Below are 52,936 nucleotides of genomic sequence, written 5' to 3'. Positions count from 1 at the left end.
TGCCCCGCATCGTCGGCTTGCAGCGCGCCAAGGAACTGGCGTACTCGGCCCGGGAATTCAATGCCGAAGAAGCGCGCGACATGGGCATCGTGCTCGACATCCTGCCGCCGGAACGCATCGACGCGCATGCGCGCCAGATCGCGCTCGCCATGGCCGGGCTGCCGGCCGGCGCGCTGTCCACCACCAAGCGCGGCCTGAACGCCTCGCTGAACAGCGACCTGCACACCATGCTGGAGCTGGAAGCCTCGGGCCAGGGCGTGGCGCGCTCGTCGCCCTACCACCGCGAGGCCGTCGGACGCTTCCTAGCCAAACAGGCGCCGCGCTATCAGTGGCCAAGGTCTTGAAAATGGCCGCTGTCCTGAACGCCGGCGGCGCGCCCCGCGCTACGCCGTCCAGCCGTGTCGCAGCACCACGAAGCCTTCATCGTCCTCGGGCGCCGCGAAGTATGACGTGATGGCGTCGTACTGTTCCTCGCTGGTCGTGTACGGATGCAGGCCGGATTCGTTGCGCGCGCGCAGGCGCGCCTTGCAGACCTCGTCCGGCACATCCAGGAAATGCAGCCGGTGCGCGCGCCCCGACGCCGCCGCCAGCTCGCGCAGCCATGCACGGCTGCGCCGCGTGTTGGCGGGAAAGTCCAGCACCACGGTCAGACCCGCGTCCAGCAGCGCCCGCACATGCGGCGCGACGACCGCGCGCAGCCGGCCGGCGCAGCGCACGTAGTCATCCAGGCCGTGGATCTCGCCGGGGTACAGCGCCGCCAGCCAGTCGCCCTCGCTGATCCGCAGCGCGCCGGGCTGGCTGGCGAGCGCGGCGGCCAGCGTGGATTTGCCGGCGCCGATCTTGCCGCACAGGAAATGCAGCATGGGCGCGGACGGTTGCGATTGCGGGTCTGTCATGGAAACTCCTTGAGTGGAATAAACCGGAAGACGGGCCCATGAAATGCGAAACCCGCCTTGCGGCGGGTTGCTTGCACGAGGGATGGATGCGCGCTAGCCCGCCAAGGTCGGAATGGCGGGAATAATCGAAGCGGGAACGAACCGGCGCGGCATCATGGGTGTAAGCTTGCCCGCTGCGCCGCCCCCTTGTCAAACGCGCGCCGCCTCTCCCGCCGGCGCGCCCCACGCCAGGAATTCCATGTCCGACTCGCCGATCTTGCGCCAGGCCGATGCGCGCGACGCCGACCTGATCGCCGCCATGCACGCCGACAGCTGGGCCAGGACCTATCGCGGACTGCTGCCCGACGGCTTCCTGGACCAGGAGGTCGTGCAGGACCGCCTGGTCCACTGGCAGCACAAGATCGCCGGCCCCGAACAAGGCGCGCAGGCGATCTTCATCGCCGAACTGGATGGCCGGCCCATCGGCTTCGTCTGCGTCAAGGATGATCCGGATTCACCCTGGGGCGTGCTGCTGGACAACCTGCACGTGCTGGCGCCCTGGCAGGGAACCGGCGCCGGCAAGCTGCTGATGCGGCGCGCGCTGGACTGGGCGCGTGCGCGCGGCGCCCGCCAGATCCATCTCTACGCGCTGGAGGGCAACACGCGCGCCATCGCGTTCTACGAACGCCAGGGCTGGACGCTTTCCGGCGTGGAAGACGACGAGATCGCCGGCATTCGCGCCCGGGCGCGGCGCTACGTCCATCCGCTGTAACGCGTGACGGCCGAGTTCAGGCCGGCGCGCGCTCCGACAATTCGATCAGGTTCAGGTCCGGATCCCGCAGATAGATGGAACGGATCGGATAGCAGGCGCCCGTGCGCGGCACCGGCCCTTCCACGATCCGCGCCCCGCTCGCCCGCACCCGCGCGATCACCTCGTCCAGCGGTACGGCGCAGATGAAGCACAGGTCCAGCGCGCCCGGCACCGGCAGGTGCGCCTTGGGCTCGAACTCGCTGCCCTTCACATGCAGGTTGATCTTCTGCTGGCCGAACACGAAGGCCTTGCGGCCCTGCCCGAAGGTCTCCAGCTTCATGCCCAGCAGGCCCACATAGAAGTCCACGCAGGCTTGTTCATCGGTGGTGGTCAGGACCAGATGGTCCAGGTGGTCGATCATGGCGCGCTCCGCCCGGATGGTCCGGGCTTCCCTGTTTTGCGAATACCAGGGACTCTATACCGCGTTCACCCCATATGGGAATTGCCGGCCCGGCATATTGCCTTCGCACAATGCGAACGCTGCTCCCCCGCCCGCTGCTACACTGCCGCATGCCCCAGGACCTGATCAACCCCGCGCGCGTGGACTTCGTGACCCTGCGTCTGTTCTGCGCCGTGGCGCAGAGCGGCAGCATCACCCAGGGCGCGCGCCACTGCCACCTGGCCCTGTCGGCGGCCAGCCGGCGCCTGTCGGATTTCGAGGCCGCCGCCGGCGCGCAGCTGCTCGAACGCAGCGCGCGGGGCGTGGTCCTGACCGCCGCCGGCCGCCTGGCGCTGCAGCACGCGGCGCGCCTGTTCCAGGGCTTTGAACTCTTCAGCAACGAACTCAGCGAACACGCCAGCGGCGCGCGCGGTCATGTGCGGCTGTGGGCCAATATGTCCGCGCTGGTGCAGTTCCTGCCGGCGACGCTGGCCGACTTCATGGCGCGCAGCCCCGGCACGCGCGTGGAGGTCGAGGAACAACTGAGCGGCGACATCGCGCGAGCGGTGCAGGACGGCCTGGCCGACCTGGGCATCTGCGCCGCCGGCGTGCCCGGGCGCGGCCTGGATCTCACGCCTTTTCGCCGCGACCGGCTGGTGGTGGTGGCGCCGGCGGACCATGCGCTGGCCGCGCGCGACGTCACCGATTTCAGGCGCTGCCTGGCCTATGACTTCGTCGGCCTGAACCGGGGCAGCTCGCTGCTGGACACCCTCGCGCGCGCGGCGCAGGACGCCGGCCTGCCGCTGCGCCTGCGCATCCAGGTGCGCAGCTTCGACGCCATGTGCGAGATGATCGCCGCCGGGCTGGGCATCGGCGTATTGCCGCTGGGCGCCTGCGAGCGGCGGCTGGGGCCGTGGGGCTTGACGGCCTTGCGGCTGGAGGAAGGCTGGGCCGAGCGCCAGCTGCTGATCGCCGCCAGCGCCGAACGGCCCCTGTCGGCCTCGGCCGCGCTACTGCTGCGGCATCTGCGCGACGGCGCCGACGCCTGAGGCCGCTAGCCGAGCGGCGCCTCATCGCGCACCACTTGCGCCGCCGCGCGCAGCGTCTGTAGAAAAAGTTCGGTCGCGGCCGCGGCGCGCGCCTGGCGCCGCGTCATGATGCCCACCGGATGCAGCTTGGCCTGCAAGGCCAGCGGCAGGATCGCCAGCTGGCCGCGCGCGGCCAGCGAGCGCGCCACCCGCAGCGGCATGGCCGACAACAGCGGCGTGCGCTGCAACAGCGACACGATGGTGAGGATGGCGCCCGATTCCACCGCGACCTGCGGAAAGCCCGCGCCGCGCGCCGCGACGGCGCTGGCCACCAGGCTGTAAAGCGCGGCGTTGCGCGACGGCAGCACCCAGCGGTAGCGGTCCAGCTCGGCGCCGCCCAGCCGGCTGCGGGTCGCCAGCGGATGCGAGGGGCCGCAGACCGCCGCGGTGGCCTCTTCGTACAGGATCTCGCATTGCAGGTCGGCGTCCGCGCCCTCCACCACCAGCCGCCCGACGATGCAATCCAGCTCACCCGCGCGCAGGGCGGGCAGCAGCTGCTGCTCCAGCCCTTCGCGCAGTTCGATCCGCAGATCCGGATGCGAGGCCTGCAGGCGCTCCACGGTCAGGGGCGCCAGCAGATGGGCCACCACCGGAAACACGCCCACGCGCACCTTGCCCGACGCGCCGCTGGCCGCCGCCGTCAGCTCGGCGTGGGTCGCGTCCAGCTCGTTGAGCAGCAGCCGCGCGCGGCCGATCATCATCAGGCCCAGCGGCGTCGGCGTCACGCCGTGGTGCGAGCGCTCGAACAGCGTCTGCCCGGCCAGTTCCTCGGCCTCGGCCAGCAGCTTGCTCAGCGCCGGCTGGCTCAGGTGCATGGCCTCGGCCGCGCGATGCATGTTCAGGCTGCGGCCCAGCTCGTCCAGCAACACCAGATGGCGGATGCGCAGACGCGAGCGCAGCTGCTGCAAGGTGGGAATCTGCGACATGGTCGGTCCTGCGCCATCCGGTTATCGATTGATCATGAAATGCAATTATCCAGTTATCGGGCGCATGGCCATACTAGGGCTTGTGCGGGGCGCCTTGCCGCGTCCACGGCCACCAACAATGAACGCATCAACAAGGGGAATTGCCATGTATCGTCGTATCGCCGCGCTGGCGCTGGCCTGCGCGCTCGCGCCGGGCGCCGCCCTGGCCGACATCCGCATCGGCGTCATCGCCAGCAGCACCGGGCCGGGCGCCTCGATGGGCTCGCTGTACCGCAGCACCGTGCCCCTGCTGCCCAAGACGCTGGGCGGCCGCGCCGTGGAATACATCGCGCTGGACGACGCGACCGATCCGTCGGCCGCCGTGCGCACCGCGCGCAAGCTGGTGACCGAGAACAAGGTCGACGCCATCATCGGGCCCAGCAACGTGCCGACCTCGCTGGCCGTGACGGAAGTGGCCCGCGAGGCGCGGACGCCGCAGCTGTCGCTGGCGCCCATCACCGTCAACCCCGACCGCGCCGCCTGGATCTTCGTGATCGCCCACGGCATCGACCTCATGGTCGAGTCGCTGACCGCCGACATGGCGCGGCGCAACGTCAAGACGGTGGCCTACATCGGCTTCTCGGATGCCTGGGGCGACGCCGTCTACCGCGCCTTGCAGGACGCCGCCGCCAAGCGCGGCATCAAGGTGCTGAGCAATGAACGCTATGCGCGCACCGACAATTCCGTCACCGCCCAGATACTCAAGATCACCTCGATGAATCCCGACGCGGTGCTGGTCGGCGGCTCGGGCACGCCCGGCGCGCTGCCGCACCTGTCGCTGCGCGAGCGCGGCTACGGCGGCGTGCAATACAACACCCACGGCGTGATCAACCGCGACTTCCTCAAGCTCGGCGGCAAGGGCGTGGATGGCGTGATTGTGCCCAGCGGCCCGGTGCAGGTGGTGGAGCAGCTGCCCGCCGACAGCCCCATCAAGCCGGTGGCCATGCGCTACGCGCAGCAGTATGAAGCGGCCAACGGCGCCGATTCGCGCAACGCCTTCGCGCCCTATACCTACGACGCGTACCTGCTGCTGGACGCCGCCGTGGCCAAGGTGCCCGCCGACGTGCAACCCGGCACCCCGGCCTTCCGGCAGGCGCTGCGCGACGCCCTGGAAGGCCTGAACGGCGTCGTCGGCACGCAGGGCATCTACAGCATGTCGCCCGCCAACCACAACGGCCTGGACGAGCGCGGCGTCGTGCTGATGCAGGCCCGTTCCGGCGCCTGGCATTTCCTGCCCTGACCCGCCCCACCCTCGCAACGCAGGAGTCCGCATGACTGGCGTCCATATTCCCTATGGCGTGTACTGGAGCACCCCTTTCGCCCGCTGGCAGGGCAGCCTGTCGCGGCTGCACAGCCTGCGCCTGGCCGCCTGGACCGCGGCCCGCGAACTGGCGCGGCGTGGCATCGATCCCGCCGGGCTGGACGCCGCCGTGCTCGGCTATTCGGTGCCCCAGCAAGGCGCCTTCTACGGCCTGCCCTGGGTGGCCGGCATGATGGGCGCCCCCCATCTGGCCGGCCCGGTGGTCGCGCAGGCCTGCGCCACGTCCGTGCGCGGCATGGCCACGGCGGCCGCCGACATCATGCTGGGCCAGGCCTCGACCGCGCTGGTGCTGATGGCCGACCGGGTCTCCAACGGGCCGCAGCTCTACCATCCCGACCCCGCCGGGCCGGGCGGCTCGGGCGTGCATGAGAACTGGGTGCTGGACAACTTCTCCAAGGATCCCTGGAGCGGGCTGGCCATGTTGCAGACCGGCGAGCGCGTGGCGCGGCGCCACGGCATCTCCACGGCCGAACAGAACGCCGTCACCCTGCGCCGCTACGAGCAATACGCGCAGGCCTGCGCCGACGAGCGCGCGTTCCAGCGGCGCTACATGACCCTGCCCTTCGAGCTGCCCGATGCCGCCTTCGCCAAGACCGTGGGCACGCTGCAGGGCGACGAGGGCATCCACGCCACCACCGCCGAGGGCCTGGCGCGGCTGACGCCGGTGCTGCCGGACGGCAGCATCACCTATGGCGGCCAGACCCATCCGGCGGACGGCAACGCCGGCATGCTGATGACCACGGCGGCGCGCGCGCGCGAACTGTCGCGTCGGCCCGAGATCGGCGTCGAGGTGCTGGCCTTCGGCCAGTCGCGCACGGAAACCGGCTACATGCCGCAGGCCCCCATCGAGGCCGCCCGGCGCGCGCTGGACCGGGCCGGGCTCAAGCCCGCCGACCTGCACGCGGTCAAGACGCACAACCCCTTCGTGGTGTCCGACATCGCGCTGGCCCGCGCCACCGGCCTGGACGTCATGGAGATGAACAACTACGGCTGCTCGCTGGTCTGGGGCCATCCGCAGGCGCCGACCGGCCTGCGCTCGGTCATCGAACTGATCGAGGAACTGGCGCAGCGCGGCGGCGGGCTGGGCCTGTTCACCGGCTGCGCCGCCGGCGACAGCGCGATGGCGGTGGCGCTACGCGTGGACGCGGCCGGAGGCCAGCCATGAACGGCGTCCTGCCCGCGCGCATCGCGCTGATCCCGGAACTGCTGGAGCGCGCCGCCGCCGACTGGCCCGACCGCACGGCCCTGGTCTGCGGCGAACGCCGCATCGACTACCGCCGCTACGCGGCCGAGGTGCGCGCGGCGGCGCGACGCCTGCGACAGGCGCTGCCGCCGGGCGCGCGCGTGGCCACCCTGCTAGGCAACTCCGACCTGGCCTGCGTGCTGACGCTGGCATTGCAAATGGCCGGCTGCCAGCACGTGCCGCTCAATCCGCTCTATACCGCGCGCGAACTGGATTTCATCCTGCGCGACGCCCAACCCGCGCTGCTGATCGCCGACGAGGCCTCGTCCGCCCTGGCCGCGCCGCTGGCCGCCGCGCAAGGCATCCGCCTGCTCGATGGCGCGGCGGCGCGCGCCTGGACGATTCCATCCGACGAAACGCCGGCGGCCGCGCCGGCCGGCGACGCGGACGCGCCGGCGCTGCTGCAATACACCGGCGGCACCACCGGCCAGCCCAAAGGCGTCATCCTGAGCCGGGCCGCCATCGCCACCAATGTGTTCCAGCGCGAAGCCGTGCTGCCCACGCGCCACGGCGCCGAGACGGTGCTCTGCGCCATGCCGCTGTTCCATTCCTACGGCATGGCGATGGGGCTGTTCCTGGCGGCCAGCGCCGCCGCCACGCTGGTGGTGCTGCCGCGCTACCGGCCCGACGATGTGTTCGACGCCGTGGCGCGCGAGCGCGTCACGCTGTTCCCCGGCAGCCCGACGATCTATGCCGGCCTGATGGCGCATGCGCGCTTCGCGCAGACCGACTGGTCCAGCGTGCGCGTCTGCTATTCGGGCTCCGCGCCACTGGCCGAGGAAACGCTGCGGCGCTGGGAGGCCGCGGTGGGCGCGCCGATCTATGAAGGCTATGGCCAGACCGAGGCCGGCCCCATCCTGACCTACAACGGTCCGCAAGGCAGCCGCGCCGGCTCGGTGGGCCGGCCCGTGCCCGGCACCGAGGTCGAAGTCGTGGACCTGGAGACCGGCGCAAAACCCCTGCTCCCCGGCCAGCGCGGCGAGATCCGCGCGCGCGGCCCGCAGATCATGCAAGGCTATCTGGCGCGCCCCGAGGCCACCGCCGAATCGCTGCGCGACGGCTGGCTCTACACCGGCGACATCGGCGAATTCGCCGAGGATGGCTTCCTGTACATCCGCGACCGCAAGAAGGACCTGGTGATCGTCGGCGGCTACAACGTCTATCCGCGCGAGGTCGATGAAGTCCTGTACCTGCACGCGGACGTGGCGCAGGCCGCCGCCGTGGGCTGGCCGGACAGCTACCGGGGCGAGGTCATCCGCGCCTTCGTGGTGCTGCGGCCCGACGCCAGCGCGGACGAGGCGGCGCTGCTGGCGCATTGCCAGGCCAACCTGGCGCGCTACAAGGTGCCGGCGGTGATCGAGATCCTGGACGCGCTGCCCTGCACCAGCGCCAACAAGGTCGACAAGAAGGCGCTGCGCGCCCGCGCCTGATTCCGCCTCAGGCGCGACGCCCGGCCTGCGCCACGTACTCGCGCGCGATCTCGGCCGCCACCCGCGCCAGCTCGCGCGCCCAGCGGATCTCCGCGTCGGGCGCCATGCGCTCGATCGGAAAGCTCCAGGCCAGGCTGCCCACCAGCGCGCCATCGTCAGGCAACAGAATGGGCACGGCCACGCCGCCCAGCCCCGGCGCGATCTGCTCGTGGCTGATGGCGTAGCCCGCCTTGCGGATCGCCGCCAGCGCGCGCCGAAAGGCGGCCCAGTCCTCGCCAAGCCCGGCCGCGGCGATGGCCTGCGCGCTGCGCAGATAGGTCTGGCGGATCCGGTGATGCGGCAGGAAGGCCAGCAGCGCCAGCGAGCCCGAGCCCTGGAACAGCGGAAACGGTTGGCCGCGCGCGCGCAGGATCACCGTGCGCCGGCCGGCGTGCTCCAGCACGTCCGGGCCTTCCTTATAGATGCACAGCACCTTGTCCTCGTACAGGTTCTGCAGCAGATAGGCGCTGTCTTCGCGCGACCGCCCTTTCAGCACGGCGCGGCCGGCCAGGTAGAGCGGATCGGTCAGCGCCACCAGGCGCTCCAGCTCGATGATGCGCGGCCCCAGCCCGTACTGGCCGCCGGACTGCGGCACCAGCAGGCCGGCGTCGCACAATTCCTTCAAGTAGCGATAGGCCATCGAGCGCGAATAGCCCAGCCGCGCGCTGACTTCCTCGCTGGTCAGCCTGGGCGTTTCCAGCGTGAAGAGGTCCAGGACATCGAAGGCGCGGGCAAGGCTGGAAGACATGGCGGGACGGATTCCTGGCTGGATCGGGAGCAAGCGCCAGTGTAGCTGGATTGATCATTAAATGATCGTAATCCTACTATTTAAAATTTTGTTCAATATCACAGTATCCGGGATAGCATGAAAAAAAGGAGTGGCCAACCGGCCCTCCCGCCCGCATGCCACCCCGCGCTTCGGCGCGCTTCCCTTCCCGGATGCCCATGCCCAGCAAACCCCTCACCGGCCGCGTGCCGCCCGACGCCATACGCCTGCTGTCCCTGCCGCGCCTGGACCCCGGCCTGCTGCGGCGCTACGCCGCGCTGGAAGACCTGAGCGGCGCCGTCTCGGATGCGCTGGACCAGCTCGGGCTCCAAGGCGCGGTGCCGGCGTCGGCGCTGGCGCCCACGCTGCCCGGCCGCCGCCTGGTCGGCCAGGCCGTCACGGTGCGCAACGTGCCGCGCGCCGACAGCGTCGCCGCGGCCGCCGCCAGCGGCAAGGGCATGATGGGCGAGCACGAAGCCTACAACCTCGCCGAGCCGGGCGACGTAGTGGTCATCGAAGGACTGCCCGGCGTGTCGAACCTGGGCGGCCAGTCCGCCGCCGTCGCCAGCCGCAGCGGCTGCGCCGGCGCCATCGTCGACGGCGGCCACCGCGATCCTGACGCCTCGCGCGAACTGGGCTTCCCTATCTGGTCGCGCGGCCCCACGCCCATCACCGGCAAGTGGCGGCTGCGCACGGCCGAGATCAACGGCACGGTCCATATCGCGAGTATGCCGGTCCAGGCCGGCGACCTGGTCGTGGCCGACGACGCCGGCGTGGTCTTCGTACCCCATGCCCAGGCGCTGGCGGTGCTGGAAGCCGCCGAGCGCGTGCACGCCGGCGACGCGCGCCAGAAGGCCGACATCGCGCGCGGCGTCGACCTGGCCACGCTGGCCGCCACCCGCTACAAGTAGCCCCGATTTCCAACCCGTTCCCGTCTGCCATGAACCCCGACATCCAATGCGTAGTCCAGAGCGCCGACATCCTCGGCGAAGTGCCCCTGTGGTGTGACCGCAGCCAGCGCCTGTGGTGGGTCGACGTGCGCCGCCCCGCGCTGCAATCCTATGATCCCGCCACCGGCCGCCACACGGCGCAGCGCCTGCCCGAAACGCTGCTGGTCGGCGCCATCGCGCTGCGCGAGGCCGGCGGCTTCGTGCTGGCCACCAACCACGGCCTGTACTTTTACGACCCCGCCAGCGGCCTGCCGCCGCAAGCCGTCGTCGACCCCGAAAGCGACAAGCCCGGCCACCGCCTGAACGACGGCAAGTGCGACCGCCGCGGCCGCTTCTGGGTCGGCAGCATGCTCGACCAGAAGCGCGAGCCCGCCGGCACGCTGTACCGCTTCGACCCGGACCATCGCTGCCATGCCATGCTCGACGGCTTCGTGCTGCCCAATGCGCTGTCCTGGAGCCCCGACGACCGCAGCATGTATTTCGCCGACACGCACAACCAGGTGATCTGGGTCTTCGACTACGACCTGGACGATGGCGCGATCTCGAACCGGCGCGTCTTCAAGGACTGGACCCATCAGCCCGGCCGTCCCGATGGCGCCACGGTGGACGCCGACGGCTATGTATGGAACTGCATGGTCGCCACCGGCCAGCTGGTGCGCCTGGCGCCGGACGGCCGCGTGGACCGCGTGATCCAGCTGCCAGTCACCAACCCGACCTGCCCCGCCTTCGGCGGCGCCGGCCTGGACACGCTCTACATCACCAGCCATTCGCAGCGGCTGACGCCGGAAAAACTGGCGCTGGAACCGCTGGCCGGCGGCCTGTTCGCGCTGAACGTGGGCGTGAAAGGCCTGCCGGAACCACGCTACCGGGGCTGACGCGCCCGCCACACACCCGGGGACCAGACGCGGCCACCGCGCGCCCCATCGTCGCCGCTCCAGCGGCACAGGAGGAGACTGACATGCAGAGGATATTCGCCGCGGCGCTCTGCGCCGCCCTGTTGATGGCCGGCCCGGCGCGCGCCGAAGGCGTGGTCAAGCTGGTCGTGCCCTTCGCGCCGGGCGGCCCGGTCGACCAGGTGGCGCGGCTGGTGGCGCCGGACCTGTCGGCCGAGCTGGGCGCGACCGTGGTGGTGGAGAACCGGGGCGGCGCCGGCGGCACCATCGGCGCCAACGCCGTCGCCAAGGCGGCGCCCGACGGCCAGACCCTGCTGGTGGCGACGCTGGGCTACGTCATGTCCGCCGGCACCACGCCCCACCTGCCCTATGACCCGCGCAAGGACCTGACGCCGCTGTACCTGTTCGGCCAGGTCCAGAGCCTGCTGGTGGTGCGCAACTCGCTGGGCGTGTCCACGCCCGCCGAGCTGGTGAAACTGGCCAGGTCCGGCGCGCCGCTGAGCTATGGCTCCAGCGGCGTGGGCTCGACCATGCACATCGGCGGCGAGCTGTTCAATATCGCCGCCGGCGCCAAGGCCACCCATGTGCCCTACCGGGGCGCGGCGCCCGCGCTGATCGACCTGATCGCCGGTCGGGTGGACATGGTCAATGCCGACGTGCCGGTGCTGCAGCCCTATGTGAAGGACGGACGCGTCAAGGCCATCGTCATCTACGACACCCAGCGCTCGCCCTATCTGCCCGACGTGCCCAGCGCGCAGGAGGCCGGCCTGCCGGCGCTACAAATGAGCAACTGGTACGGCGCGCTGGCGCCGGCCGCCACGCCGCTGGCCACGCGCCAGCGGCTGGAACAGGCGTTCGCCAAGGTCATCGCCAAGCCCGAGCTGGCGCGCAAGCTGGCCGACGCCGGCCTCTCCGGCCCGCTGGGCGCGGCGGAGTTCCGGGCCAAGCTCAACGCCGACCTGGACCGCTGGGTGCCCATGATCCGCCAGGCCGGCATCCGCACGGAATGATCGCCATGAGGCAACGACACCGCCTGTTGATGATCGGCCCGCTGCCGCCGGGCCTGCGCGCGGCGCTGGCCGAACGCTACGAACTGGACGCGCTATGGGAGCAACCCGACTGCGACGCCTGGCTGCGCGCATCGCGCGGCCGCTACGCGGGCGGCGTGACCATGTCGCGCCACGGCTGCACCGAAGCCATGCTCGCCTGTCTCGCCGGCGGCGTGCTGGCCTGCTTCGGCGTGGGCCATGACGGCATCGACCTGGAAGCGGCGCGGCGCCACGGCGTGCAGGTCAGCATCACGCCCGACGTGCTGGACGACTGCGTCGCCGATCTGGCCTTCGGACTGGTGCTGGCCACGGCGCGGCGCATTCCCGGCGCCGACCGCCACGTGCAGGCGGGCCGTTGGCCCGGCGGTCCCTACCCGCTGGCGACGCGCGTCAGCGGCAAGCGGCTCGGCATCGTCGGCCTGGGCCGCATCGGCCGCGCCGTCGCGCGCCGCGCCGCCGGTTTCGACATGGCGCTGCGCTACCACGGCCGCGCGCCCAAGCCGGACGCGGACATGCCCTTCGAGCCCGACCTGCCGGCGCTGGCGCGCTGGGCCGACTTCCTGGTGCTGTCCTGCCCGGGCGGACCCGCCACGCGCCATCTGGTGTCGGCAGCGGTGCTGGACGCGCTGGGACCCGACGGATTCCTGATCAACGTGGCGCGCGGCAGCGTGGTGGACGAAGCCGCACTGATCCGCGCTATCGAGACGGACCGCATCGCCGGCGCCGGGCTGGATGTGTACGCCGACGAACCGCGCGTGCCGGCCGCACTGCTGGGCCGCGACAACGTCGTGGTCCTGCCGCATGTAGCCGCCTCGACGCAGGAAACCCGCGCCGCCATGGAAAACCTGGTGCTGGACAACCTGGACGCCTTTTTCAGCCGGGGCGCGGTGCTGACCCCGCCCGCCTGAGCCGCCATAGGAGACACCCGCCATGATCATCGAACACCGCACCTACACCCTGCCGCATGGCGGGATGGATGCCTATCTCGCGCGCTACCGCGAACTGGCGCTGCCGCTGCAGATGCGCCACCTGGGCCGTCTGCTGGGATTCTTCGTCAGCGACATCGGCACGCTCAATCAGGTGCTGCACATCTGGGCCTACGACAGCATGGCCGACCGCGAAGCCCGCCGCGCGGCGCTGGAGGCCGATCCGGCCTGGCAGGAATTCAAGCGCGGCAATCGCGGGACCTTCGTGGCGCAGCAGGTGTCGATCTGGCGCGCGGCGTCGTTCAGTCCGAAACGGGTCTAGCCCGGCACGGTCATGTCCGATTCCACGCTCACCAACCCGTTGCTGCGCACGCTGCGGGAAGGCGGCCTGGCCGCCTCGCTGATCGTGCGCCTGTTCGACGGGCCCGAGATCGGCCGCATCGCCGCGACCGCCGGCCTGGACGCGCTGTACGTCGACCTGGAGCATTCCCTCCTGTCGCTGCAATCCGCCAGCCGCATCTGCAACGCCACCCGCGAGGCGGGCGTGACGCCGCTGGTGCGCGTGCCCGCCATCGACGCCGCGCTGATCGCCCGCGTGCTGGACGGCGGCGCGCTCGGCATCATCGCGCCGCAGGTCGAATCGGCGGCCGACGCGGCGCGGGTCGTGGCCTGCTGCCGCCATCCGCCGCGCGGCCGCCGCTCCTACGCCGGCGGACAGGCGGCGCTGGGCTACCGCGACCTGCCCCAGGCCGAGGCCATGGCGGCCCTGGACGCCAGCGTGCTGACGGCCGTCATGATCGAAAGCCGCAACGCGCTGGACGCGGTCGAGGCCATCGCCTCGGTGGACGGGCTGGACCTGCTGTTCATCGGCGCGCACGACCTGGCGGCGGACCTGGGCCTGGCCGGCCAATGGGACCACCCGGCGCTGCTGCGAGCGCTGGCCCGCATCCGCCAGGCCTGCCTGGATGCGGGCAAGGCGCTGGGCCTGGGCGGTCTGGCGGGCCAGCCCGCGCTGCTGCGCGAACTGGCCGCCCCGCCGCTGGGCTGCCTGGTCTCGACGGGCACGGACCTGGCCTGCCTGCTCGGCGCGGCCACGCAGCGCGCCGCCGCCGCGCATGCGCTGCGCGACCCGGCTGGCGCAAACCCTAGCAGCAGTCGCACAGCAGCACGTCGTTGACCACGTTGCGCGGCCGCGCGCCCAGCCGGCCGAAGCCGAAGGCCGCCATCACATCGTGGCAGACCTCCATGGCCTGGTCCTCGCAGGCGGCGTCGTCCACGCCCGGGCAGGTGACCAGCACGCGCCGCGCGCACATATGGTCCAGGAAGTCCGCCGACACCGCTCCCCCGACGACCGTCACCGAGCGCACGCTGGCCGGCAGGCCGTTCTGGCGCAGTCCGGCCAGCATGCATGAGCGGACGATCAGCGCCGCCGTGTCCGCCGGCAGGCACTCGTCGGCGTCCAGGCAGTCCACGGCGAAGAAATCGTCCAGCCTGCGCACCGCGCCCGCCGCCAGCGGCAGCAGGCTGACGCAGCGGTGCCGGCTCAGGGACAGCCGCATCATGATGCGCGGATCCAGTCGGCGGCGCGCTCGGCCAGCATCAGCACGGGCGCGTTGATATTGCCCGAGGTCAGATCGGGCATGACCGACGCATCGACGATGCGCAGCCCCGGCACGCCCAGGCAGCGCATGCGCCCGTCCACCACCGCCATCGGATCGCGCTCCGCGCCCATGCGGCAGGTGCCGCCCGGGTGGTGCACGGTGATGGCCGTGCGGCGGATGAATGCGTCCAGCGCCGGGTCGTCTTCGACGCCCTGCCCGGGCGCCAGCTCGTCGAGCACGAAATCACCCAGCGCCGGCTGACGCATCAGGTCGCGCGCGATGCGCACCGAATCGCGCACCCGCTCCCGGTCTTCCTGGCAGGCCAGGAAGTTCTGGTCGATGCGCGGCGCGGCCAGCGGATCCGCGCCCGCCACCGTGATGCGGCCCCGGCTGCGCGGATGCAGCAGGACGGTGCGCACGGCGAAGCCGTCCTGGAACGGCTGGCGCCAGGGCTTGAGCCAGGGCCGGGCCGTGAACGGCGCCGCCGTCAGCAGGAATTGCAGGTCGGGCGTGTCCATGCCCTCGGGCTGCACGAAGCCCACCACCCCGCCCGGCACGTCGCCGGCGAAACCTTCGCCGCCCAGGTAGGCGCGCACCATCGAGCGGCCGATGCGGTCCAGCCGCAGCTCGCGCACGAAGGGACCGGGCGCGCGCCGCCGCGCCGTCACGATGACCGAGATGTGGTCCTGCAGATTGGCGCCCACGCCGGGACGGTCCAGCCGCACCGACAGGCCGGCCTGTTCCAGCACTCGCGCCGGCCCGATGCCCGAATGCATCAGGATGGCTGGCGTGTTGATCGCGCCGGCGGCGAGGATGACCTCGCGCCGCGCCCGCGCCGTCTGCTGCCGGCCGCCGCGCAGATAGCGCAGCCCCGTGGCGCGATCTCCGTCGAAATCCAGGCCCAGCACATGCGCGCCGGTCTCCACGCGCAGGTTCGGCCGCCGCAGCGCCGGCCGCAGATAGGCGGTCGCGGCGCTGCAGCGCCGTCCCTGGCGGATCGACATCTGCAAGCGCGAGAAGCCGCCGGCGGGCCGCGCGTTGTAGTCCTCCAGCCAGGGATGGCCCGCCTGCCCGGCCGCCGTCGCGAAGGCGTCGAGCAGCGGATCCTGGTAGCGGCAGCGCTGCACGCGCAGGGGGCCGCCGCCGCCGCGCTCGGCGCCCGCGCCGCCCTCCCAGTCCTCCAGCCGGCGGAAATACGGCAGGGTATCCTCGAAGCGCCATTCATCCAGGCCATAGTCGCGCGCCCAGCGGGCGAAGTCGCCCGGATGGCCGCGCACGAAGGCCATGGCATTGGTGGACGAGCTGCCGCCCACCACCTTGCCGCGCGCGCACTCGATCGCGCGGCCGTCGGCGTGCTCGGCCGGCTCGGCGTCGTAGCCCCAGTCGTGCAACCGCTTCTGCAGGATCTTGCCCCAGCCCAGCGGCACGTGGATCAGCGGATCGCGATCCCAGGGGCCGGCCTCCAGCACCAGCACGCGGCAGTCCGCCTGCGCGCTCAGGCGGTTGGCCAGCACGCAGCCGGCCGAACCGGCGCCGACGATGATGTAGTCGTACTCCGCGCTCATGTCCTGGCCACCTGCCGGAAATTCACGTGCACATTCTTCTCCCGCGTGAAGGACAGCATCTCGCCAAAGCACTCGTCGCGGCCGATGCCCGACTGCCGCACGCCGCCGTAGGGCGCGCCCAGGAAATGCTTGCCCACCTCGTTGATCCAGACAAAGCCGGCGTCGATCTCGCGCGCCAGCCGGTGCGCCCGCGACAGGTCCGCCGTCCAGATGGCCGCCGTCAGGCCCACGTCCAGGCCCCGGATCTGGTCCAGCATCGCCGTCTCGTCGTGCCAGGGCATCAGCGCCAGCACCGGCCCGAACAGTTCCTCGCGCGCCAGCGCCGAATCGGCGGGCACATCGGCATACACGGTGGGCTCCAGATAATGGCCGCCCGCCGGCACGCCACGGGTCGGAATGGCGCCGCCATGCAGCAGCCGGCCGCCGCAGGCCTCGTCGATGACGCGCTTGACGCGGTCGCGGTGCTCGGCGCTGATCATCGCGCCCATCGTGGTGGCCGGATCGGTCGGATCGCCGGGCACGTAGGCGCCGCAGGCCTGGACCACATGGCGGCAGACCTCGTCGTAGATGTCGCGGTGGACGAAGGCGCGGCTGGTCGAGCCGCAGGACTGGCCGCACCAGGTGAAGTTCATGCCGTCGACGATGGCGCGCGCCGCCTGCGCCGGATCGACGTCGGCGCAGGCCACGAAGGGATTCTTGCCGCCCAGCTCCAGCGCCACCGGCTTGATGCGGCCGGCGGCCGCCTGCATGACCTTGCGGCCCGTGGCGATGCTGCCGACCAGCCCGATCATGTCCACGTCGGAACTCTCGGCCAGCGCGGCGCCGGCCTCGCCGCCGCCCGGAAGAATGGCCAGCACGCCCGGCGGCAGCAGGTCGCCGATCAGCTCAGCGCAGCGCAGCGCAGACAGCGGCGCCTGCGCCGGCGGCTTGATGATGACGGCGTTGCCCGCCGCCAGCGGCGCGGCCAGCTTGCCCATGGCGAACAGCAGCGGATGATTGAACGCCACGATGCGCGCGACCACGCCCAGCGGCTCGCGCTCGGTGTAGTTCAGGGCGTCCGGCCCCATCGGGATGGTGTCGCCCTTCAGCTCCGTCACCAGCCCGGCGAAGAAGTCCAGCAGCGCGGCGGCCACCATGACGTCCGAGCCCATCTCGCTCACCGGATTGCCGCAGTCCAGCGCGTCCAGCAGGGCCAGCTGGGCGGCATTGTCGCGCAGCCGCTGGGCGACGCGGCGCAGCACCGCCGCGCGCGCCAGCGGCGCCGTGCGGCGCCAGATGGCATGGCCTTCCCGCGCGGCGCGCGCGGCCCGGGCCACATCCTCGCGGCCGGCCTCGGCCACACGCATCAGCAGCTCGCCCGTGCCCGGCGCGCGGACCTCCATCCAGCGGTCGGACTGTGGCGCGTGCCAGGCGCCGCCGTAGTACAGGCCGGCCTGGGCCGGCAAGGCCACCGGGCCGCTGGCCGTGTCGTGCGTCTTCGGATTCATGCCTGGGTTCCTCAGCGTTTGACCGGGCCGGCCTGTTGCAGGAAGCGGGTATCGAAGCCCTTGCTGTCATCGAAGCTGGCCGCCAGCGCGCCCTGTTCCTTGTAGAGCGTGGCGGTGGCCCGCCACTGCGCCGGATCGATCCAGCCCAGCCCGTGCTCGCGGGTATGGGCGCTGAAGAAGGTGTAGTCCAGGTCGGCCTGAAGCTGCGCCACCAGCATCTCCTTCTTGCCCTTGTATTCCGGGTTGTTCCTGATCAGCGAGTCGGCCGCGGCGCCCGGATCCTGGATCACGTCGGCGTAGCCCTTCATATAGGCGGCCACGAAGCGGCGCACCAGGTCCGGCCGCTCGGCGATGGTCTTGTCGGCCGTGAACATGCCCGAGCCATAGCTCTGGATGCCCAGATCCGCGCCGTGCAGCACCGACAGCGAGCCGGGGCCGCCGGCCTTGTGCTCCAGCTCGGGCACTTCGGCGTCGATATAGCCCGGCACCGCGTTCACGCGGTTGAGCAGCAGGAAGTTCTCATAAGGCGGCGACACCGTGGACTGCTTGATGTCGTTGAGCGAAATGCCGTTCTTGGCCAGCGCCGCCTTCAGGAAGATGTAGGTGGACCCGGCCGGATGCACGCCGATATTGGCGCCCTTGAGCTGCTGCACGGACTTGAGGTCGAAGTTCTTCTTCACCGAGATGATGGCCAGCGGCGTCTTCTGGTTGACCGCCACCAGCGCCGTGTTGGCGATGCCCTGCGACCTGCCCACCATCAGCGTGGGCAGGTCCGAGAAGCCGAAGTCGGCGTTGCCGTTGGCCACCAGCCGCAGCGCGTCGGTGGAGCCGGTGCCCTTGCGGATCGTACCGGCGTCGATGCCCTGCTCGGCGAAATAGCCCTTGTCGCGCGCCACGAAGAACGGCGCATGGTTGCCGCGCACCACCCAGTCCAGCTGCACGGTGACGGCATCCTTGGTCTGGGCCTGGACCGCGCCGGCCAGGGCCAGCGCGCCCAGCAGGCCGCACAGCTTGCTACGCTTGATCATGATTTTCCCCTTGTTGATTGTCGATGCTTCAGCGCGCCGCCCAGCCCAGGAACCGCAGCTCGGCCAGCTCGATCAGGTAATAGAAGAAGACGCCCAGGACGGATATCTGCACCAGCGCGGCGAACACCAGCGCCGTATCCATCTGGCTGGAGGCGAACTGGATCATGTAGCCCAGCCCGGCCGAGGCGCCGACGAATTCGCCGACGATCGCGCCGATCACGCTCAGGGTGATCGCGACCTTCATGCCCGCCATGAGGGCCGGCAGCGAGGACGGGATCTTCACGCGCGCCATGATCTGGCCCGGCGTCGCGCCAATGGACTGCAGCAGCGACATCAGGTTGGCGTCGGCCGAGCGCAGGCCCACCAGCATGTTCAGCGTGACCGGGAAGAAGGCCATGATGACGATCAGGGCGATCTTGGGCAGCAGGTCATAGCCGAACCACAGGATCAGCAGCGGCGCCAGCGCGATCTTCGGCACGTTCTGGAACAGCACGATGAGCGGATAGCTGGCGCGGCCGAACCAGGCGTATCGGTCCACCAGCAGCGCCAGCGTGATCCCCACCACGCAGGAACACAGAAAGCCGTAGAGGATTTCCGCGCCCGTGACCAGGCTGGCCTGGAACAGCTCGTCCTGGCGCTCGAACAGCACGGCGACGATGGCCGACGGCGCCGGCACCACGAAGGCCGACACCTGCAGCAACCGGACCGCCGCCTCCCACAGCGCCACGATCAGCAGCACCAGCGCGAGGCTGGGCAAGGCGGCGCGCCAGGCCTGGCGCAGCCGGCCGGACGCGGGCCGCGCGGGCGCGGCGGGTTCTTTCAAGGTCGTGCTCATGCTCATTTTCCGCTCCCCGGCGCATGCCCTGCCTTGAGCAGCTGCCGCAACTGGAAAGACTTCTGGTGGAACATCGGGCTGGAAAACGTCGCCTCGTTCTTGGGCTGCGGCAGGCCGATATCCAGCTTCTGCACGATGCGCGCCGGATTGGTGGCCATGACGTAGACGCTGTCGGACAGGTAGACCGCCTCGTCGATGGAGTGCGTGACGAACACCACGGTCTTGCCGGTGCGCCGCCAGATATCGAGCAGGAAGTCGCTCATGTGCTCGCGCGTGATGGCGTCCAGCGCGCCGAAGGGCTCGTCCATCATCAGCACCTCGGGATCCAGCGCCAGGGCGCGCGCGATGGATACGCGCTGGCGCATGCCGCCGGACAGCTGCGCCGGATACCGGTCGGCCGCGTACTCCAGGCCGACCAGGCGCAGCAGTTCCAGCGCGCGGTCGCGTTGCCGCTCGCGCGGCACCGCGTCCACCAGCGCCATCAGCGAACAGACGTTCTCCAGCGCGGTCTTCCAGGGCATCAGCGCCGCTTCCTGGAACACCATGCCCACGCGCCGCTGCCGCACCGCCTCGCCCGGCGGCACGCCGGCCACCGAGACCTCGCCGCCGGGCGGCGGCACCAGTCCGGCGAACACCTTCAGCAGCGTGCTCTTGCCGCAGCCCGAAGGGCCGATGATGGAGGTGAACGAGCCCTTCGCGATCTCGATGTCGATGTCGCTCAACACCCGCACGCAACCGGCGCGGGTGTCGAAATCCACGTTCAGGCCGCGGGCCCGTATCTGCGCCGCCAGGGGCGCCGCCTCCCGCGCCGGGCCGGGCCCGGCGGATGCATTCGCCTGCATGTCCATGGCCCGCCTCAACCCGCGGCCACGGCCGCCGCGAAAGCCGGCCGCTGCTCGATGCGCGCCATCCATTGCCGCAGATGCGCCAGCTCGGGCTTGGGATGGGGGAACTTCAGGCAGCGGCGCACCAGCGGCGCCAGGCAGATGTCGGCCAGGGAGAAGGCCTCGCCCGCGACCCAGGGCCGGCCCGCCAGGTGCCCGTCCAGCAGCGACAGCTCGGCGGACAGCAGCTTGGCGGCCGCCTCGCTCAGTTGCTCGGGCGGCAGCTTGGCTTCCTTGAAGCCGGCCAGGTAGGCCACGTTGAGCGAGGCCAGCGTCCAGTCCATCCAGCGCTCGACCTGGCTGCGCGCGGCGGGATCGCGCGGATACAGCGCGTGGGCTTCCTGCTTGTTGGCCACATAGCGCAGGATGGTGTGCGATTCCCACACGTGCAGCTCGCCGTCGCGCAGGGTCGGCACCTTCTGCGTGGGGTTGATGGCCTGGTATTGCGGGGTGAGCGTGGTGCCCTCGAAGGTCTTGCCGTAATCGTGGCGCTTGTACGGCGTGCCCAGCTCTTCGAGCAGGAACAACACTTTCTGCACATTGCCCGAGGTGGCGCGTCCCAGAACTTCCAGCATGATGATTCTCCCTTGATATATGGTTTGCGCGGCCGTTCAGGACCGCTGCGGCTTGTAGGCGATGCACTCGATCTCGATCTTGGTGTCGATGACCGCGCGGGCCTCCACGGTCGTGCGTGCGAGCATCCCGTCCGGGAAGTACTCCTTGAACACGCCGTTGTAGCGGCCAAAATCGCGCGCGTCTTCCAGGTAGACGGTGGCCTTGACCACGTCGGCCAGGTCGCAGTCGGCCGCCCGCAGCGCCCGCCGCATCGCTTCGATAGTGGCGCGCGTCAGCTGTTCGATGGTGCCTTCCAGCATGACGCCGTTCTCGTCCTTGGCCACCTGGCCCGACACGAAGACGTAGTCGCCCGCCCGCACCGCCGGATGGAACGGCAGGTTCGGATTCTTGTTGCCAAAGGCTTGTTGCAGATAGGTCATGGTCAGGTCCCGTAAACGGAGCTTTCGATGATGTCCAGGCCGCGCTGCCGGTCCAGCAGGTAGAGCAGCCCGCGGTCGTCGGTGGTGACGTCGTTGGACGACGCGCGTTCGCAGCCGGCCGGCGGGTCGGGCTCGTAGCAGCCCACTTCGCGCGGCCGGAACGGATCGCTGATGTCCAGCAGTCGCAGGCCACGCGCGAACCAGGCGAAGGGCAGCACATTGCCGCTGAACTTCTCGGCCGGCTGGTGACAGCCGGACATGGCTTCTTGCGGCTGGCCGTCAGGGTCCACGCCGTCGACCTGGAAGGTGGAGATCGGCATGGGCTGGCGCTCGTCCGTGATGTCGAAGAACCAGGTGAAGGCCGGCGGCGACGGCCGCAGCTTGGCCACGTCCTCGTCCGCCACCACCAGGATCTGGCGGCCCTTGAGCAGCCCCGGTATGGGCAGCGCCGTGTGCGTGGGATGCGGATGGGCCGGCCCGGTGTTGAACTGCGACACCAGGCGCGGCCGCGCCATGTCCTCGATGTCCAGGATGAACATGCCGTGATGCCAGTACGACACGTACAGGCGGTTGCCCATGCGCAGCGGATGGTGGCAGCGCGGCGGCACGTAGTTGTCCCAGGGATAGGTTTCGCCGCCGGCCTCGTGCTGGCCGGGAATCCACCAGCGCCCCACTTCCTCGGGCTTCGCCGGATCGCGCAGGTCCAGGATCTTGACGATGTTGCCGATATAGCCCGGCGCCGTCGGCGAGATATAGGCGTAGCGACCGTCGAAGTCGTAGCGGTGTACGCCGCCGCCCTGGGTGCCCGTCTTCCAGTGCGTGATCAGGCGCGGACGGTCCGGCCGGCTGACGTCGTAGATGCCCAGTCCGCCGCCGAAATCGTCGGCGCCGCTGCGGAACTTCTCATAGTTGACGATCATCAGGCCGTCGCGCACGCGCACCTTGTGCGAATGCCAGCCGATGGGCACTTCCAGCGACGCCAGCAGGCGCGGGCGGCGCGGGTCTTCGACGTCGTAGATCGAGGTGCCATAGGGCGGACGCATGTGCGAGACATACATCGTCGCGCCCTCCACCCAGACCTGTCCGCCCCCCTCGCAATCGACGTGGGCGAGCAGCGAGGTATTCCATTGTTTAGCCAAGGCCGGGCTCCCTCAGACCAGCTCGACCAGGTCGCCGCCGGCCGTGCGTCCCCACTGGTGGAACAGGCCCATGGCGCGCAGCGCCGGCTCGTCGCTGGCGATGAACAGGATCAGCGGCTCGGTGGCGTCGTTGCGGTACTGCACCCAGTTCTCGCTGGGCACGGCGACCGTGTCGAACGGTTCGAGCGCATGCCGCTGTTCGCCCACCGTCATGCTGCCCTGGCCGCTGAACGGCGACACCAGCAGGTTGGCGGTCTGCTTGAGCGGCAGCGTGGTCTCGCCCGGCCGCACCATCTGCATGAAGAAGGTCATGGTCCGGTAGACCGGGCCGCCCCGAAGCGGATGCGTGTATTCGATCGACACGCCCTCGTGCGGCGATTCGTCCCAGTCGCGAAAGCGATACAGCAGCTCGCGCATGGCTTCGTAGCGGTACACGAACATGGGCGAGGAATCGCCGCCGCCGCGCCGGTGGTCGAGAAAGCGCGGCGTCAGTCCGCCGGCGCCATAGACCATGCGCGAATACTCGGTCTGGAAGCGCGCGCTCTGCTTGCGCACGACCTCGCCGTTTTCCTGGTAGTCGTGCTGGAACGACAGGGCGTTCAGGTTCTCGACCAGCGGATAGTCCAGCACTGACAGATTGATGGCCGGCTCGCCGCCCAGGTTGCCGTGGTTGTGCCAGGTGTCGCGCGGCGTCAGCACCATGTCGCCGGGCAGGAAGGTGATGTCCTCGCCCTCCACGCCCGTGAAGTTCTGCCGGCCCGTCAGGCCGAAGCGCACGGCGCTGGCCGTGTGCGCGTGCGGCGGCATGAGTTCGTTGGGATCGTTCTGGCGATAGGCGGTGTACAGCGTGGACACCGTCGCGCGGCGCGGCGCCAGGCCCGGGTTGATGAGGATCAGCGAGCGGCGGTCGGTGTTCTCGGTGGAGATCAGGCGCGCCGACTGGGCCAGCAGGGGCTGGATGTCGTCGCGGTACGACCAGCGGTGCGGCACCGGCTTGGGGCCGTTGGTCAGCTGGCTGATGTCGTCGTGCGCGCTGTCTCCGCGCGCCCAGAACGGAAACATGTGCCTCCGTTCGATCTGCTCATACATGGACAGCAATTCCGCCGCGCGCGCATCGCCGGCGACCTCGGTCGCGTGCATACACATTCCCCTTTGAATGGTTATCAGGATTCAGCGGAACAAAATCTAATAACAACCAATGGTTGTGTAAACGCGATTCTGGTTTTTTTATGGAAAACCCCTAAACCTGATTTTCCGACCCTTATTTTTCTGCGCTTTCCCCATGCAAATCAGGCATTTGCGAATTAGCAACCGAATAACCGCCAATTAACAACCATTCAGGGTTTTCGATATTGCTGGGCGTATATTCCGCCCATAAGATGTACGCAAAAAAACCGGAGGCGGGAAACTCATGGCACGCACAAGGCAACCCGAAGTTTCGAATGACGTCACGCGCCTGATCACACAGATCCGCGCCATGATCGGCAAGGGAGAGGAGCTGCCGCCCGAGCGCCTGCTGGCCGATCAGCTGAAGGTGAAGCGGCATCGCCTGCGGCTGGCGCTGGAGACGATGCGCGACGCCGCCGAACTGCCTCGCCCCATCATCCGCCGCAACGACAGTCCGGTGCTCAAGAGCGACGTGGTGGTCCAGGGCACCAATGCGCTGGAGGTCATCGAGCTGCGCATCGTGCTGGAGCCGGCCATCGCGCGCCTGGCGGCGGTGCGCGCCTCGCCGGTGCAGATCGCCAAGATCCTGGAAGCCGCCACCACGCCGCAGGGCGTAACGCGCACCATCGGCGATATCGCCTTCCACAAGCTGCTGGCCGACAGCTCCGGCAACCAGCTCGCGGCCAGCCTGTATGCCTTCCTGCGCCGCGTCGGCTCCGACCACAGGCTGCACGTGCCCATGGCCAGCGCGATCACGAGCGAGCGCATCCAGCAACGCGACCAGGAACACCGCGCCATCGCGGAAGCCATCGCCGCGCGCTCGCCGGACGCCGCCGAACAGGCCATGCGCCAGCACTTGCGGCGGGTCCAGCGCGAGATCGCCGATCGCTTGAATCCGCTGGAGACGGCCTGAATTTCTGGCCTGAGTCTCTGGCCTGAGTTTCTGGCCTGAGTCTCTGGCCTGAGTTTCTGGCCTGATTTCCTGGCTAGCGCTTTCAGGCTGGGACGTTCAGACCTGGAGTGCCGACCTGGAGCGCCATGCCTGCCCCTAGCCCGCGCCGCCGGGCGGCGGTGCTACGCCTGCCTCTCCATCAATTCCACGACCCAGTCGATGAAGGCGCGCAGCTTGGCGCTGACGTGGCGGTTGGGCGGATAGGCCAGGTACATCGGCATCGTTTCCATGTCCCAGTCCTCGAACAGCCGCGCCAGCTCGCCGCTGGCCAGGTGCGGCCGCGCCATGTAGTCGGGCAGCCACAAGATGCCCAGCCCCGCCAGGCCGGCCTGCAGATAGGCGTTGCCGTCGTCCACCGCCAGCGCGTAGCGTCCGTGCACGCTCAGGCGTTCGTCGCCGCGCTGCATGGCATAGGGCAGCGCCCGCCCCAGCCGCGCCCACAGATAGCCCACGATGCGATGGTGCGAGTCTTCCAGCTCGCCCGGATGCCGTGGCACGCCCGCCATCGCCAGATAGCCCGGCGACGCGTACACGCCCAGCCGCAGGTCCGCCACGCGGCGCGCGCGCAGCGATTGGTCCTGCAGCTCGCCGCCGCGGATCACGCAGTCCACGTTCTCGCCGATCAGGTCCACCTTGCGGTCGCTCACGCCCAGGTCCAGCTGGATCTCGGGATAGCGCGCGTGGAAGGCCGGCAAGGCCGGCACCAGCACCATGCGCGCGAAGGGACTGGGCACGTCCACGCGCAGCCGGCCCCGGGGCGAGGCCGAGGCGTCGGACAGGCTGGTCTCGGCATCGTCCATGTCGGCCAGCAGGCGCAGCACGCGTTCGTAATAGGCCGCGCCGTCGGCCGTGACATTGACCTGGCGAGTCGTGCGGTTCAACAGCCTGACGCGCAGCCGCGCCTCCAGCTGCTGCACCAGCTGCGTCACACTGGTCCGGCTGATGCGCAGCGTCTCGGCCGCCTTGGTGAAGCTGCCTGTCTCCACCACCCGCGCAAACGCTTGCATTGCATCGAATCGGTCCATGCGTGTCTCCTGCCCTTCGCCAGATTGTTTGCATTCTACAAACAGTGCTGGACAGGCTTGCCCGTTTATCGGCGGCGCGCCGCCTCCTACAGTGCGGCATCGGTTCACACACATCCAGGCCAGCCGGCCTGTACACGGAGATCAGGCATGACCCAACGCGACGTCGTCTTTCCCCCCGGACGCCAGGCGCTTTATGAGCGCAACCGCTATTCCCCGGCGATCAAGGCCAACGGCTTCCTGTTCGTCTCGGGCCAGGTCGGCAGCCGCGAGGATGGCTCGCCCGAGCCGGACCTGGACGAACAGGTGCGGCTGGCGTTCCGCAACCTCAACGCCGTGCTGGCCGCCGCCGGCTGCAGCTTCGACGACGTGGTCGACGTGACAGTGTTCATCGTCGATCCCGCATCGACGTTCGAACGGATCTGGCGCATCGTTCCCGAGTTCTGGGGACAGGCGCCGTATCCCACGCTGACCGGCGTGGGCGTCACCTGGCTGTATGGGTTCGACGTTGAACTCAAGGTGATCGCCAGGCTGCCGGACGGCGCGGCGGGCTAGGGCCTGTCAATGCAACGGCGCGCGGGATTCGGGATGCGCGCTTGCGGGTGAAAAACCGTCGTCGCTCACGACAGCCCGCGCTTCGCCTTCCGGGTCTCGACCCAGGAAATCAGGAAGCCCGCCTCGCCGAAGGCGTTGTTGGCGTCCGTCAGATCCTCGGCGCCGACGTCCATCCGGTACGGCGCATCGCCGACCTGGGCCAGCCCGTCTTGGCCCACGCGCTGAGCGATGAACGCCCGCAGCGAAGGCGGGATGCGAGGCCGAGCGCGATGTCCGTGGCAGGCGCGGTCGCGCCGGGAGACTTGGAGGCGGAGCCGGTCATTTGAAGCTGTCGTACTCTCGGTAGTGATTCACCTGGGCGATGAATTCGGCCGGGTCCTCGCCATTCAACCGGCCGGCGATGTATTGCACATTCCCGGCCAGCATCCAGCCACGCAAGTCCAGGCCCCGGACGGCTAGCGGCATTTCCAGGTCTTCGTCGTCCAGGTAGACCTCGTCATCGTCCAGTTCCTCCAGATACGTTTCCGAAATGGAATAGAACACGGCCTGCTCGGGCGTCGCGCGCCACGCGTCCAGGTTCACGTAGATCCACTCCCCGGCCTGCAGCGCGGGGATGGCCCGCAGCAGCTCGGCCAGCGTCTTGAACACCTGCATGTCAATCTCCCGTCGGCACGCGATTCAATCGAAGATCCTCATGGCGAGAGAACAATAGCCCGAAACGAAGTCCATCAGGTCATGAAGGTAGTCTTCATGCTCCGGCGCCGCCACGGCCATGGACGCCAGCTCCGCGTACATGCGGTCCCGCGTCCAGCCCGCCGCGCGATGGCGAAGCAGCATTTCCCTGGCGGGCGCGTGGGCCATGCCAGCGGTCGCGGCGTTCAATATGTCCTGCCGGAACGGGCCGGCTTCCGGGGTGCTGCGCATGTTCTCTGGACCGGATCAAAGCCGGATCGATTCAAGCGGATGATGAATCGGCGCGCGGGATCGCCATCCTGCGCGCCGTGGCCTCGTCGACCAGGGTCCGCAGCGCGCGCAGCACCTCGTCGTGCTGCGCGTAGTCGCGGCCATAGGTCAGGTTGAAACCGTAATCGAAATCGGGCGGATTGTCGCCCTGGCTGTGCTGCAGAATGGTTTCCATCTTGTCCAGCGCCTTCACCGCGCGGGCTTCCGGCGTCGCGGCGGCCTCGTACTCGTCCCACAGCGCCAGCAGCCGCTCGCGCGCCGCCGGGTCAAGGCTGCGGGCCAGTTGCAACAGGTCGCGGCGCTCGCGCGCGCTCTTGTCCGGATGCGCGTCGCGCACGATCGCCGGCACATCGCCGCCCAGCGCCTCGCCCAGGTCGTGGACCACGCACAGCTGCAACACGCGCAGCGGATCCAGCCCCACGAGCCCATCCTGGAACAGCATGGCCATCAGGCACAGACGCCAGCTGTGCTCGGCCGTGCTTTCCTGCCGGCCGCCGGAGCTGCGGCCGCTGCGCAGCACGTCCTTGAGCCGTTCGGCCTGGCGGATGAAATCCAGCCGGCCCCTGATCGTGGCGATTTCCATCTCTTCGCGCTTCCCCTCAAACCCGGCGGGGCTCCCGGCGAACCAACGCGCCGCGACCGTGCCGACGGCCTCATCTTGCGCGCGCGCCACGCCCGTGTCCACGCATAAAAAATGCTCGCCACCACCCGGGTGGCCGTCCCCCGATCAAAGCGTCTCGACCAGCCGCGCCGCCGAGCCGTCCGCCAGCACGATGCGCGTCCAGCGGCAGGCGCTCTGGCGGATCGGCACCTCGTCCGAGCGATTGGCGCCGGTGCAAAACTCGATGGCGGGCGGGGCTTGCGTTTCGCGCCAGCCCATGGCTTCCAGCGCCGCTTCCATGCGCTGGATTTCAGGGGTGGCGTAGCGCCACAGCGAACGGCCCATCAGCCCGGACAAGGGCGCGCCGAACTCGGCGGCGCGCGGCGGCGAGCAGGCCAGCAGCGCGTGACTCAGGTCGCAGACCAGGTGCATCGGCGACGGACCGGCATCGACCAATCGGGCCAGCGCCCGATCCGCCGCCGCGTCCAGCCTGGCGGACAGCCGACGCTCGACCTGCGCGCGCTCGGCCGGCTCCATCTCCTGCACGCCGCTTTCCCAGCGAGATATCGTGGACTGCGCCACGCCGAACAGCTCGGCGGCATGCGTCTGCTTGATCCGGTTCAACAGACGCCAGCGCCGCAACGCGGCGCCCAGTCGCACGGGTTTGAAATCGAGAACCGTCATGGCGGCCAGGGGTGGATGTCGTGTGGGCGTATCTGCGGGACAGCGCACTAGCGCTGCTGCATCGCCATGCGTATGCCCAGCGCGCAATAGACCGTGCCGACCGCCTTGCCCTGCCAGCGCCAGATTGCCGGATGGCGGCGCAGGAGGCGGCCGACGCGGCCCGCGCACAGCGCCACCAGCCCCGTGCTCAAGGCGCCCATCAGCACGAACAGCACGCCCAGCGTGGCCAGCTGCAAGGCCACGGGACCGTTCTGCGGACGCACGAACTGCGGCAGGAAGGCCAGGAAGAACAGCGCCGACTTGGGGTTCAGCACCTCGGCCAGGATCGCCTGCCGGAACGCCGTGCGCGCGTCGACGCCCGCGGCCGGCGTCAGGTCGGGCAGGTCGGCCCGCTCCAGGAAGGCGCGCACGCCCAGGTAGACCAGATAGGCCGCGCCGGCGTACTTGACCACGTTGAACAGGAAAGCGGACGTCATCAGGATGGCCGACAGCCCCAGCACTGCCATGCAGGTATGGATCAGGTCGCCGGCCGCGATGCCGAGTCCGGTCGCCATGCCCACGCGCGTGCCCGAGGTGGCCGCCCGCGCCAGCGTCAGCAGCACGGCGGGGCCGGGAATCAGCACGAAGCCGGTCAGCACGGCGAGATAGGTAAGCAGCGTGGCGTGGTCGATCATTGCGTGTTTCCCTTGGAGGCGCGGCGAGCAGGCGAGCGCGCGCCGCCCTGCTCCAGGCGGCAGGCCAGCCCGTCCAGCAACAGGGCCAGGCCCTGTTCGAACGCCTGGTCCGGGCCGCCGCCTTCGAGTATATCCATGGCGACGCGCAGCAGCGGCGCGTCCTGCGGCAGTTCCTGCCGGGTCATGCCCTGCCCCGCGCCGTCCTGTGCCGCCTGCTGCTCCAGCACCGCGCCCACCGTGTACTGGCTGACCGCCAGCAGCGCATGCACGCTGGCGTCCGGCGCAAACCCGGCGTCCCGCAGCAGGCGCAGCTGCGCTTCCACCGCGCCGGCCTGCGGCCCGTCCGGCCGCGTGCCCGCATGAATGCGCGCACCGTCGCGATAGGCCAGCAGGCCGCGCCGGAAGCTCATGGCGTTGTCGTGCAGGAACGTGCGCCAGTGCTCGCCCGGCTGCGGGATGCCACGGGTGTGGCGTTCGACCAGCATCTGCCGGGAAAGCGCGTCCAGCAGTTCGCGCTTGTTCTTGAAGTGCCAATAGAGCGCGGGTTGCTGCACGCCCAGGCGCTCGGCCAGGCGGCGCGTGCTCAGGCCGTCCACGCCGACCTCGTTCAGCAGGTCCAGCGCGGCGCGGATCACGGTTTCGCGGCTGAGTTTGGTCACGCGGCTTCCTCTGTATCGACCCATCCGCCGGCCCGGATGCCGCTGTGCGTCCACGCCGGCGTTCAGGTCCGTTCACTGAATTCCAGGCTTGACAATTTATCACTGATAGATTTTCATACGCAAATTTATCACTGATAAATTTTTAATGAAATCCGACAAAGCCCTGTTCGTCATCCTGACGACCGTCGCGCTGGACGCCGCCGGCATCGGCCTGATCATGCCGGTGCTGCCCGGCCTGCTGCGCGCGCTGGCCGGCGCCGATCAGGTCGCCCGCCACTACGGCGTGCTGCTGGCGCTGTATGCGCTGATGCAGTTCCTGTGCGCGCCGCTGCTGGGCGCGCTGTCCGACCGCCACGGACGCCGTCCGGTGCTGCTGGCCTCGCTGGCCGGCGCCGCGCTGGACTACGCGGTGATGGCGGTCGCGCCGGCGCTGTGGGTGCTGTACCTGGGTCGCGCCGTCGCCGGCCTGACCGGCGCGACCGGCGCGGTCGCCAGCTCATGCATCGCCGACCTCTCGCGCGGCGAGGACCGCGCCCGCCGCTACGGCTACCTGAGCGCCTGCATGGGCCTGGGGCTGATCGCCGGGCCGGTCATCGGCGGCCTGGCGGGCCAGTGGTCGCCGCATGCGCCCTTCGCCGTCGCCGCCGCGCTGAACGCGCTCAATTGCCTCATGGCCTGGCGCTTCCTGCCGGAATCGCGGCCCGCGTCCGACGCCACGACATCGGCCGCAACAGCCCCCGCCGCCGCTGGCATCCGCGCGGCTCGCGCGCTCCAGGCGCTCAATCCGCTGGGCGCCCTGCGCTGGGTTCGCGGCCTGCCGGCGGTGCCGGCGCTGCTGCTGGCCTACGTGCTCGCGCAGATCTCTGGCCAGGTGCCTGGATCCTTGTGGGTGCTGTACGGCGAAGACCGCTACCACTGGGACGCCGCCATGGTCGGCCTGTCCCTGGCGGCCTTCGGCGTGCTGCATGCGCTGGCGCAGGCCCTGCTGCCCGGCCCCGCCACCCGGCGTTTCGGCGAGCGCGGCAGCGCCATGCTGGGCTTGCTGGCCGATGGCTGCGCCTACGTGCTGATCGCCTTCGCGACGCAGGGCTGGATGGCGTTTCCAATCCTGTTGCCGCTGGCGCTGGGCGGCCTGGTCGTACCCGCGTTGCAGGCGCTGCTCTCGCAGCAGGCCGGCGCGTCGCGCCAGGGGCAGTTGCAAGGATCTCTGGCCTCCCTGGCGGGCCTGACCTCCGTCATCGGCCCGCTGTGCGTCACCGCCCTCTATGCCGCGCCCGGCCAGGGTTGGAACGGCTGGCCCTGGCTGGCCGGCGCGGCGCTGAACCTGGCCGGGCTGGCGCTGCTGCTGCGGCGGGCCAGGCCCGTGCGCGACCTGTGCGCCGGGAACGAGCCGGCGACGGCGCGACAGCGGCAGTGACAAGCCCCTTCGCGGAACGCCCAGCAAGGACCGGAGTGGCGAACGCGACCGGCCTGCCTACACTGGCTTCACTGCCCGAACCCCAGGAGACTCGCCATGATCCGCCAAGACGCAGCATTCACCTGCCGCTACCGCGCGCCCGGCAGCGCGCCACAAGGCCCGATCCGCTACGCCATCGGCCAGACCACGCTGGGCATGGTCCTGGCCGGCAAGACGGAGCTTGGCATCTGCGCGATTCTGCTGGGCGCGGACCGGGACGCGCTGCGCGCCGAGCTGGCCGCCGCCTTTCCCGATGCGACGCTGCACGCGGATCCGCGATCGCTGCAACCTGAGCTGGCCGCCATCGCCGCCTATATCGACCACGGCAACGCCGATGCGCCGCTGGCGCTGGACGTGGGCGGCACCGCCTTCCAGCAGCAGGTGTGGCAGGCGCTCGCCGCCATCCCGGCCGGCCAGACCCGCAGCTACGGCGAGCTGGCACGCCAGCTCGGCGCGCCCGACGCCTCGCGCGCCGTGGCCGGCGCCTGCGCCGCCAACCTGCTGGCCGTGGCCATTCCCTGCCATCGCGTGGTGCGTGGCGATGGCGCGCTATCCGGCTATCGCTGGGGCGTCGAACGCAAGCGCGCGCTGCTCGCCGGCGAGCGCGGCCGATGATGCCGGAAACCTGCGCCATGGCGCCGGACCTGGACCGCCACGATTGGGAAGCCATCGCGCGCGCGCTCGACGCGCGCGGCAATGCGCGGCTGCCCGGCTTGCTGGACCCCGCGCAATGCGCGGCTCTGGCTGCCGGATACGCTTCGCCGGACGGCTATCGCAGCCGTATCGTGATGGCGCGCCACGGCTTCGGGCGGGGCGAGTACAAGTATTTTTCCTACCCGCTGCCGCCGCTGCTGCAAGCCCTGCGCCAGGCGCTGTATCCGCGCCTGGCGCCCATCGCCAACCGCTGGAACCAACTGCTCGGCGATCCGCAACGGTTTCCCGCCACGCACGACGCGTTCCTGGCGCAATGCGATGCGGCCGGCCAGAAGCGGCCCACGCCGCTCATCCTGCAATATGGGGCAGGCGACTACAACTGCCTGCACCAGGACCTGTACGGCGAGCGGGTCTTTCCCTTGCAGGTGGCCATCCTGCTGTCGCGGCCCGGCCGGGACTTCAGCGGCGGCGAATTCGTCATGACGGAAACCGCCTCCAGCGGCCAGCGCGCCGAGGTCATCGCGCTGGACCAGGGCGACGCGCTGGTCTTCACGGTCAATCACCGGCCGGCTCCGGGCAAGCGCGGCGGCACGCGCAAGGTCGCCATGCGCCATGGCGTGAGCCGTGTGCGCGGCGGTTCGCGCTATACCGTGGGTCTGATTTTTCATGATGCGCGTTGACCCCTGCCCGGCCCGGCGCGCATGCGTTAAAAAGACTGCCAGGATCCCTTCCGTGATGAACCCGCAACAAGGACGCTGATGCCGCGCGCCGCCATCCCCGCCGACCTGTCTCCCCGCGCCTACCGGCGCGCCGCTGATTTCCTGGCCGGCCTGGACGCCGACTGGGCGCGCCATGTCGCGGCCGTCGGTCCCTGCCGGCACGAAGCCAAGCCGGGCCGCGAACCGTATGAAGCGCTGGTGCGCGCCATCGCCCACCAGCAATTGCATGCCCGCGCCGCCGAAGCCATCCTGGCGCGCTTGCTGGCGCTGTACCCCGACGCGGACTTCCCCAGTCCGCAAGCGTTGCTGGCCACCGATGAACAGCAACAGCGCGCCTGCGGCCTGTCGGCCAGCAAGCTGGTCGCCATTCGCGGCATCGCACAGGCGGCTGCGGACGGCGTGGTCCCGAGCCGCGCCGACGCCTTGCGCCTGTCCGACGACGAGCTGATCGCGCGCCTGACGCCGCTGCGCGGCGTGGGCCGCTGGACGGTCGAGATGTTCCTGATCTACACGCTGGAGCGGTCCGACATCCTGCCGGTGGACGACTATGGCGTGCGCGAAGGCTATCGACGCCTGAAGAGCCTGGACAAGACGCCCACGCCGCGCCAGATGCGCGACATCGGGCTGGCCTGGAGCCCGCATCGCACCGTCGCCGCATGGTATCTGTGGCGGCTGCCCGCCCAGGGCGTGCAGCCGCCGGGCGATCCCGTCCGAGCATCGGCCGGGGATGCACAGCCATGACCGGCATCGTCGCCATGCTGGACGGCAGGAATTGGACCGCCATCGCCCATGAACTGGACGTGGAAGGCTATGCGCTGCTGCCGGGACTGCTGACGCCGGCACAGGCGCGCGAGCTGGCGAACGCCGCGCCCGCCACGGCGCCCACCGCACGCGCCAGCGCCAGCGCGGACAGCGGAGAGCTGTTCGGACACGCCCCCACGGCGCCAGCGGCCTGGATGCCATGGCGCAAGGCGTTCTATCGCCATCTGGCGCCGATTGCCAACCGCTGGCAGCAGATCCTGGACGACCCGCTGCGCTATCCGGCCGAACTGCCGGAATTCCTTGCGCGGAATCGCGCCGCCGGCCAGACGCGGCCGCTGTCGCGCCTGCAACGGCTGCGCCAGGGAGACGAGGTGGGCCTGCATCAGCACGTCGACGGCGACTGCGTCTTTCCGCTGCAGGTCGTGGCCTTGCTGTCCGAGCCCGGACGGGATTTCACCGGTGGCGAATTCGTCATGACCGAGCAGCGTCCGCGCATGCAATCGCGCCCCATCGTGCTGCCGCTGGGCATCGGCGACGCCGCCATCATCGGCACGGGTCAGCGGCCGTTCAAGGGCGGCGCCGGCTACTACCGCGTCAATCTCAAGCACGCCATCAGCCGCGTGCGCGATGGCGAGCGCGTCGGCCTGGAACTGCTGTTGCACGACGCGCCCTGAACGGCGCCTCAGGCGGAGGCCCGGCGCCTTTCCTTGGCCAGGTTGACCTGCAAGGCGGCCCGCGCCACTTCCGCCAGCGCCGGCGGCCAGGCGGCGTTGCCCCGGGCGCGCAGCCACTCCAGCAGGTCGGCCAGATGCCAAAGGGACGTGGTGCCTTCATGCACCGGCACCGGGAAGCTGCCCGGATACGCCAGCATCAGCTTGCGCATGGCCTGCCGCGACACGCCGGCGATCTCGGCCACGTCGGTCAGGCCGACCAGGTCCGGCGCAGCCTCGATCAGCCGGGCGTCGGGCAAGGCGCGGCGTACATCGTCCAGCGCGCTGCCGACCGCGACCTCGGCGCTGGGCGCCTCGCGCGTGAATTCCAGCGCCAGGCGGCCCGGCAGGCCAATGCCCGCCAGCGCGTCGTCGCAACCAGCTTCGCCCAGGCGCTCGATGACGGCGTCCATGTCCTCGACATCGCTGCCCAGCTGGTATTTCAGGGTGAAGATGTATTCCATCGCTGTTCCTCGGCGCGCGGCGCGTCAGCCGCCGTGCGCGGTGCAGTTGTCGACCACGCGCCGCAAGGCGCGCGCATGATTGCCCGGATTCCTGGGCGTGCTCCAGACGCTGGTGATGCAGAACTCGCCACAGCGGCATTCGTCGTGCCGCCTGGGGCAATAGATCTTGCCCCAGGCATGGGCCCCGCCCACCGTCACGCGCCAGCCATGCGTTTCGGCATGCCTGAGCGCCGCCTCGACTTCTTTCTTCGGATGCAAAGACCTGGTCATCAAGCGCCTCCATTATCGAAAACCACACACAGGGTTGTCAATAGACAACTTCAAACAATCACTGTCGCAACGGCATGTCTGCAATGAACTAGGACAGAATTACCGGCGATCGCGCCGGCGGCTCAACATAGCCGTATGGCGACCGGACAGCCAGTATGCGACGCCCGCGGGGCGCGCAGCGCCGCAGGGGACAGGAAGATCACTTGTGGTTTGCCGCGATGGCGGCGGCAGGCGCGCGCGGCGCCCGCCTGATCAGGAGCGGCTCGCCCCGACGCCTTACTCCAGCCCGGCCCGCCGCGCCGGCGTGCGCGACAGGGCGGCCCAGTCCAGCTGGCCCTCGCCGCGCGCCAGGCTCTCGATGTGCGCATCGCGCAGCACGCCGGCCAGTTGCAGCGGCACGTGCACCTGCTCGGCCGCTTCCTGCGCCAGGCGCAGGTCCTTCAGGCCCAGCGCCAGCTTGAAGCCGGCCGGCTCGAAGCGCTCTTCGGCGATGGCCTGCCCATAACCCTGGTACACCGGCGCGGCGAATGCGGTGGACGTGGCCATCTCCAGGAAGGCCGCCTTGTCCACGTCGTAACCGCGCACCAGGGCAACCGCTTCGCTCATGGCGCCGATGGCGCTGCCGATCATGAAGTTCACCGCCAGCTTGACGGCGTTGGCCTGCTCGGGACGTTCGCCGAAATACCAGGTCTTGCGGCCCATCGCGTCGAACAGCGGCTGCACCGCCAGCAGCGCCCGCGCCTCGCCGGCCGCCAGGATATTGAGCTGGCCGGCCTCGGCCACGTTGACCCGGCCCAGCACCGGCGCCGCCACATAGGCCACGCCGCGCTCGCCATGCAACCGCGCCAGCTCGGCCGCCAGCGCCACCGACACGGTGGCCATGTTGACGTGCACCGCGCCGGGGGCCAGCGCGGCCAGCGCGCCGGCCTCCAGCACCGCATAACGCGTGGCCGCGTCGTCGGCCAGCATGGACACCAGCGCATCGGCGCCCGCGGCGGCCTCGGCCGGGCTGGCCGCCGCCTGCGCGCCCAGCGCCGCCAGTTTCCCGAGCGGCGCGGGCGAACGGTTCCAGGCGCGCACGACATAGCCCGCGCGCAGCAGGTTGGCGGCCATCGGCAGGCCCATCGTGCCCAGACCCAGGAAAGCGATCGTCTTCATGGTTGCTGCTCCTTAATTGGAAATATTTATTTCCTAAATTGGCAAAAAAAAGCCGGCGGGACCCTCCCGGCGGCCGGTCATTCCAGCGCCTTGAGCGCCATGTCCACCACCGCCAGCATGTCCTGCCGCCGGCGGCCCGTCTTGCCGACCACGCGCATGCCTTGCACCAGGCACAACAACATGCGGGCAGCGTCTGCCGGATCGATATGCGCGGCCAGCGAGCCGTCTTCCTGCCCTTCCCGGATAAGACCGGCCAGCAGCGCCTCGTTGCGGCCCAGCGCCGTGGTCACGCGTTCGGCCACGTCCTCGTCGAAGAACGACAGCTCCGCCGCGCTCTCGACCACCAGGCAGCCCTGCCGGCCCTGCCGGCCTTGCGACGATTCGGCGTAGAAGGCCAGCAACCTGCGCAGTCGTTCGCGCCCGCTGCCGCCAGCGCCGATGGCTCGCGCCATGCCTTCGACGCGGCGCGCGCGGTAGTGGTCCAGCGCTGCCAGGAACAACGCGTGCTTGTCCTTGAACGCCTTGTACAGGCTGCCCTGCGCCAGCTCGGTGCCGCGCGCCAGGTCGCCAATGGAGGTGCCGTGGTAGCCGCGCTGACTGAACACGTCCACGGCCCGGTCCAGCGCCTGTTCCATGTCGAACTCGCGCGGCCGGCCCCTGGCGCGGGACGCGCTGGCGGTATCGGTCGTGCGATCTGGCATGGGATCTCAAAAATGGAAATGAACGTTTTCCAATTTAGCACGAATCACGGCGCGCGGATTCACGCCGCGCCGGCGCGCCGGGCGGCCTCCACTTCCCGAACCAGCGCCAGCATCCTGGCGGCGCTCGGCGCCTGGTTGGCGAACAGCACGCCATACATGAGCGGCGCCACCACGCGCGTGATGATCTGCTCCGCCTCGGCGGCCTGCTCGCCCCGGCCGATGGCGCGCTCGCGGATCGCCTCGATCTGCTGGCGCGTGAAGCCGTCGCACTTGCCGGCCCCTTCGTGGCCCGGCGTGCCCAGCACGTCGCGCAGCATGGCGCGCCCGGGCACCGAGGACATTTCGTCGAAGTACTGTTCCAGCCAGGCCAGCAGATCGCCGTAGAACGAACCGGTGTCGGGCGGCGCCTGCTCGGGCTGCAACTGCTCCACCGCCACGTCCGCCAGCAACTGCGACAGGTCGCCCCAGCGGCGATAGATGGTCGACGGGGTCACGCCCGCGCGCGCCGCCACCGCAGGCACCGTCAGCCCATCGCGGCCCTGTTCCCGCTGCAATTCGCGCACCGCCTGGTGCACCGCGGCCTGCACGCGCGCGCTGCGCCCGCCGGGGCGTGGCCCTGATTTGTCGGTCATGCCTGGTCCTGCCGTCATGGATATGCTTATGCGCCAATTCACTAAAGCAAAATATTTGCGTTAGTGAGCGTGATCTTGTATTCTCACTAACGCAAATATTTTGCATTTAAAGGCGCGCCATGTCCACGACCTCATCCGAATCCCTGGCCTGCCCCGTCATCCAACCGGGCAAGCTATCGCGTCGCGGCGCCACCGCCTTCCACGCCTTCGTACTGATGTCCTTCCTGGCGGCCTCGGCGGCGCCCACGCCGCTGTACCGCGTCTACCAGCAGGAATGGGGATTCAGCGCCACGCTGCTCACTGTCGTCTTCGGCGCTTACGCGCTGGCCTTGCTGACGGCGCTGCTGACCGCCGGCCGGCTGTCCGATCACATCGGCCGGCGTCCGGTGATCGCGCTGGCGCTGCTGTTGCAGAGCGTGGCCATGTGCGGTTTCCTGCTGGCCTCGGGCCCCGGCTGGCTGGTCGGCGCGCGCCTGCTGCAAGGCGCGGCCACGGGGCTTGCGACGGCCTCGGTGGGCGCCGCGCTGCTGGACCTGAACCGCGAGCGCGGCGCGCTGATCAACGGCATCTCGCCCATGATCGGCATGGCGGCCGGCGCGCTGGGCAGCACGGCGCTGCTGGTGCACGCGCCCGATCCGCTGCATACCGTCTACGCGCTGCTGCTCGCGCTCTTCCTGCTGGCGCTGGCGCTGCTGTGGCGCGTGCCCGAGACCGCGACGCGCCGCGACGGCGCCTGGGCCAGCCTGCGTCCCCGCATCACCGTGCCGCCGCAGGCCCGCAAGGCGCTGCTCGGCGTCACGCCAGCCAATGTCGCGGTATGGATGCTGGGCGGCTTCTACCTGTCGCTGATGCCGTCGCTGATCGTCTCGGCCACGCAGGCCCGTTCGCCCTGGCTCGGCGGTTTCGCCGTGACGGCGCTGACGCTGAGCGGCGCCGTCGCCATCGCCCTGGTCGCGCTGCGCCGGGTCGGCACCTTCCGCACCCTGCTGTCCGGTGAAATCGCGCTGGCGTCCGGACTGCTGCTGATCCTGATCGCCGCCAACGCCGGCTACCCCGCCCTGCTGCTGGCCGGTTCCATCGTCGCCGGCCTGGGTTTCGGCGCCACCTTCCTGGGCGCGGTGCGCACCGTGCTGCCGCTGGCAGAGCCGCACGAACGCGCCGGCCTGATGGGCGCGTTCTATGTCGAGAGCTATCTGGCCAACAGTGTGCCGACCATGATCGCGGGCTACATGGCGCAGCGCGCCGGGCTGCTGGCGGCGGCCGACGCGTATGGCGCGATCATCCTCGCGCTGGCGATGGCGGCCATCGTGCTGGCCGTGACGCGGCGACGCGCCTGCCTGCGGCAGGCGGCTGCCGGCCAGCCGCTGTGAATCGCTGACGCGCGCCGCGCCGGCGCCACGTTTGCGGGGCAGGCAATCGCAACAACGGTCCCGGCTTATCATTGCTGGTCCCGCCGCCGCGCTCGCGGGATGCGCGAGCGCGGCGACGACAGCTTCTTTTCCGCGCCCGACCGACACGCCATGAACCAGCCTTCCGCCACGCTCGCCGCCATCCTGCGCGCCATACCCCGGCGCTATCGGAGCACGGCCAGGCCGGCCCCTGGCGCCGTCGCGCAGCCCGATCCGGACAGCCCCATCGCGCGGCTGGCGCGCGCCATCGAACCGCTGCAGGCCGCCGACGCTTCTGCCCAAGCGCCCGATGGCGCAGTGCGCCACGCGTTCATCGACGCGCTGGCCGCGCTCATCGACGAGGCCCTGCGCCCCGATGCCGGCGACCCCGTGTTCCAGGGCGCGCTGCTGGAATACCGCCACCCCGTCGTCCGTGAATACCTGGAACTGCGCCGCCAGGAAGCCGCCGACCAGCGCCAGCTGCGCGCCGCCATCAACACCGTCGCGCATCCGGCCAAGCCGCCGCGCCTGGCGCCCGGCGCGGGACGCGAATCCCTGGCGCGTCTGCACGCCGAGGTTTCTTCGGGATCATGGCAGCAGGCGGCGCAGACCGCGCAAGCGTTGCTGAATCTGCCGCAGGTCCACACCGACGCGGACCTCGCGTCCGCGCTGCGCGCGCTGCTCGACGCCCCAGCGCTCGCCCGCCTGCAACGGCTCGACGCGCTGGCGTCGGACCCGCGGGTGCGGCAGTACGAAGCGATCCGCGAGAAACAAGGCCCGCGCTCCGGCAGCGAAGAGGCCAATGCGCAAGGCCTGCTGGCCAGGCAACGCGGCGTCGCGGTCGAGATCCTGGCCGCGCGCGCGCTCGAAGCGCTGGCGCGGCATCTGGACCAGGCGTCCCCTTCCGAATCACGCCATGGCGACGCATCGCCCGGCTACCGCGTGGTGACCTCGCTGCGCGTGCCATCGGCCCTGGCCGCCAATGCCGACCGCGCCAAGACCGAGTGGGACGCGGTGCTGCTGCGCCGCGCCGACGGCAACGCGAACGAGACGCCGCTTTGGGATGTCTGCCTGCTCATCGAGGCCAAGGCCTCCGTGGACGCCGCCACGACCGACCTGCCGCGCCTGTTGCGCGGCTTGCGCCTGCTGGCCCAGGCCGAACCGGACGCGTCCTATTCCTGCGCCACGCAGCAAGGCCAGGTCCGGCTGCGCGGCGCCTCGCTGCGCGCGCTGCCGCAGGAAATGGAGAATCTGGCCGACGCCGTGCTGTACTGCTGCGACGCGCCCGACGAAACCTGGACGCCGGCGCTCAACGCCGCCAGCCGCATGCAGCTGCTGTCCGCGCCGCCCAGCCTGGCCTACGCCGCCCTGCTGGCCGCCGGCGAGCCGGCCGACGCGCGCATGCTCGAACCGCTGTGGCAGGACCTGCGGCAGAACCCGCGCTGGCAAGCCATGCTGAATCTGGGCGCCACCCGCCGGCTGGCGCGCGAGCTGATGGTGCATCCCGACGATCTGCTTGCGTCGATCAACGCTTGAGCGCGGGCAAGGGCACCATGATGGGCTGCCCTGGCGCGCTGCACCCCATGTCGCAGCAGCGTCCGGGCTGGCGGTTCTTCGTGGCCGCGCGCGCCTCGTCATGCAGCACGCCCCGCTCCAGCAGGCGTTCCACCAGTTCCACCTTGGAACCCAGGGGATAGTTGCGCCAGATCTCCTGCTTCATCGCCGCCGGCGAACCGCCGCCGTGCAGGCTGATGACCGAATACCAGCCGCCCTGGTACGAGGCGGTCAGGTCCTCGATGAAGCGCGCCGTCTGGATGCGACGGTCGTAGGGCACGGCAGGATTGGCCTGCAGCGCCTCCGACAGCCGGGCGGCCGTGGCGGGGTTGTGATCTTCGTCCGGGCCGGGCAAGGCGACGATCAGCCCGCCGGACACCTCGTGCGCCAGCCGGTGCATGTCGTAGATCTGCGTGGCCAGCAGCAGCTTGCCGATATTGCTGAACACCGGGTCCGGCATGAACGAGCCGCTGTATTCATCGCGCGCGGCATAGACGCTGGCCGCGACGCCACAGGCGTAGAAGCCTTCCGTGATCTTGATCAGCTCCACCATCGGCTCGCGCAGATTGGCCTTGACGTCCGGATCCAGCCCGTTGGCCTCGCACATCAGCGCGCCGGCGCCGATCAAGAGGTCGCCGAATCCCGCCCTTGCCGCGATGCAGCTGTGGCGGTGGTGGGTGGCATAGCTGTAGGTCAGCACATGGCTGTGCTCCCAGTCCCCCGCGTAGAACACGCGCTCCCAGGGCACGAACACCCGGTCGAACAGCACCACGGCCGTGGCCTGGCCGTACTTGCGCGAGAACAGCGCATCGCCGTGTTCCAGCTTCTCGCCGGGGCGTCCGGCCGGACGCGACACCAGGGTGATGCCGGGCTCGTCCACGCGCACCGCGCAACAGACCGCGAAGTCCGCGTCCTCGGCTCCCATGTTGCGGCTGGGCATGACCAGCAGCTCGTGCATGTACGGGCCGCCCGTCACGATGGCCTTGGCGCCGCTGATGACGATGCCGCGCGCGTTGCGCTCGACCACGCGCACATAGGCGTCGGGATTGGGCTGCTGGTGCGGCTTGAGGCTGCGGTCGCCCTTGGCGTCCGTCATCGCCACGCCCAGCGACAGATCGCGGTCCTGCGCATGCGCCAGATAGGCCTCGAAGCGCGCGCGGTGTTCCGTGCCGCCCGTGGCGTCGTCGATCCGCGCCACGGCCTGCCCGATGCCATTGAGCGCGTCATGCGCCAGATAGCGCTGGGCGCAGCCGGTTTCCTGGCACAGCGCGCGCACCGCTTCCAGCTTGTTCAGCAGGTCGCCGGACGACTCGTTGATGTGCAGCATCCGGCTGACCACGCGGTTGCGCCGCGACTGCGTGGCCAGGGCGATGGGCGCGACCTCCGCGCGCCGCGCGAAATCATAGGTGTAGGCCAGGGCATTGACGCCCGGCCGCAGGGACGGCTCGTCCGCGACGCTCTCGACCTGGCGGCCGTCCACATAGACCCGGGGCCGGTAGCCGCGCAGCGATTCGCGGTAGTCGTCGCCGGACATCAGCTCGGCCCGGCTGGGCATTGCGGCTTCATGCAGCGCATTCATCTCCACCTCCTGTCTCCAGGTTCACCAGCAGAAACGGCGGCAGGCATGCCGCCGGCCATCAGCCCGCCACGTCGGCCCGCCGCAAGATGCGTTGCGCGGCGGCCTGGCCGGTCCTGCCGGCCAGCGTGCCGTAGTGCGATCCCCAGGCGCCCGCCGCGTCGGGACCGCGTGTATCCAGGAACGCGTCCACGACCTCGTCCGTGCCGTGGCGCAACAGCTCGGCGCCTTGCAGCGCGCGCGCCACCGCCTCGGTCATGGGACGCGCCAGGAACTCATCCCGCGCCGCGTCGCGCGCCAGCCGGCCAACATGCCGGACCAGCGCGTCGAAGCGCGCGTCCTGGCCGGCCAGCGGCCGCAATTCATCGAACAGCGCGTCCAGCGTCCGCGCATCCCTGGCCATGGCGCGGCGCACGTCCATGCACATCATGTTGGCCGTGCCTTCCCAGACGCTGTTCAGCGGCGCTTCGCGGTAGACGCGGGCCATCGGGTTCTCCTCGATGAAGCCATTGCCGCCATGGCATTGCAGCGCCTCATAGGCGATCGACGGCGCGCGCGAGCAGTTGAAGTACTTGGCGGCCGGCGTGGCCACGCGGGCCAGCAGGCGCTCGTGCTCGCTGTCGCGCATCCCGTCCGCGGCCCGGGCCACGCGCAACGCCATCAGCGTGCAGGCCTCGACCTCCACCGCCATGTCCGCCAGCACGTTGGTCATCATGGGCCGGTCGGCGATGGGCGTGCCGAACGCACCGCGCGTCATCGTGTGCCGCAGCGCCAGCGTCAGCGCCTGCCGCATGAGGCCGGCCGAGCCGACCGCGAAATCCAGCCGCGTCAGGTGCGAGTGCGACAGGATCTCGCGGATGCCCTTGCCCTCCTCGCCCACGCGGATCGCCAGCGTGCCGGCGTACTCCACTTCACTGGAGGCGTTGGAGCGGTTGCCCGCCTTGTCCTTCAGGCGCTGCACGTAGAAGCGGTTGTAGGAACCATCGGGCAAGGTGCGCGGCAGGAAGAAGCAGGTGACGCCGCCGTCCACCTTGGCCAGCGTGAAAAAGCCGTCCGATTGCGGCACCGAACAGAACCACTTGTGGCCCGTCAGTTCATACCAGTGCGCGGCCGCGCCGTGGTAATCGTCCGTGTGCGAGTAGCGCGCCATGGTCTGCGTCTGGCGCAGGTCCGAGCCGCCCTGCTTCTCGGTCATGGCGTAGCCGATGACCACGGACGGCTTGTCGCCGACCTCGCGCCGGCTGAACTCGTATTCGGTGCCCAGCGACTTCCGCTTCCAGACCGCCAGCGCCGGCTCGGCCTCGAAACCCGCATGGGCGGCGTAGGCCATGCCCGTGGGACAGCCGGTGCCGTGCTCCACCTGGTTCCACAGGTACGACAGCACGGCGCGCGCATAGTGGCCGCCCGGCGCGTCGGCGCGCCAGGCCAGGTTCGGCACCTCGTGCTTCCAGGCCAGCGTCATCAGCGCGTGCCAGCTGGGGTGAAATTCCACCCAGTCGATGCGGTTGCCGTAACGGTCATGCGTCTTCAGCTCGGGCGCATGCCGGTTGGCCAGCCGCGCCAACTCCTGTGTCTGTTCGTCGCCGGCCAGCGCGCCCAGCGCCGCGCAGCGCGATTGCGCCCACGGCGCTTCGCGCGCGATGGCGGCCCGCAGCACCGCGTCGCCGGTGTAGGCATTGAAACCGCAGGCCGGTTCGGCCTGGTTCAGGACCGCATGGGTGCGGTAGCGGTCGACGGGCGTCGCGTCCGGGGCGGAGCCGGCCATCAGCGCGGCGCAAGGCAGGGGGTCGTTCATGCGCGTCTCCGGGGTAGCTGCCGTAAGGCGCCGGCAGCGGCGGCCACGCTGGCGCAGGCCAGCGTGGCGATCTGGTCGGCCAGCACGGCGACATCGTGGCGATAGGCTTCGGCCTGCGATTCCTGCTGGCGGTTCAGCGGCGACAAGGGACCGATCAGGCCTTCCATGAAGCCGCCCACTATCACGGTGGCGGCGATGTCCGCCCGCACGTCGGCGCGCATCTCGCCGGCGGCCTGCCCCTCGGCGACGATGGCGCGGATTGTTTCGCTGATGGCGGCGCGATAGGTCAGTCGTACCTCGTCGATTTCCTTGTCGCAGGGCTCGGCGATCAGCGCATAGGCCAGCCTTGGATTGCGCATGGCGCGCTTGACGAAGGTCGCCACCGCCGAATGCAGCCGCACGGTGGCGCCGCCGTCCGCCCGGGCGATGGCGGCCAGCACGTCCACCTCGCGCTGCGAGACCAGCGCCAGCACCTCGGCGAACAGTTCCGCCTTGGATGGGAAGTACCGGTACACCGTGCCGGTGGCGATGCCGGCCGCCGCCGCCACGCTGGCGACCTGCGCCTCGGTCCAGCCGCCTTCGCTCACCAGCGCGCGGGCGGCTTGCAGGATGCGGCTGCGGTTGTCCTGGAGACGGGCTTCGACTTCGGGGGTCTGACGGTAGGCCATGAAGAAATGAACCTGGATTCACACGATTCAATGAATCCTAGTTCATTTCTTTGGGGCGTACAAGGAATTCGTCCTTCCCCCGGGATTCCCCTGATGCGGCGACAAGGCGCGAACCTCGGGCATGGCCCGCCGGGTCCGGTCCTGCCGGCCCGCGAGCCACCTGAGCCACGGCGCGGCATGGAATGCGCTCATCAATGCGTACATCCAGGCCATGCCGTCGACCCGCCAGGCATCGCCCCCGCACAGCATCCGCATGGCCGGATCGCCGTGCCAGGCGGCCAGCGCGGCCATCGCCGCGAAGACCGGCGCGGCGGCCAGGCACAGGCTGTCGGCCAGGCGCTTCATGGCTGGCCGTATTCGTCGCGGCGGCGCAGCCACATGCCGCTCTCGTTGTGCCCTTTCGGCGCGCGGTCCAGCCAGGCGTACATGCCCCAGATCGCGTCCGTGCCGCGCGAGTACGAGGAATAGCTGTGGTAGACCACGCCGTCCTGCAGCACGAAGGCGCTCATGCCCTCGCGTTCGCGCAGGTAGGTGGACGGGTCGGTGCCGGTCGTCGCCGCCCAGGACACGAATTCCGGCGGCGGCGCCGCGGCGGTCGCCAGCTTCATGGCGGGATCGTCGCGCCGGAAGTTGTATTCCGGCCCTTCGCGCTGCTGGGTCTCGGTGAACGAGGCATTGAAGTCGTAGTTGAAATCGCTGCCGGCCGACGAGGCCCACGGGAAGGTCCAGCCCATGCGCCGCTTGTAGATCTGAAGCTTGTCCAGCGGCGCGCGCGACACCGCCCACAGCATCACGTCGTGATGCGCCAGATGCGTGACGATGCCGTTGAAACCGTCGGCGATCGACGAGCAGGACGGGCAGCCCGCCTTGTAGTCCGGCCCGAACATGAAGTGATAGACCAGCAGCTGCGAACGGCCCTGGAACAGGTCGGCCAGCGTGGCGCTGCCGGCATCGGTCTGCAGACGGTAGGTCTTGTCCAGCCGCACCCACGGCAAGGCCTGGCGCTGCCGCGCCACCTCGTCGCCCTGCCGCGTCAGTTTCTTTTCCGCGTCCAGCAGTTCCAGCCTGGCGGCCAGCCATTGCTCGCGTGTTCCGATCTTGTGCGCTTGCATTGCTCTCTCCTTGGTGTCCGTGCTCGCGCCGCGCTTGGCGCTTGCGGGGTTGTCGGGAGAGATATTGCGGCCGATCGGCCGCGCGGCGGGAGTAACAAGTCTGGCGCGTATCCAGCCAACACGCATTCCCGCGCTACGCCAGATGCGCCTGGCATACGCGCCGCCACGAGCGACGCCGAGTCACTGCATTGGCGTCCTGATCTTGATCCGCTGCCCATCGGGCGTCCCGCGCGTCGGGCATGCCATCGGCTTCAGATCCTTGCCCAGGCAGACCCACAATTCCCTGAGCCGGTTGTTCGAGGCCACGCTGACGCGCAGGCTGTCTGCCGGCAGCGTCGGGTTGAGCCGCAGGAAGGCCTGCTTGACGTCCCCCGCCGTGGCGTCGAGCAGGCGGTTGGGCGACAGGTCGGCGTTCTTGCCCGCCATGTCGCGCACGGTGGGGCGATGCAGCGTGCCGTACACGGCCTGGATGTCCGCGAAATAGCGCTCCGGCGAACGCCAGCCGCAGGTGCCATGCGCCTGCCATTCGTTCTGCATCAGCTCCACGCCCGGCATCATGCACAGATGCTGCTTGAGCACGGACGCGGGCACAGCGCCGGCGGCCTCGCAGTTGCGCGGGTGATCGCGGCCCGAGCGGGCCTGGCCGTTCTGGGGCCACAGGCCATGCACCACCCATTCAAAGCGGTTGCCGGAAAAGCATTGGAACGACTGCTTCTGCCGCTGCCCCTCGGGCCGGTTGCGCTGGGTCTCGCAGTGCTCGGGCGACCAGGACAGCACCAGCGCCAGGTAGTCCGTGGGCAGGTCCTTGTTGACGTAGTCCACGCGCTTGGGCGAAGCGCGCTCGATGGTGGCGGGCAAGGCGCAGACTTCCTGGGCCGAGGCCGCGGCGGGGACCGCCGACAACAGCGCGATGAAGATCCATGCGCGCCTGCTGGCGGCATGCCGACGGTTGCGGTCCATGACGATTCCTCCCGGTAGGCCGGACGTCCGGCGCAAGACTCTTTTTTTAATCCAGAACGCCCCGATTGTGCGACTGGAATATGACAGGCGTCCCGCCCAGGCGCCAGGCGAGCGCCCGCCATTGCTGAGCTTTCTGGATGACCGCCATCCCGCCCCCTACCCGCCGCTACTGCCTGGATGCGCGCGGCGCGCCGAGGCCAGGCGTACCGGGACCGCGCTCCCGCGCAAGGCCGATCCCGGCCGGGATCGGCGCCCCCGTCACCACAGGATGATCTGCGAGCAGCGGAACAGCGACAACCTGCGTCCCTTTCCGTCCACCACGGTCGCGGACCACACCTGGGTCGAACGCCCCAGGTGTTCGGCCACGGCCTCCACGCTCAGCACGCCTTCCTTCGCCGTGCCCAGGAAGTTGGATTTCAGCTCCAGCGTGGTGAAGCCCTTGGCCCCCTCGGGCAGATGCGCCAGCGTCGCGTAGCCCGCGCAGGTATCCGCCAGCAATACCTGCGTGGCCGCATGCAGGTAGCCGTTGGGCGCCATCATCCATGGTGCGAGGGTCATTTCCATGCTCATGCGTCCGTCCGCGATTCTCAGCGGCCGCAGGCCGAAGGTATCCGGCAGCGTGCCGCGCTGGCGTTCGAACAGGCTTTCGACGGTTTCGGTGTTGCGTGGCATGAAGCGTGCTCCCTGGATCGAGGCTTGCGTCAACGGGCTGCCGCATAGCGCGGCGCAACGGTATTGCTGGACAGCTGGCCAGCCATGGCCAGGCGCGCGGCGTCATAGGCATCCCATTTCTCGCCGGCATGCAGCGAGGGGATGGTGACCGCCTCGCCACGCTCGAAGCCCAGCAGCGCCGCATCCACCAGGTCCTCGGCGCGCATCACAATGCGCGGATCCAGGTTCTCCACCGGTCGCCCGCCGATGGCCCAGAAATCGGTGGCGGTGGCGCCCGGCAGGACGGCCTGCACCTGCACGCCGGCGGCGGCCAGTTCGTGCCGCAGCGACTGGCTGAACGCCAGCACGAAGGCCTTGCTGCCGCCATAGACGCCGTTCAGCAGTTCCGGCGCGATGGCCACGATGGACGCGATGTTGATGATCGCGCCCCGGCCGCGCGCCACGAAGGCAGGCGCCACGGCATAGGCCAGCCGCATCGGCGCGGTCACGTTCAGATCGACCATGCGGGTCATCTGCTCCACGTCGCTTTGCAGCAGCGGCGTATGCGTGCCGATGCCGGCGTTATTCACCAGCAGCGTGATGCTGGCGTCTTCGCGCAGCAGATCCTCCACCCGCGCCAGCGCGGCGCGGTCGCCCAGGTCGGCCGGCAGCACCTCGACCGCGCGGCCGCTGCGCGTGCTGATGGTGTTGGCCAACGCGTTCAGCCGCTCGCGGTTGCGCGCGACCAGGATCAGGTCATAGCCGCGCTGCGCCAGCCGGTCCGCGTACAGCGCGCCGATGCCGCTGGAAGCGCCCGTGACGAGCGCCGTGCCGGGATGAGTGTGTGCCATGGTATTGCTCCTTGAAGGCGGACGGAACCCGTCCATGGCAAGCATGTTGCGGCTTGCCGGCAATGGCGTAAATGACGTATATAGTCATGAATCAAGACATACCCTGAAGGAACAATTCCATGCACCGCATCGGCTACGCGCTGCCCGAGGGCTTCCAGGTCATGGCGCTGGGCACCCAGACCGTGTTCGAACTCGCCAACCTGATGATGGCCGAGCCCTTCTATGCCGTGGACACCTATGCGCTGGACGGCTCGGCCCGCGCCTCGACGGGCCTGACGCTGCAGGCCCGTCCGCTCACCGCGCGCAGCCAGGCCGACACCTGGCTGGTGGCCGGCACGCTGCAACCGCTGGCCGCGCCGGCCGCGCCCGAGTTGCTGCGGCTGCTGGACAGGTTCGCCGCGCGCGCCCGGCGCGTCGCCGGCCTGTGCACGGGCGCCTTCGTGCTGGCCGACGCCGGCCTGCTCGACGGACGCCGCGCCACCACGCACTGGTACTGGGCCGACGCCTTGCAGCAACGCCGCCCCCAGGCGCAGGTCGAGGCCGACCGCATCTACATCGCCGACGGGCCGGTCTGGACATCCGCCGGCATGACCGCCGAGATCGACCTGGCGCTGGCGCTGGTGGAAAAGGACCTGGGCGCCAAGGTGGCGCGCGCGGTGGCGCACCGCCTCGTCATGCACCAGCGCCGTTCGGGCGGCCAATCACAACATTCGGAAATGCTCAGGCTGGCGCCCAAGTCCGACCGCATCCAGCTGGCGCTGGAACATGCGCGGCGCAACCTGGCGCAGCCGCTCAGCGTCGAGGAACTGGCCCAGGCGGCCAAGCTGAGTCCGCGCCAGTTCAGCCGCGTCTTCACGGCCGAGACCGGCCAGTCGCCCGCCAAGGCCGTCGAAGGGCTGCGGCTCGAAGCCGCCCGCCTGATGATCGAAGGCAGTCGGCATCCGCTGGAAGTCGTGGCCAGGGAAACGGGCTTTCGCGACCGGCGCCACATGCGCGAGGCCTTCCTGCGCGGCTTCGGCATGCCGCCGCAGGCGGTGCGGCGCGAGGCGCGGACGATGCCCTGACGCGACACCCGGTCCTCCACGGACGGGCGCCCCATTCCCCTTGAAACTGGACGAATCCAAGCCGCACGCGCCGTCGTCCACCACCCCGCGCCGACCTGCTGGCCGAGCGCATCGACCTGGCCATCCGCGCCGGGCAAACGCTGGAACCCACGCTGGTGGCGCGCCGCATCGGGGCCGGCCAGCAAACCCTGGTCGCCGGCCCTGCCTACCTGCGAGCCCACGGCACGCCTCGATCACGGGCGGACCAGCCGCCCCCGGATAGCGCCGAGACCGCGCGGGGCGGCGTCCGCATCCCCCGCCGTAGACTCCCGCTGCTGTCTTGGATCTATTTTGTGTTTTTTTTGTACAAACATAATTCCACACCCAAGGGAAATCACCAATAAACACCAAGATCACCTGGAGAGTACAAAGCCAATATTGTATTTTTTTTGTACTTTTTCATGAAAATCGCACTCCTGGGCTGCGGCGAAGTCGGCTCCTGCTACGGACGGGCCTGGACCGCAGCCGGCCATCACATCATCGGCATCTGCGAACTGCGCGACGACGAGGCCATGCGCACCCGCGCCGCCTCGCTGAACGCCGCCCTGCACGCCGCGCCGGGCCCCTGGCTGGCCGAGGCCGACATCGTGGTGTCGGCGGTTTACGGCCATAGCGCCTCGGCCGTGGCGCAGGCCTGCCTTGCCTTCCTGCGCGCGGACGCCGTCTACGCCGACTTCACCACCGCCAGCGCCGCCGACATGCAGGCCGCCGCCAGCGCGGCACGAGCGCGCGGGCTGGCCTTCACGGACGTGGCCATCATGGGCGCCATCGCCCTGCTGGCCGAGCGCACGCCGCTGCTGTGCGCCGGCCAGGGCGCGGACCAGGTGATCGCGCTGGCCGCCAGCGGCGGCGCGCCGGCCCGCGCCATCGACGGCGCGCCCGGCGACGCCGTGCGGCTCAAGCTGCTGCGCAGCATCATGACCAAGGGCATGGAAAGCCTGGCCGTGGAATGCCTGGTCGCCGCCAACGCCATGGGCCTGCGCGCCTCGCTCTACGAGGTGCTGTCCGACATCGACCGCACGCCGCTGACCACCTTCATGGACGCCTTCGTGCGCTCGCACGTGGACCATGCCGGACGCCGCCACGCCGAAGTCCGCGAAGCCCGCGACCAGCTGTACGAAGCCGGCCTGGAGCCGCTGGTGCTGGACGGCGTGGAGCGCCTGTTCGCGCGCACGGCGCGCCATCTGGAAGCCGCCCGCGCCCAGGGCGGCGTCGAAGTCGAAGACTCCGTCCCCGCGCGGCTGGCGTGGCTGGAGCAGCTGGCCCGCCAGCGCTGAAGGCCCCGCGCACCGAATTCCGGCCGCAACGCGCGGCCGCGCTACTAAAAAAACACACGAGGAAGACAATGAAACGCATCAAGACGCTTATCGGCGCCGCGCTCCTGGGCGCCTGCGCCGCGGCTTCGGCCGCCGATCTGGGCAAGGGCCCCATCACCATCATCTCGCCGTTCCCGCCCGGCGGCGGCACAGACACGCTCACGCGCATGATCGGCAGCGCCATCGCCGAGGAGACCGGCTGGAACATCGTCGTGGAAAACAAGCCCGGCGCCGGCGGCAACCTGGCGCTGGACGCCACGGCACGCGCGCAGCCGGACGGCCACACGCTGGTCATGGCGCAGACCGACAACATCGTGCTCAACCCCTGGCTCTACAACAAGCTCAGCTACGACACCTTCAAGGACTTCAAGCCCGTCGGCCCGGTCGCGTCCTCGCCCAGCGTGTTCGTGGTGCTGCCCGAGTCGCCCTACCAATCGATCGCCGACGTGGTCAAGACCGCCAAGGCCAAGCCCAACTTCATCTCGCTGGGCATGCCCGGCGTGGGCGGCACGGGCGACCTCACCGGCTACCTGTGGCGCCAGGCCGCCGGCATCGAGCTGATGCACGTGCCGTATCGCGGCTGGGCGCAGGCCTATCCCGACCTGGCCAGCAACCGCATCGACATGTACGTGGGCTCGGTGGCCACGCTGCTGTCGCAGATCCGTGGCGGCAAGGTCCGCGCGCTGGGCGTGGTGGCGACCGACCACTCGCCCGCCCTGCCCGACGTGCCCACCTTCGTGGACAGCGGCTATCCCACGATCAACCAATTCATCTGGTGGGGCCTGATGGCGCCGGGCAAGACGCCCGACGACGTGGTCGCCACGCTGAACCAGGCGCTGCGCAAGGTGCAGGCCAAGCCCGAGCTGGTCAAGAAACTGGAAGACGCCGGCTACACCGTGATGAGCGGCACGCCCGCCGACCTGGCGCAGCGCCATCGCGCCGACCACGATGTGTTCGGCAAGGTGGTCCGGGACGCCGGCATTCCCAAGCAATGACGCCGATGCGCATCAACACAGACAAGACGGAAGCAGCATGAACGGATTCCAGATACATGCGCGCACGCGCGCGGTCGCGCCGGACCTGGCGGAACGGTTCCGCCGGATCCCGGTGGCCAATATCAGCGATTGCATGTCGCGCATGACGGCCGGCGGCCCGCGCCTGCGGCCCATGCACGGCGGCGCGGTCATGGCCGGCCCGGCGCTCACGGTCCGCACCCGCCCCGGCGACAACCTGCTGGTGCACAAGGCGCTGGACCTGGCTCAGCCCGGCGACGTCATCGTCGTCGACGCCGGCGGCGACCTGACCAACGCCATCATCGGCGAGATCATGACCAGCTACGCCCGCTCGCGCGGCGTGGCGGGCATCGTCATCAACGGCGCGATCCGCGACTGCGGCGCGATCCGGCAGGGCGATTTCCCCGTCTATGCAGCCGGCGTGACCCATCGCGGCCCCTACAAGGACGGCCCCGGCGAAATCAACGGCATCATCGCGCTGGACGGCATGACCATCGCGCCCGGCGACCTGATCCTGGGCGACGACGATGGCGTGCTGGCGATTCCGTTCGACCAGGCCGAAACGCTCTATCAAGCCGCCCAGGCCAAGCACGAGATCGAGGAACGAATGCTGGCCGACATCGCCGCCGGCACGCTGGACACCTCGTGGATCGACGCGCGCCTCAGACAGCTCGGCTGCGCGGGGGTCTGACGATGACAGCACCCGCACGGCACGCGTTCACGGTCGCGCGGCTGGACTTGTGGATCGATCCCGTCTTCGACGCGGCCATCCAGGACGACGCCGCGCTGCGCCTGTCCGTGCTGGCGGCCGCCGCCGGGGACGCGCGCACGGCCGAGGGCCTGGCGCAGGCGCGGGCCTATCACGTCAGCGCCGCCAGGGATGAAGTGCCGCGTGGCTGGCAGGTCACGCCTGACCTGCTCGCGGCCTGTCCGCGACTGCTGTGCGTGTCCTCCGGCGGCGCGGGCTACGACACGATCGATGTGGCGGCCTGCACGCAGGCAGGCGTGGCCGTGGTCAACCAGGCCGGCGCCAACGCGGCCTCGGTCGCGGAAATGACCTATGCGCTGCTGCTGTCACTGGTCAAGCGCCTGGACGAATCGGGCGCGGCCCTGCGCGCCGGCACGGCCCGCAGCCGCGAAGCGCTGATGGGACGCGAGATCGAGGGCCGCGTCATCGGCCTTGTCGGCATCGGCGAAATCGGCCGCCGGGTGGCGCGCATCGCGCAGGGCTTCGGCCTGACGGTCATCGCCTGCGATCCGCTGCTGACCGCCGAGGAAATCCGCGCGCGCGGCGCCGAACCCGTGGACTTCGACACCCTGCTGGCCCGGGCCGACATCCTCAGCCTGCACTGCCCGCTGGACGAGGCCACGCGCGGCCTGATGGACGCGTGGGCCTTTGCCCGCATGAAGCCGGGCGCGCTGTTCCTGTCGACGGCGCGCGGCGGCATCCACGACGAAGACGCGCTGCTGGCCGCGCTGGACAGCGGCCATCTGGCGGGCGCGGGGCTGGACGTGTGGCGCGTCGAGCCGCCCTCGCCGGCGTCGCGGCTGCTGCAGCATCCCAACGTGGCCAGCGCCTTCCATACCGGCGGCGTCACGCATGAAGGCCGCCGCAAGGTGGCGGCGGGCTCCGCGCGCCAGATCTCGCAGATGCTGGCCGGCATCCGGCCCGAGCGCCTGCTCAATCCCTACGTGTGGCCCCGGTTCCTGGAACGGTTGGCGCAAGCGCGCGCGGACTGACAGCGAAAGCGCAAGCGCTGGTGGTGGACGGCTGTAGGCGCAGCCCCGATTTCGACGCGCGCCCGCCGTCCGCTATAGTCCAGTTTTTGGATGACACGCCCGCCTCACCATGTCCAACGCCAGCGATCACGTATACG

62 protein-coding genes (2 of these 62 running past the window's edge) are annotated in these 52,936 nt (G+C 70.0%); 27 read left to right on the top strand and 35 right to left on the bottom strand.

Annotated features, from left to right (window positions below; translation table 11 throughout):
- Positions 1-344: the final stretch of an enoyl-CoA hydratase/isomerase family protein gene (locus tag AC6LJ5_RS01575; protein ID WP_498139654.1), read on the top strand. The gene continues 460 nt to the left of window position 1, outside the view; 344 of the gene's 804 nt are visible here — the last part of the coding sequence; its start codon lies off the left edge, out of view; its stop codon occupies positions 342-344.
- 39 nt (positions 345-383) lie between these two features.
- Here AC6LJ5_RS01575 and AC6LJ5_RS01570 read toward each other — a convergent pair whose 3' ends face one another.
- Entirely contained in the window at positions 384-896 is a 513-nt protein-coding gene (locus AC6LJ5_RS01570; protein WP_498139653.1) for a P-loop nucleotide/nucleoside kinase family protein, read from the bottom strand.
- Positions 897-1,134: 238 nt separating this feature from the next.
- Here AC6LJ5_RS01570 and AC6LJ5_RS01565 point away from each other — a divergent pair, with 238 nt between their 5' ends.
- A complete protein-coding gene (locus tag AC6LJ5_RS01565; RefSeq protein ID WP_103274798.1) occupies positions 1,135-1,647 on the top strand; it encodes a GNAT family N-acetyltransferase in 513 nt (170 codons plus the stop codon).
- Positions 1,648-1,663: 16 nt separating this feature from the next.
- Here AC6LJ5_RS01565 and AC6LJ5_RS01560 read toward each other — a convergent pair whose 3' ends face one another.
- Positions 1,664-2,047, bottom strand: a complete 384-nt coding sequence (locus tag AC6LJ5_RS01560) for a VOC family protein (protein ID WP_498139652.1) — start codon at positions 2,045-2,047, stop codon at positions 1,664-1,666.
- A 149-nt stretch (positions 2,048-2,196) separates the two neighbouring features.
- Between AC6LJ5_RS01560 and AC6LJ5_RS01555 the strand changes: the two genes are divergently transcribed.
- Complete coding sequence (locus AC6LJ5_RS01555; protein WP_498139651.1) at positions 2,197-3,114, top strand: LysR family transcriptional regulator; 918 nt, start codon at positions 2,197-2,199, stop codon at positions 3,112-3,114.
- A 5-nt stretch (positions 3,115-3,119) separates the two neighbouring features.
- Here AC6LJ5_RS01555 and AC6LJ5_RS01550 read toward each other — a convergent pair whose 3' ends face one another.
- Positions 3,120-4,079 carry a LysR substrate-binding domain-containing protein gene (locus AC6LJ5_RS01550; protein ID WP_103274801.1) on the bottom strand — a complete coding sequence of 320 codons (960 nt, stop codon included), beginning with the start codon at positions 4,077-4,079 and terminating at the stop codon, positions 3,120-3,122.
- A gap of 145 nt (positions 4,080-4,224) precedes the next feature.
- Here AC6LJ5_RS01550 and AC6LJ5_RS01545 point away from each other — a divergent pair, with 145 nt between their 5' ends.
- Genes AC6LJ5_RS01545 through AC6LJ5_RS01535 form a run of 3 tightly spaced genes read left to right on the top strand, consistent with a single transcriptional unit; the run spans position 4,225 to position 8,112 of the window.
- A complete protein-coding gene (locus tag AC6LJ5_RS01545; RefSeq protein ID WP_103274802.1) occupies positions 4,225-5,358 on the top strand; it encodes an ABC transporter substrate-binding protein in 1,134 nt (377 codons plus the stop codon).
- Between the two features lie 31 nt (positions 5,359-5,389).
- Positions 5,390-6,604 carry a thiolase family protein gene (locus AC6LJ5_RS01540; RefSeq protein ID WP_498139650.1) on the top strand — a complete coding sequence of 405 codons (1,215 nt, stop codon included), beginning with the start codon at positions 5,390-5,392 and terminating at the stop codon, positions 6,602-6,604.
- Complete coding sequence (locus tag AC6LJ5_RS01535) at positions 6,601-8,112, top strand: AMP-binding protein (RefSeq protein ID WP_498139649.1); 1,512 nt, start codon at positions 6,601-6,603, stop codon at positions 8,110-8,112. Before AC6LJ5_RS01540 ends, AC6LJ5_RS01535 begins: the two co-directional genes overlap by 4 nt.
- Positions 8,113-8,119: 7 nt before the next feature.
- On the opposite strand, the gene AC6LJ5_RS01530 is transcribed toward AC6LJ5_RS01535, so the two are convergent.
- A complete protein-coding gene (locus tag AC6LJ5_RS01530) occupies positions 8,120-8,899 on the bottom strand; it encodes an IclR family transcriptional regulator (protein ID WP_392410222.1) in 780 nt (259 codons plus the stop codon).
- Between the two features lie 197 nt (positions 8,900-9,096).
- Here AC6LJ5_RS01530 and AC6LJ5_RS01525 point away from each other — a divergent pair, with 197 nt between their 5' ends.
- The 6 genes from AC6LJ5_RS01525 to AC6LJ5_RS01500 all read left to right on the top strand — a co-directional run bounded on the left by AC6LJ5_RS01525 (position 9,097) and on the right by AC6LJ5_RS01500 (position 13,912).
- Positions 9,097-9,828 (top strand): RraA family protein, encoded by a 732-nt coding sequence (locus tag AC6LJ5_RS01525; protein WP_392410221.1) that lies wholly within the window; start codon positions 9,097-9,099, stop codon positions 9,826-9,828.
- Between the two features lie 29 nt (positions 9,829-9,857).
- Positions 9,858-10,742 (top strand): SMP-30/gluconolactonase/LRE family protein, encoded by an 885-nt coding sequence (locus AC6LJ5_RS01520; protein WP_498139648.1) that lies wholly within the window; start codon positions 9,858-9,860, stop codon positions 10,740-10,742.
- A gap of 83 nt (positions 10,743-10,825) precedes the next feature.
- Positions 10,826-11,770, top strand: a complete 945-nt coding sequence (locus AC6LJ5_RS01515) for a Bug family tripartite tricarboxylate transporter substrate binding protein (protein ID WP_498139647.1) — start codon at positions 10,826-10,828, stop codon at positions 11,768-11,770.
- 5 nt (positions 11,771-11,775) lie between these two features.
- Positions 11,776-12,717 carry a 2-hydroxyacid dehydrogenase gene (locus AC6LJ5_RS01510; RefSeq protein WP_498139646.1) on the top strand — a complete coding sequence of 314 codons (942 nt, stop codon included), beginning with the start codon at positions 11,776-11,778 and terminating at the stop codon, positions 12,715-12,717.
- 22 nt (positions 12,718-12,739) lie between these two features.
- Positions 12,740-13,057 (top strand): NIPSNAP family protein, encoded by a 318-nt coding sequence (locus AC6LJ5_RS01505; RefSeq protein WP_498139645.1) that lies wholly within the window; start codon positions 12,740-12,742, stop codon positions 13,055-13,057.
- A 12-nt stretch (positions 13,058-13,069) separates the two neighbouring features.
- Positions 13,070-13,912 (top strand): HpcH/HpaI aldolase family protein, encoded by an 843-nt coding sequence (locus tag AC6LJ5_RS01500; RefSeq protein ID WP_498139644.1) that lies wholly within the window; start codon positions 13,070-13,072, stop codon positions 13,910-13,912.
- On the opposite strand, the gene AC6LJ5_RS01495 is transcribed toward AC6LJ5_RS01500, so the two are convergent.
- The 10 genes from AC6LJ5_RS01495 to AC6LJ5_RS01450 are packed head-to-tail and all read right to left on the bottom strand — an operon-like array spanning position 13,881 to position 23,409.
- The gene (locus AC6LJ5_RS01495) at positions 13,881-14,297 is read right to left on the bottom strand and encodes a hypothetical protein (protein WP_103274806.1); all 417 of its coding nucleotides are present in this window, start codon (positions 14,295-14,297) and stop codon (positions 13,881-13,883) included. The genes AC6LJ5_RS01500 and AC6LJ5_RS01495 overlap by 32 nt on opposite strands.
- Entirely contained in the window at positions 14,294-15,901 is a 1,608-nt protein-coding gene (locus AC6LJ5_RS01490; RefSeq protein WP_498139643.1) for a GMC family oxidoreductase, read from the bottom strand. Before AC6LJ5_RS01490 ends, AC6LJ5_RS01495 begins: the two co-directional genes overlap by 4 nt.
- Positions 15,898-17,388 (bottom strand): aldehyde dehydrogenase family protein, encoded by a 1,491-nt coding sequence (locus AC6LJ5_RS01485; protein ID WP_498139642.1) that lies wholly within the window; start codon positions 17,386-17,388, stop codon positions 15,898-15,900. Before AC6LJ5_RS01485 ends, AC6LJ5_RS01490 begins: the two co-directional genes overlap by 4 nt.
- A gap of 11 nt (positions 17,389-17,399) precedes the next feature.
- On the bottom strand, positions 17,400-18,416 hold the full coding sequence (locus AC6LJ5_RS01480; protein ID WP_498139641.1) for an ABC transporter substrate-binding protein: 1,017 nt from the start codon (positions 18,414-18,416) through the stop codon (positions 17,400-17,402).
- Positions 18,417-18,444: 28 nt separating this feature from the next.
- Entirely contained in the window at positions 18,445-19,251 is an 807-nt protein-coding gene (locus tag AC6LJ5_RS01475) for an ABC transporter permease (RefSeq protein WP_233772467.1), read from the bottom strand.
- Between the two features lie 2 nt (positions 19,252-19,253).
- Positions 19,254-20,099: an ABC transporter ATP-binding protein gene (locus AC6LJ5_RS01470; protein ID WP_498139640.1), complete on the bottom strand. Its 846-nt coding sequence runs from the start codon at positions 20,097-20,099 to the stop codon at positions 19,254-19,256.
- An 8-nt stretch (positions 20,100-20,107) separates the two neighbouring features.
- Positions 20,108-20,710 (bottom strand): glutathione S-transferase family protein, encoded by a 603-nt coding sequence (locus tag AC6LJ5_RS01465; RefSeq protein ID WP_103274811.1) that lies wholly within the window; start codon positions 20,708-20,710, stop codon positions 20,108-20,110.
- Between the two features lie 36 nt (positions 20,711-20,746).
- The gene (locus tag AC6LJ5_RS01460) at positions 20,747-21,130 is read right to left on the bottom strand and encodes a RidA family protein (protein WP_103274812.1); all 384 of its coding nucleotides are present in this window, start codon (positions 21,128-21,130) and stop codon (positions 20,747-20,749) included.
- A 2-nt stretch (positions 21,131-21,132) separates the two neighbouring features.
- The gene (locus AC6LJ5_RS01455) at positions 21,133-22,269 is read right to left on the bottom strand and encodes an LVIVD repeat-containing protein (RefSeq protein ID WP_103274813.1); all 1,137 of its coding nucleotides are present in this window, start codon (positions 22,267-22,269) and stop codon (positions 21,133-21,135) included.
- Positions 22,270-22,281: 12 nt separating this feature from the next.
- Complete coding sequence (locus AC6LJ5_RS01450; RefSeq protein WP_103274814.1) at positions 22,282-23,409, bottom strand: cupin domain-containing protein; 1,128 nt, start codon at positions 23,407-23,409, stop codon at positions 22,282-22,284.
- 271 nt (positions 23,410-23,680) lie between these two features.
- Here AC6LJ5_RS01450 and AC6LJ5_RS01445 point away from each other — a divergent pair, with 271 nt between their 5' ends.
- Positions 23,681-24,349, top strand: coding sequence for a FadR/GntR family transcriptional regulator (locus AC6LJ5_RS01445; RefSeq protein WP_103274815.1), 669 nt, complete (start codon positions 23,681-23,683; stop codon positions 24,347-24,349).
- A gap of 161 nt (positions 24,350-24,510) precedes the next feature.
- Here AC6LJ5_RS01445 and AC6LJ5_RS01440 read toward each other — a convergent pair whose 3' ends face one another.
- Entirely contained in the window at positions 24,511-25,413 is a 903-nt protein-coding gene (locus AC6LJ5_RS01440; protein ID WP_498139639.1) for a LysR family transcriptional regulator, read from the bottom strand.
- Positions 25,414-25,560: 147 nt separating this feature from the next.
- Here AC6LJ5_RS01440 and AC6LJ5_RS01435 point away from each other — a divergent pair, with 147 nt between their 5' ends.
- Positions 25,561-25,965: a RidA family protein gene (locus AC6LJ5_RS01435; RefSeq protein ID WP_103274817.1), complete on the top strand. Its 405-nt coding sequence runs from the start codon at positions 25,561-25,563 to the stop codon at positions 25,963-25,965.
- Positions 25,966-26,030: 65 nt separating this feature from the next.
- Here the strand turns inward: AC6LJ5_RS01435 and AC6LJ5_RS01430 are convergent, their stop codons facing one another.
- The 7 genes from AC6LJ5_RS01430 to tetR form a co-directional block, all read right to left on the bottom strand.
- Complete coding sequence (locus tag AC6LJ5_RS01430; RefSeq protein WP_498139638.1) at positions 26,031-26,183, bottom strand: hypothetical protein; 153 nt, start codon at positions 26,181-26,183, stop codon at positions 26,031-26,033.
- A 100-nt stretch (positions 26,184-26,283) separates the two neighbouring features.
- Positions 26,284-26,619, bottom strand: coding sequence for a hypothetical protein (locus AC6LJ5_RS01425; protein ID WP_103274819.1), 336 nt, complete (start codon positions 26,617-26,619; stop codon positions 26,284-26,286).
- 24 nt (positions 26,620-26,643) lie between these two features.
- Entirely contained in the window at positions 26,644-26,889 is a 246-nt protein-coding gene (locus AC6LJ5_RS01420) for a hypothetical protein (RefSeq protein ID WP_103274820.1), read from the bottom strand.
- 31 nt (positions 26,890-26,920) lie between these two features.
- Positions 26,921-27,511 carry an HD domain-containing protein gene (locus tag AC6LJ5_RS01415; RefSeq protein WP_498139637.1) on the bottom strand — a complete coding sequence of 197 codons (591 nt, stop codon included), beginning with the start codon at positions 27,509-27,511 and terminating at the stop codon, positions 26,921-26,923.
- 144 nt (positions 27,512-27,655) lie between these two features.
- Positions 27,656-28,213, bottom strand: a complete 558-nt coding sequence (locus AC6LJ5_RS01410) for a helix-turn-helix domain-containing protein (protein ID WP_498139636.1) — start codon at positions 28,211-28,213, stop codon at positions 27,656-27,658.
- Positions 28,214-28,260: 47 nt separating this feature from the next.
- A complete protein-coding gene (locus AC6LJ5_RS01405; RefSeq protein ID WP_498139635.1) occupies positions 28,261-28,887 on the bottom strand; it encodes a LysE family translocator in 627 nt (208 codons plus the stop codon).
- Positions 28,884-29,546, bottom strand: coding sequence for a tetracycline resistance transcriptional repressor TetR (tetR, locus tag AC6LJ5_RS01400; protein ID WP_498139634.1), 663 nt, complete (start codon positions 29,544-29,546; stop codon positions 28,884-28,886). The genes AC6LJ5_RS01405 and tetR overlap by 4 nt, the downstream gene beginning before the upstream one ends.
- 145 nt (positions 29,547-29,691) lie before the next feature.
- On the opposite strand from tetR, the gene tet reads away from it, so the two are divergent.
- From tet to AC6LJ5_RS01375, 5 genes are all read left to right on the top strand, one after another.
- Positions 29,692-30,963: a Tet(A)/Tet(B)/Tet(C) family tetracycline efflux MFS transporter gene (gene tet / locus AC6LJ5_RS01395; protein ID WP_498139633.1), complete on the top strand. Its 1,272-nt coding sequence runs from the start codon at positions 29,692-29,694 to the stop codon at positions 30,961-30,963.
- A gap of 96 nt (positions 30,964-31,059) precedes the next feature.
- A complete protein-coding gene (locus AC6LJ5_RS01390; protein WP_498139632.1) occupies positions 31,060-31,617 on the top strand; it encodes a methylated-DNA--[protein]-cysteine S-methyltransferase in 558 nt (185 codons plus the stop codon).
- The gene (locus AC6LJ5_RS01385) at positions 31,614-32,336 is read left to right on the top strand and encodes a 2OG-Fe(II) oxygenase (RefSeq protein ID WP_498139631.1); all 723 of its coding nucleotides are present in this window, start codon (positions 31,614-31,616) and stop codon (positions 32,334-32,336) included. The genes AC6LJ5_RS01390 and AC6LJ5_RS01385 overlap by 4 nt, the downstream gene beginning before the upstream one ends.
- A 78-nt stretch (positions 32,337-32,414) precedes the next feature.
- Positions 32,415-33,116: a DNA-3-methyladenine glycosylase family protein gene (locus tag AC6LJ5_RS01380; RefSeq protein ID WP_103274828.1), complete on the top strand. Its 702-nt coding sequence runs from the start codon at positions 32,415-32,417 to the stop codon at positions 33,114-33,116.
- Complete coding sequence (locus AC6LJ5_RS01375; RefSeq protein ID WP_103274829.1) at positions 33,113-33,811, top strand: 2OG-Fe(II) oxygenase; 699 nt, start codon at positions 33,113-33,115, stop codon at positions 33,809-33,811. The genes AC6LJ5_RS01380 and AC6LJ5_RS01375 overlap by 4 nt, the downstream gene beginning before the upstream one ends.
- A gap of 8 nt (positions 33,812-33,819) precedes the next feature.
- On the opposite strand, the gene AC6LJ5_RS01370 is transcribed toward AC6LJ5_RS01375, so the two are convergent.
- From AC6LJ5_RS01370 to AC6LJ5_RS01350, 5 genes are all read right to left on the bottom strand, one after another.
- Complete coding sequence (locus AC6LJ5_RS01370; RefSeq protein ID WP_103274830.1) at positions 33,820-34,311, bottom strand: helix-turn-helix transcriptional regulator; 492 nt, start codon at positions 34,309-34,311, stop codon at positions 33,820-33,822.
- Positions 34,312-34,335: 24 nt separating this feature from the next.
- The gene (locus AC6LJ5_RS01365; protein WP_103274831.1) at positions 34,336-34,581 is read right to left on the bottom strand and encodes a hypothetical protein; all 246 of its coding nucleotides are present in this window, start codon (positions 34,579-34,581) and stop codon (positions 34,336-34,338) included.
- A 276-nt stretch (positions 34,582-34,857) separates the two neighbouring features.
- Positions 34,858-35,739, bottom strand: coding sequence for an NAD(P)-dependent oxidoreductase (locus AC6LJ5_RS01360; RefSeq protein ID WP_392410198.1), 882 nt, complete (start codon positions 35,737-35,739; stop codon positions 34,858-34,860).
- Between the two features lie 77 nt (positions 35,740-35,816).
- The gene (locus AC6LJ5_RS01355; RefSeq protein WP_103274833.1) at positions 35,817-36,440 is read right to left on the bottom strand and encodes a TetR/AcrR family transcriptional regulator; all 624 of its coding nucleotides are present in this window, start codon (positions 36,438-36,440) and stop codon (positions 35,817-35,819) included.
- Positions 36,441-36,499: 59 nt separating this feature from the next.
- Positions 36,500-37,072, bottom strand: a complete 573-nt coding sequence (locus tag AC6LJ5_RS01350; RefSeq protein WP_103274834.1) for a TetR/AcrR family transcriptional regulator — start codon at positions 37,070-37,072, stop codon at positions 36,500-36,502.
- A 119-nt stretch (positions 37,073-37,191) separates the two neighbouring features.
- Between AC6LJ5_RS01350 and AC6LJ5_RS01345 the strand changes: the two genes are divergently transcribed.
- Both AC6LJ5_RS01345 and AC6LJ5_RS01340 read left to right on the top strand, forming a co-directional pair.
- Positions 37,192-38,442, top strand: coding sequence for an MFS transporter (locus tag AC6LJ5_RS01345; protein WP_498139630.1), 1,251 nt, complete (start codon positions 37,192-37,194; stop codon positions 38,440-38,442).
- A 150-nt stretch (positions 38,443-38,592) separates the two neighbouring features.
- The gene (locus AC6LJ5_RS01340; RefSeq protein WP_498139629.1) at positions 38,593-39,996 is read left to right on the top strand and encodes a 3-deoxy-D-arabino-heptulosonate 7-phosphate synthase; all 1,404 of its coding nucleotides are present in this window, start codon (positions 38,593-38,595) and stop codon (positions 39,994-39,996) included.
- Here AC6LJ5_RS01340 and AC6LJ5_RS01335 read toward each other — a convergent pair.
- The 8 genes from AC6LJ5_RS01335 to AC6LJ5_RS01300 form a co-directional block, all read right to left on the bottom strand.
- The gene (locus AC6LJ5_RS01335) at positions 39,986-41,593 is read right to left on the bottom strand and encodes a 4-hydroxyphenylacetate 3-hydroxylase family protein (protein ID WP_498139628.1); all 1,608 of its coding nucleotides are present in this window, start codon (positions 41,591-41,593) and stop codon (positions 39,986-39,988) included. The two genes, AC6LJ5_RS01340 and AC6LJ5_RS01335, sit on opposite strands and share 11 nt — an antisense overlap.
- A gap of 58 nt (positions 41,594-41,651) precedes the next feature.
- On the bottom strand, positions 41,652-43,355 hold the full coding sequence (locus AC6LJ5_RS01330) for an acyl-CoA dehydrogenase family protein (RefSeq protein ID WP_498139667.1): 1,704 nt from the start codon (positions 43,353-43,355) through the stop codon (positions 41,652-41,654).
- 26 nt (positions 43,356-43,381) lie between these two features.
- Positions 43,382-44,053, bottom strand: a complete 672-nt coding sequence (locus AC6LJ5_RS01325; protein WP_103274839.1) for a TetR/AcrR family transcriptional regulator — start codon at positions 44,051-44,053, stop codon at positions 43,382-43,384.
- 42 nt (positions 44,054-44,095) lie between these two features.
- Positions 44,096-44,398 carry a hypothetical protein gene (locus AC6LJ5_RS01320; RefSeq protein ID WP_498139627.1) on the bottom strand — a complete coding sequence of 101 codons (303 nt, stop codon included), beginning with the start codon at positions 44,396-44,398 and terminating at the stop codon, positions 44,096-44,098.
- Entirely contained in the window at positions 44,395-45,165 is a 771-nt protein-coding gene (locus AC6LJ5_RS01315; RefSeq protein WP_498139626.1) for a DUF899 domain-containing protein, read from the bottom strand. The genes AC6LJ5_RS01320 and AC6LJ5_RS01315 overlap by 4 nt, the downstream gene beginning before the upstream one ends.
- A 180-nt stretch (positions 45,166-45,345) precedes the next feature.
- The gene (locus AC6LJ5_RS01310) at positions 45,346-46,125 is read right to left on the bottom strand and encodes a ribonuclease T2 family protein (RefSeq protein ID WP_103274841.1); all 780 of its coding nucleotides are present in this window, start codon (positions 46,123-46,125) and stop codon (positions 45,346-45,348) included.
- A gap of 258 nt (positions 46,126-46,383) precedes the next feature.
- Positions 46,384-46,797: a PaaI family thioesterase gene (locus AC6LJ5_RS01305; RefSeq protein ID WP_498139625.1), complete on the bottom strand. Its 414-nt coding sequence runs from the start codon at positions 46,795-46,797 to the stop codon at positions 46,384-46,386.
- A gap of 29 nt (positions 46,798-46,826) precedes the next feature.
- The gene (locus tag AC6LJ5_RS01300) at positions 46,827-47,627 is read right to left on the bottom strand and encodes an SDR family NAD(P)-dependent oxidoreductase (protein ID WP_103274843.1); all 801 of its coding nucleotides are present in this window, start codon (positions 47,625-47,627) and stop codon (positions 46,827-46,829) included.
- Between the two features lie 119 nt (positions 47,628-47,746).
- Between AC6LJ5_RS01300 and AC6LJ5_RS01295 the strand changes: the two genes are divergently transcribed.
- The 6 genes from AC6LJ5_RS01295 to AC6LJ5_RS01270 form a co-directional block, all read left to right on the top strand.
- Entirely contained in the window at positions 47,747-48,691 is a 945-nt protein-coding gene (locus tag AC6LJ5_RS01295) for a GlxA family transcriptional regulator (RefSeq protein WP_498139624.1), read from the top strand.
- A gap of 440 nt (positions 48,692-49,131) precedes the next feature.
- Positions 49,132-50,007, top strand: a complete 876-nt coding sequence (locus tag AC6LJ5_RS01290) for an NAD(P)-binding domain-containing protein (protein ID WP_498139623.1) — start codon at positions 49,132-49,134, stop codon at positions 50,005-50,007.
- 68 nt (positions 50,008-50,075) lie between these two features.
- Complete coding sequence (locus AC6LJ5_RS01285) at positions 50,076-51,041, top strand: Bug family tripartite tricarboxylate transporter substrate binding protein (protein WP_498139622.1); 966 nt, start codon at positions 50,076-50,078, stop codon at positions 51,039-51,041.
- A 37-nt stretch (positions 51,042-51,078) separates the two neighbouring features.
- Entirely contained in the window at positions 51,079-51,750 is a 672-nt protein-coding gene (locus AC6LJ5_RS01280) for an RraA family protein (RefSeq protein WP_103274846.1), read from the top strand.
- A gap of 2 nt (positions 51,751-51,752) precedes the next feature.
- The gene (locus tag AC6LJ5_RS01275; protein WP_498139621.1) at positions 51,753-52,799 is read left to right on the top strand and encodes a hydroxyacid dehydrogenase; all 1,047 of its coding nucleotides are present in this window, start codon (positions 51,753-51,755) and stop codon (positions 52,797-52,799) included.
- 109 nt (positions 52,800-52,908) lie between these two features.
- Positions 52,909-52,936 carry the beginning of a GntR family transcriptional regulator gene (locus AC6LJ5_RS01270; RefSeq protein WP_103274848.1) on the top strand. Its footprint extends 638 nt past the window's final position, so the window shows 28 of its 666 coding nt (coding positions 1-28); it begins with the start codon at positions 52,909-52,911; its stop codon lies beyond the right edge, outside the window.

The organism is Achromobacter sp. 1011791174, from assembly GCF_059760925.1.
The sequence above is the reverse complement of the archived record's forward strand: the minus strand, read 5'-3'. Positions and strand labels throughout refer to the sequence as shown.

Coding starts and splice junctions, on each gene's coding strand:
- AC6LJ5_RS01485 (WP_498139642.1), bottom strand. CDS start 17,388: ATGAATCCGAAGACGCACGACACGGCCAGCGGCCCGGTGGCCTTGCCG.
- AC6LJ5_RS01555 (WP_498139651.1), top strand. CDS start 2,197: ATGCCCCAGGACCTGATCAACCCCGCGCGCGTGGACTTCGTGACCCTG.
- AC6LJ5_RS01275 (WP_498139621.1), top strand. CDS start 51,753: ATGACAGCACCCGCACGGCACGCGTTCACGGTCGCGCGGCTGGACTTG.
- AC6LJ5_RS01545 (WP_103274802.1), top strand. CDS start 4,225: ATGTATCGTCGTATCGCCGCGCTGGCGCTGGCCTGCGCGCTCGCGCCG.
- AC6LJ5_RS01520 (WP_498139648.1), top strand. CDS start 9,858: ATGAACCCCGACATCCAATGCGTAGTCCAGAGCGCCGACATCCTCGGC.
- AC6LJ5_RS01525 (WP_392410221.1), top strand. CDS start 9,097: ATGCCCAGCAAACCCCTCACCGGCCGCGTGCCGCCCGACGCCATACGC.
- AC6LJ5_RS01285 (WP_498139622.1), top strand. CDS start 50,076: ATGAAACGCATCAAGACGCTTATCGGCGCCGCGCTCCTGGGCGCCTGC.
- AC6LJ5_RS01440 (WP_498139639.1), bottom strand. CDS start 25,413: ATGGACCGATTCGATGCAATGCAAGCGTTTGCGCGGGTGGTGGAGACA.
- AC6LJ5_RS01280 (WP_103274846.1), top strand. CDS start 51,079: ATGAACGGATTCCAGATACATGCGCGCACGCGCGCGGTCGCGCCGGAC.
- AC6LJ5_RS01290 (WP_498139623.1), top strand. CDS start 49,132: ATGAAAATCGCACTCCTGGGCTGCGGCGAAGTCGGCTCCTGCTACGGA.
- AC6LJ5_RS01505 (WP_498139645.1), top strand. CDS start 12,740: ATGATCATCGAACACCGCACCTACACCCTGCCGCATGGCGGGATGGAT.
- AC6LJ5_RS01445 (WP_103274815.1), top strand. CDS start 23,681: ATGGCACGCACAAGGCAACCCGAAGTTTCGAATGACGTCACGCGCCTG.
- AC6LJ5_RS01355 (WP_103274833.1), bottom strand. CDS start 36,440: ATGCCAGATCGCACGACCGATACCGCCAGCGCGTCCCGCGCCAGGGGC.
- AC6LJ5_RS01420 (WP_103274820.1), bottom strand. CDS start 26,889: ATGCGCAGCACCCCGGAAGCCGGCCCGTTCCGGCAGGACATATTGAAC.
- AC6LJ5_RS01300 (WP_103274843.1), bottom strand. CDS start 47,627: ATGGCACACACTCATCCCGGCACGGCGCTCGTCACGGGCGCTTCCAGC.
- AC6LJ5_RS01565 (WP_103274798.1), top strand. CDS start 1,135: ATGTCCGACTCGCCGATCTTGCGCCAGGCCGATGCGCGCGACGCCGAC.
- AC6LJ5_RS01510 (WP_498139646.1), top strand. CDS start 11,776: ATGAGGCAACGACACCGCCTGTTGATGATCGGCCCGCTGCCGCCGGGC.
- AC6LJ5_RS01515 (WP_498139647.1), top strand. CDS start 10,826: ATGCAGAGGATATTCGCCGCGGCGCTCTGCGCCGCCCTGTTGATGGCC.
- AC6LJ5_RS01560 (WP_498139652.1), bottom strand. CDS start 2,047: ATGATCGACCACCTGGACCATCTGGTCCTGACCACCACCGATGAACAA.
- AC6LJ5_RS01475 (WP_233772467.1), bottom strand. CDS start 19,251: ATGAGCACGACCTTGAAAGAACCCGCCGCGCCCGCGCGGCCCGCGTCC.
- AC6LJ5_RS01380 (WP_103274828.1), top strand. CDS start 32,415: ATGCCGCGCGCCGCCATCCCCGCCGACCTGTCTCCCCGCGCCTACCGG.
- AC6LJ5_RS01345 (WP_498139630.1), top strand. CDS start 37,192: ATGTCCACGACCTCATCCGAATCCCTGGCCTGCCCCGTCATCCAACCG.
- AC6LJ5_RS01350 (WP_103274834.1), bottom strand. CDS start 37,072: ATGACCGACAAATCAGGGCCACGCCCCGGCGGGCGCAGCGCGCGCGTG.
- AC6LJ5_RS01410 (WP_498139636.1), bottom strand. CDS start 28,213: ATGACGGTTCTCGATTTCAAACCCGTGCGACTGGGCGCCGCGTTGCGG.
- AC6LJ5_RS01310 (WP_103274841.1), bottom strand. CDS start 46,125: ATGGACCGCAACCGTCGGCATGCCGCCAGCAGGCGCGCATGGATCTTC.
- AC6LJ5_RS01320 (WP_498139627.1), bottom strand. CDS start 44,398: ATGAAGCGCCTGGCCGACAGCCTGTGCCTGGCCGCCGCGCCGGTCTTC.
- AC6LJ5_RS01460 (WP_103274812.1), bottom strand. CDS start 21,130: ATGACCTATCTGCAACAAGCCTTTGGCAACAAGAATCCGAACCTGCCG.
- AC6LJ5_RS01495 (WP_103274806.1), bottom strand. CDS start 14,297: ATGATGCGGCTGTCCCTGAGCCGGCACCGCTGCGTCAGCCTGCTGCCG.
- AC6LJ5_RS01480 (WP_498139641.1), bottom strand. CDS start 18,416: ATGATCAAGCGTAGCAAGCTGTGCGGCCTGCTGGGCGCGCTGGCCCTG.
- AC6LJ5_RS01385 (WP_498139631.1), top strand. CDS start 31,614: ATGATGCCGGAAACCTGCGCCATGGCGCCGGACCTGGACCGCCACGAT.
- AC6LJ5_RS01365 (WP_103274831.1), bottom strand. CDS start 34,581: ATGACCAGGTCTTTGCATCCGAAGAAAGAAGTCGAGGCGGCGCTCAGG.
- AC6LJ5_RS01405 (WP_498139635.1), bottom strand. CDS start 28,887: ATGATCGACCACGCCACGCTGCTTACCTATCTCGCCGTGCTGACCGGC.
- AC6LJ5_RS01340 (WP_498139629.1), top strand. CDS start 38,593: ATGAACCAGCCTTCCGCCACGCTCGCCGCCATCCTGCGCGCCATACCC.
- AC6LJ5_RS01425 (WP_103274819.1), bottom strand. CDS start 26,619: ATGCAGGTGTTCAAGACGCTGGCCGAGCTGCTGCGGGCCATCCCCGCG.
- AC6LJ5_RS01325 (WP_103274839.1), bottom strand. CDS start 44,053: ATGGCCTACCGTCAGACCCCCGAAGTCGAAGCCCGTCTCCAGGACAAC.
- AC6LJ5_RS01465 (WP_103274811.1), bottom strand. CDS start 20,710: ATGCTGGAAGTTCTGGGACGCGCCACCTCGGGCAATGTGCAGAAAGTG.
- AC6LJ5_RS01550 (WP_103274801.1), bottom strand. CDS start 4,079: ATGTCGCAGATTCCCACCTTGCAGCAGCTGCGCTCGCGTCTGCGCATC.
- AC6LJ5_RS01490 (WP_498139643.1), bottom strand. CDS start 15,901: ATGAGCGCGGAGTACGACTACATCATCGTCGGCGCCGGTTCGGCCGGC.
- AC6LJ5_RS01570 (WP_498139653.1), bottom strand. CDS start 896: ATGACAGACCCGCAATCGCAACCGTCCGCGCCCATGCTGCATTTCCTG.
- AC6LJ5_RS01530 (WP_392410222.1), bottom strand. CDS start 8,899: ATGTCTTCCAGCCTTGCCCGCGCCTTCGATGTCCTGGACCTCTTCACG.
- AC6LJ5_RS01335 (WP_498139628.1), bottom strand. CDS start 41,593: ATGAATGCGCTGCATGAAGCCGCAATGCCCAGCCGGGCCGAGCTGATG.
- AC6LJ5_RS01390 (WP_498139632.1), top strand. CDS start 31,060: ATGATCCGCCAAGACGCAGCATTCACCTGCCGCTACCGCGCGCCCGGC.
- AC6LJ5_RS01370 (WP_103274830.1), bottom strand. CDS start 34,311: ATGGAATACATCTTCACCCTGAAATACCAGCTGGGCAGCGATGTCGAG.
- AC6LJ5_RS01540 (WP_498139650.1), top strand. CDS start 5,390: ATGACTGGCGTCCATATTCCCTATGGCGTGTACTGGAGCACCCCTTTC.
- AC6LJ5_RS01360 (WP_392410198.1), bottom strand. CDS start 35,739: ATGAAGACGATCGCTTTCCTGGGTCTGGGCACGATGGGCCTGCCGATG.
- AC6LJ5_RS01535 (WP_498139649.1), top strand. CDS start 6,601: ATGAACGGCGTCCTGCCCGCGCGCATCGCGCTGATCCCGGAACTGCTG.
- AC6LJ5_RS01435 (WP_103274817.1), top strand. CDS start 25,561: ATGACCCAACGCGACGTCGTCTTTCCCCCCGGACGCCAGGCGCTTTAT.
- AC6LJ5_RS01330 (WP_498139667.1), bottom strand. CDS start 43,355: ATGGCCGGCTCCGCCCCGGACGCGACGCCCGTCGACCGCTACCGCACC.
- tet (WP_498139633.1), top strand. CDS start 29,692: ATGAAATCCGACAAAGCCCTGTTCGTCATCCTGACGACCGTCGCGCTG.
- AC6LJ5_RS01315 (WP_498139626.1), bottom strand. CDS start 45,165: ATGCAAGCGCACAAGATCGGAACACGCGAGCAATGGCTGGCCGCCAGG.
- AC6LJ5_RS01295 (WP_498139624.1), top strand. CDS start 47,747: ATGCACCGCATCGGCTACGCGCTGCCCGAGGGCTTCCAGGTCATGGCG.
- AC6LJ5_RS01415 (WP_498139637.1), bottom strand. CDS start 27,511: ATGGAAATCGCCACGATCAGGGGCCGGCTGGATTTCATCCGCCAGGCC.
- AC6LJ5_RS01500 (WP_498139644.1), top strand. CDS start 13,070: ATGTCCGATTCCACGCTCACCAACCCGTTGCTGCGCACGCTGCGGGAA.
- AC6LJ5_RS01470 (WP_498139640.1), bottom strand. CDS start 20,099: ATGGACATGCAGGCGAATGCATCCGCCGGGCCCGGCCCGGCGCGGGAG.
- AC6LJ5_RS01305 (WP_498139625.1), bottom strand. CDS start 46,797: ATGCCACGCAACACCGAAACCGTCGAAAGCCTGTTCGAACGCCAGCGC.
- AC6LJ5_RS01450 (WP_103274814.1), bottom strand. CDS start 23,409: ATGCACGCGACCGAGGTCGCCGGCGATGCGCGCGCGGCGGAATTGCTG.
- AC6LJ5_RS01375 (WP_103274829.1), top strand. CDS start 33,113: ATGACCGGCATCGTCGCCATGCTGGACGGCAGGAATTGGACCGCCATC.